Below are 55,776 nucleotides of genomic sequence, written 5' to 3'. Positions count from 1 at the left end.
TGCGGACGCACTCAATATAAGGCCGCCAAACAAGGCGGCGAAGCGCAAGGAACGGAGCATGACTAAATCCCTTAGAAGAAGGTGCCGAATGAATTTCGCAGGCTATGACCACCGGATCTGCGCCAAAGTGCCAAGCCTCGGCACCAAACAGGCTTAATTTCGAAGTAATAGTAGTTGGACGATACACTTTGCAGCGATTGAATGACCAGTTATCAGTTGTTATAGCTTGCGAAACGCTTTCGGGCGATTAAGCTGGCCGCCGTTTTTCGCCAATTGGAGTGTTTCATGTCCCGCCGTCTGCCCGTGATCCTGCTGCTTGTTTTGCTGCCTGTCTGGCTGGCCGCCAGTTATGGCGCGCGTTATGGCTTCATGGAGGATGCGCAGTGGGTCGGCATTTGCGTGGATGAAGCGAATCGCTGGGAATGCCAGGTGCGTTCGAACCTGGGGCTGATGATTCACTTCGCAGTCCTGGGATGGGCTGCGTTGGCGGCTGCGATCGTCGGCTTCATTGTGCCGGGGCGGGCAGGGTGGTGGCTGGCGGTGCTGGCGCTGGTGTTCGGCTTTCCGGCACTGGCGTTGTACAACACCACGCTCGCGGTGTTTGCGGTGGTGATTGCGGGGTTGCGGTTGGTCAGGGCTTCTCGGGGCGCCTGATAGTCCGTCATCGCGAGCAAGTCGGATCGCCGCACCGTCGCTCCCACAGTAGATCTTCAGTGAACACAAAATTTGTGTGCGACAAAGATCAATTGTGGGAGCGAGCTTGCTCGCGATGAGGTCAGTCAGGTCGCTAAAGAGTTAAACCTTGCGAACCCGCAAACAGCGCCACAACGCAGCTACCATCAACACACTCACCAGCGCCCAGCCCCAGGCCTGCTGGTTCTGCAAACCTTCGCGGAACAACTGCGGTGCAATACCAGCACCGATGATGAAGGTCAGCAACGCAATCTCGCGGCGCGGCACGTTCACCGGGCGACACAGATACACCAGCGCCGGCACGACGAACGCGACACTCGGGAAACTGCGATAACGCGGATCGAGCACCAGTTCCAGCATCATCACGGCTGCCGCGAAACCTGCCGTTGCAACCAGCCAGCCAGCACGGCGCTCAAGCAGGTTGAAAGCCCGCACGCGCCAGCCGCCACGAGGGCTCAACGCCAGCGCAGCATGGGCCAGCACCAGCAGATTCAGAGCGGTCAGCAATCCGACCCATAGCCATTCACTGGTAAAACGCGTGGTTACCCGTGCCAAGTCGCCCCAGGCGCCAATCGAGCACGCCGCCAAAGCACCGAGCAGGGGCAGCACCAGCGCCGAACGCGTCGTGCGAACCCGTCCACCGAACAGCAACGTACCGATGAAGATCAAGCCGCCCACCGCCAGCCACTGCGACCAGTACGGTACGTTTGTCACTGGCCCGGCCAGCACGCCCTTGTCCTGGCGATCGGCATCGAACAAGCCCCAGTAACCACCGACCGCACCTTCACTGGCGCGTTTCCAGGGTTGGTCGAAGGCTTCGATCAGGTTGTAATGCCAGCCCTGTTGCTCGGCCATGGCGACAAAGCCGCGAATGAATCTGGCTTCGTTGACCCGGCTCGGCAGGGCCGTTTCGCGCTGGCGACCTTCGCTTGGCCAGCCGGTTTCGCCGATCAGCACATCCTTGGGCGCGAACTTGTTGCCGAACACCTGGCGTACGTCGGCCACGTGTTGCAGGGCGGCGTCGATGTTCGACGGATCATCTTCCCAGTACGGCAGCAAGTGAATGGTCAGGAAGTCCACGGCAGGGGCGATTTCCGGATGCTTGAGCCAGAACTCCCAGACGTCGGCGTAGGTGACAGGCTGTTTGACCTGGCTCTTGACCTTGTTGATCAGCTTCGCCAGCTGCGCGCCAGTGACTTCCTTGCGCAGCAGGGTTTCGTTGCCGACGATCACCGCGCTCACCACATCCGGGTTGGCGTTGGCCGAGGCGATCAACAGGTTGACTTCTTTTTCGGTGTCCACCGGGTTGCTGTTGACCCAGGCGCCGATCATCAGCTTCAAGCCATGCTTGCGCGCAAGGTCCGGCAGGGCTTCGAGGCCGGACATGGAATAGGTGCGGATGCATTCGAAACTTTTGGACAGCAGCGCGAGGTCGGCATCCATACGCTCGGGGCGCAAGTTGAATGGCACGTCAAACGGCGATTGATCCTTGTCGAACGGGGTGTAAGAGGCGCATTGCAGCTTGTGCGTCGCGCTGGCCACGTCCGGCAGGATCACCGGTTTGCCGAGGCCGTACCAGAATCCGCCAAGGGCAAACAGCCCGAGCAGGCAAGCGAATAGATAAGCAGCAAAAGGGAAGCGGGAGGTCGCGGACATGGTCAGGCCGTGTGGGAACAAAGCGGCGCATGTTACCTGCATTTACCGCGTGCTTGGTGGCCTGCATGATTTTGACATGCAAAGTTCGGGCGGTTTGGTGGGGGGGGTGTAGCGCTGAGGATTAATGGCTTTCTGATGTCGTTTCTCGATGCCTTGAGGTCGCTGGTAGAGCAGGTCGCCATGAGCGTCAGGTTGATTATCGCAAGTGTCAGTACTCCGCTGATGTTCGAACGAGTTTGCGGTGGGCGTGATGGGGGCGCTGTGCACCATAACAATACGTTTAAGCGACTCGGCATCCGTCGAGCGCAGCACTTTCGGGGAAGTAACGATGAAGATGCGACGACTCTTGGGCGCAGGTGCGGCTTTGGTGCTGGCGATCAGTTCGGCCGTGGCGAGCGCCGCCGGCAAGGACGTGACGATCGGTTATGTCGACGGCTGGTCGGACAGTGTCGCCACGACCAACGTGGCGGCTGAAGTGATCAGGCAGAAACTCGGTTATGACGTGAAGCTGCAAGCCGTCGCTACCGGGATCATGTGGCAGGGCGTGGCCACCGGCAAACTCGACGCCATGCTGTCGGCCTGGCTGCCGGTGACCCACGGTGAGTACTGGACGAAGAACAAGGATCAGGTCGTCGACTACGGCCCGAACTTCAAGGACGCGAAAATCGGCCTGATCGTGCCGGAGTACGTCAAGGCCAAGTCCATCGAGGACCTCAAGACCGACGACACCTTCAAGAACCGCATTGTCGGCATCGACGCCGGTTCAGGCGTGATGCTCAAGACCGATCAGGCAATCAAGGACTACGACCTGACCGGCTACCAACTCAAGGCCAGTTCCGGCGCCGGCATGATTGCCGAGCTGACCCGTGCCGAGAAGAAGAACGAATCCATCGCCGTCACCGGCTGGGTACCGCACTGGATGTTCGCCAAGTGGAAACTGCGCTTCCTCGAAGATCCGAAGGGCGTGTACGGCGCGGCTGAAACCGTGAACAGCATCGGCAGCAAGGGCCTGGAAGCCAAGGCGCCGGAAGTGGCCAAGTTCCTGAAGAACTTCCAGTGGGCCTCCAAGGATGAAATCGGTCAGGTCATGCTGGCGATTCAGGACGGTGCCAAACCTGAAGCCGCTGCGAAGGATTGGGTCGCCAAGCACCCTGAGCGTGTGGCTGACTGGATCAAGTAAGAGTCGCCTCGCTTTAACCTGTGGGAGCGGGCTTGCTCGCGAATGCTGTCTGTCAGTTGACTGGCATGACGCCTTCGCGAGCAAGCCCGCTCCCACATTTATTTTGTACGTGCTGGAAATTGGCGAATCTGTCATGTGGTTCTAAGACTAAGGTCGTCTGGAACCTGCCCCGCAGCCGCATAGAGTGGATACCGTTCCAACTAAATCTGTGCTGCGAGGATAAAAACAATGAACGACAGCATTTACCTCTCGATTCAAAACAGCCCGCGCTTCAAGGAGCTGGTTAGCAAGAGGGAACGATTCGCCTGGATTCTTTCGGCGATCATGCTAGGGCTTTACTCCGGATTCATCCTTCTGATTGCCTATGGACCGCAGGTGCTGGGGGCGAAAATCAGCCCTGAGTCCTCGATTACCTGGGGCATACCGATCGGTGTCGGGCTGATTGTCTCGGCCTTCATCCTGACCGGTATCTACGTACGACGCGCCAACGGCGAGTTCGACGACCTGAACAACGCGATTCTCAAGGAGGCTCAGCAATGATCCGCCGTCTAATGGCTCTTTTGAGCATCGCAGCTTTCGCGCCTGGCGCCTGGGCGGCTGACGCCCTGACCGGTGCCGTGCAGAAGCAACCGCTTAATGTGTCGGCGATCTTGATGTTTGTCGCCTTCGTCGGTGCCACCCTGTGCATCACCTACTGGGCTTCCAAGCGTAATAATTCTGCAGCCGACTACTACGCCGCTGGCGGCAAGATCACCGGTTTGCAGAACGGTCTGGCGATTGCCGGTGACTACATGTCGGCTGCATCCTTCCTGGGTATTTCCGCGCTGGTATTCACCTCCGGCTACGACGGCCTGATCTACTCGATCGGCTTCCTGGTGGGCTGGCCGATCATTCTGTTCCTGATCGCCGAGCGCCTGCGTAACCTGGGCAAATACACCTTTGCCGACGTGGCGTCCTATCGCCTTGGGCAAACCCAGATCCGCTCGCTGTCCGCTTGCGGTTCGCTGGTGGTGGTGGCGTTCTACCTGATCGCGCAAATGGTCGGTGCCGGCAAGCTGATCCAGCTGCTGTTCGGTCTCGATTACCACGTTGCGGTGATCATGGTCGGTATTTTGATGTGCCTGTACGTGTTGTTCGGCGGCATGCTGGCGACCACCTGGGTGCAGATCATCAAGGCTGTGCTGTTGCTGTCCGGTGCTTCCTTCATGGCGCTGATGGTGATGAAGCACGTCAACTTCGACTTCAACATGCTGTTCTCCGAGGCGATCAAGGTTCATCCGAAAGCTGAAGCGATCATGAGCCCGGGCGGCCTGGTGAAAGATCCGATCTCGGCGTTCTCTCTAGGTCTGGCGCTGATGTTCGGCACCGCTGGCCTGCCGCACATCCTGATGCGCTTCTTCACCGTGAGTGACGCAAAAGAAGCTCGCAAGAGCGTGCTTTACGCAACCGGCTTCATTGGCTACTTCTACATCCTGACCTTCATCATCGGCTTCGGCGCGATCCTGCTGGTCAGCACCAACCCGGCCTTCAAAGACGCTGCTGGCGCCTTGCTGGGCGGTAACAACATGGCGGCGGTGCACCTGGCCAACGCGGTGGGTGGCAGTATCTTCCTGGGCTTCATCTCGGCGGTGGCGTTCGCGACCATTCTGGCAGTGGTTGCCGGTCTGACCCTGGCCGGTGCTTCGGCGGTGTCCCACGACCTGTATGCCAGCGTGATCAAGAAGGGCAAGGCCAACGAGAAGGACGAGATTCGCGTCTCGAAAATCACCACCATCGCCTTGGCGGTACTGGCCATTGGTCTGGGTATCCTGTTCGAGAGCCAGAACATTGCGTTCATGGTGGGCCTGGCGTTCTCCATCGCGGCGAGCTGTAACTTCCCGGTGCTGCTGCTTTCCATGTACTGGAAAAAGCTGACCACCCGCGGTGCGATGATCGGTGGGTGGATGGGGCTGATCAGTGCCGTGGGCCTGATGGTGCTGGGTCCGACCATCTGGGTGCAGATCCTGCATCACGAGAAGGCCATCTTCCCGTATGAGTACCCGGCGTTGTTCTCGATGATGATTGCCTTTGTCGGGATCTGGTTCTTCTCGGTTACCGACAAGTCCACTGCGGCTGACAATGAGCGGGCGCTGTTCTTCCCGCAGTTTGTTCGTTCGCAGACTGGCCTGGGTGCAAGTGGTGCTGTTTCGCACTAAGCGTTTGGGTTTGACTGTTTAAGTTGTGTTGATTGGAAATGCCCTGGTCGAGAGATCGGGGCATTTTTTTATTGGGCGGTAATCGACCTGAATTTCGTGGATGTGCCGATTTACTGTAGGGACTGGCGTGCTCGCGAAGACTTTGGGTCGGGCGGAGTGTTTTTTTATGGTGTACATATCCATTCCTGCGGTAACGGCCACCTATGGTTTCGCCCTTACGGCGAGTCACTTTTTTTACAAGCGCCTAAAAAAAGTAACCAAAAAAACGCTCGCCCCGAACGTACGGCCCCTCGCTAAGGCTCGGGGTTCCTTCGCTGCGGTATTCATCCGGGGGCATTGCCCTCCGGTCGGCTTCGCTTCGACCTACATGCAATGAGTTCGACTGCGTCGAACGGCGCTGCGCGCCAATCCCCGGATGAACACCTCCGCTCAGCCTGCCGAGGGGGCGGGTGGATCAAGATCAAGAGCTGCAGGCGAGCTAACGCTCGGCCTGATGAGTGGTGAGAAGCGGCGCGGTGGGGGCTGCTCTGCCTTTGCTCTTCTGTGGGGGCGGGCTTGCTCACGAAGGCGGCCTGCCAGCCGACCAGGTACCTCACGGCCGAACGACCCCAGCAAACAGGCCGGCCGGTAGGCCGCCTCGGACGCTGTTGCGGTGTACGCCCCCTCGTGAGGCAGGACCGGAGCGAGGGCATGCCGAGCCTAGGCGAGGCACCGAATGTCAGGGGCAAGAGCGTTTGGTTACTTTGTGCTTTTTCAAAGTGACCCGCTGTAAGAGCGGAGCCCTAAGTGGCCGTTACCGAAGAAACGGATATGCGCTCGATCAAAAAAACGCGACAACGCGCACAAACAAAAACGGCCTCCTGCTCTTTATATAAAAAGCAGAGGCCGTTCCCGGTACAACTCAACACCCTACAGCGAGACAGCTCTTACTTGCGGTCTTCCAGCTTGGTGATGTCACGCGACTCGTAGCCGGTGTACAACTGGCGCGGACGGCCGATCTTGTACGGGCTGGAGAGCATTTCCTTCCAGTGGGAGATCCAGCCGACGGTCCGCGCCAGGGCGAAGATCACGGTGAACATGCTGGTTGGAATGCCGATCGCCTTGAGGATGATCCCCGAGTAGAAGTCGACGTTCGGGTACAGCGAGCGCTCGATGAAGTACGGGTCGGTCAGGGCGATCTCTTCCAGGCGCATGGCCAGTTCGAGTTGCGGATCGTTCTGGATGCCCAGTTCCTTCAACACTTCGTCGCAGGTCTGCTTCATTACTGTGGCGCGCGGGTCGCGGTTTTTGTAAACGCGGTGACCGAAGCCCATCAGTTTGAACGGATCGTTCTTGTCCTTGGCCTTGGCGATGAACTTGTCGATGTTCGAAACATCGCCGATTTCATCGAGCATGGTCAGTACGGCTTCGTTGGCACCGCCGTGGGCAGGGCCCCACAGTGCAGCGATACCGGCGGCGATACAGGCGAACGGGTTGGCACCCGAAGAGCCGGCCAGGCGTACGGTGGAGGTCGAAGCGTTCTGCTCGTGGTCGGCGTGGAGGATGAAGATCCGGTCCATGGCCTTGGCGAGCACCGGGCTGATCGGTTTGATCTCGCACGGGGTGTTGAACATCATGTGCAGGAAGTTTTCCGCGTACGACAGGTCGTTGCGCGGGTACATCATGGGTTGGCCCATGGAGTACTTGTAAACCATCGCGGCCAGGGTCGGCATCTTGGCAACCAGGCGGATCGCGGAGATTTCGCGATGCTGCGGGTTATTGATGTCCAGGGAGTCGTGGTAGAACGCCGAGAGGGCGCCGACTACGCCGCACATGACGGCCATCGGGTGGGCGTCGCGACGGAAGCCGTTGAAGAAGGTCTTCAGCTGCTCGTGAACCATGGTGTGGTTCTTCACGGTGCTGACGAACTGGGCCTTCTGTTCTGCGGTCGGCAGTTCGCCGTTGAGCAGCAGATAGCAGGTTTCCAGGTAGTCCGACTTTTCAGCCAGCTGTTCGATCGGGTAGCCGCGGTGCAGCAGGATGCCGTTGTCGCCGTCGATATAGGTGATCTTCGACTCGCACGAGGCGGTCGACATGAAGCCTGGGTCAAAGGTGAAACGGCCCGTGGCCGTCAGGCCCCGAACATCTATAACATCGGGACCAACGGTGCCGGTTAAAATGGGCAGCTCGACGGGGGCTGCGCCCTCGATGATCAACTGCGCTTTTTTGTCAGCCATGTGGCCTCCTATTTATGCTTGAAATCATCAGACAGACCCCCCACGCAGGGCCCGCACCACTATAGTGAGATAAATTCGAATGTCAATTTGCCTAAAGTCTTGCTCCAGAAGGCTTTAACCGGACTTTTTTCTCGAAATTGGCTGCCATTTACGCCTTTTATGTCAGTTGCGCAATCAGCTGTTTGGGTTAGGTGTTTGCGTTGTCATTAGTAGCCTAACTGTCTATACTCGGCCACCGACCGCCAAGGGCTTTTGGGCTTGCTTTCATTGGGGGTCGCATCCCTGGGTGGTGGTTACCTGACCAGTGCACTCCCCAACAACTTTGCCCTGATTGTTAGGGGCTCTTCAGTGTGAAAAAAAAGCCGTGAAAAGCCAACGACCTGTAAACCTAGACCTAAGGACCATCAAACTCCCAGTCACTGCTTACACGTCCATCCTTCACCGAATTTCCGGTGTCATCCTCTTCGTGTGCCTTGCCATCATGCTTTACGCATTGGACAAGTCGCTGAGTTCCGAGGAAGGCTTCGGTCAGGTGAAAGCGTGTCTGACCAGTCCGCTAGCCAAGCTAGTGACATGGGGCATCCTGTCCGCTCTGCTTTATCACCTGGTAGCCGGTGTGCGCCATTTGATCATGGACATGGGCATCGGTGAGACGCTGGAAGGCGGCAAGCTGGGCTCGAAAATCGTTATCGCCGTTTCCGTGGTGGTAATCGTTCTGGCAGGAGTTTGGATATGGTAACTAACGTCACGAACCTGTCGCGTTCGGGCCTCTATGACTGGATGGCGCAACGTGTGTCTGCGGTCGTTCTCGCGGCTTACTTCATCTTCCTGATCGGATACATCGTGGCCCATCCCGGCCTCGAGTACGCCCAGTGGCATGAACTGTTCGCCCACAACGGAATGCGTATCTTCAGCCTCCTGGCCCTCGTTGCCCTCGGCGCTCACGCCTGGGTCGGCATGTGGACCATCGCGACCGACTACCTGACGCCAATGGCGTTCGGCAAGTCCGCGACGGCTATACGTTTCCTTTTCCAGGCAGTATGCGGCGTTGCGATGTTCGCTTACTTCGTCTGGGGCGTGCAGATTCTCTGGGGTATCTGAGTCATGGCTAACATTCCAACGATTTCTTTCGACGCCATCATTATTGGTGGTGGCGGTGCAGGCATGCGCGCAGCGCTGCAACTGGCGCAGGGCGGTCACAAGACTGCCGTGATCACCAAGGTTTTCCCGACCCGTTCGCACACTGTATCCGCCCAGGGCGGCATCACCTGCGCAATCGCGTCCGCTGACCCGAACGATGACTGGCGCTGGCACATGTACGATACCGTCAAGGGTTCCGACTACATCGGTGACCAGGACGCAATCGAATACATGTGTCAGGAAGGCCCGGCTGCCGTTTACGAGCTGGACCACATGGGTATGCCATTCTCGCGTACCGAGCAAGGTCGTATCTACCAGCGTCCGTTCGGCGGTCAGTCCAAGGACTACGGTAAAGGCGGCCAGGCTGCGCGTACTTGCGCTGCGTCCGACCGTACCGGTCACGCTCTGCTGCACACCCTTTATCAGGGCAACCTGAAAGCCGGTACCGTGTTCCTGAACGAGTACTACGCTGTCGATCTCGTGAAGAACGGCGAAGGCGAGTTCGTCGGCGTGATCGCCATCTGCATCGAAACCGGCGAAACCACCTACATCCGTGCCAAGGCCACCGTACTGGCTACCGGCGGTGCAGGTCGTATCTACGCTTCGACCACCAACGCCCTGATCAACACCGGTGACGGCGTTGGCATGGCGCTGCGTGCCGGCGTACCGGTGCAAGACATCGAAATGTGGCAGTTCCACCCGACCGGTATCGCCGGCGCTGGTGTACTGGTTACAGAAGGTTGCCGTGGTGAAGGTGGATACCTGATCAACAAGCACGGCGAGCGTTTCATGGAGCGTTATGCTCCGAACGCCAAAGACCTTGCCGGTCGTGACGTTGTTGCCCGTTCGATGGTTAAAGAGATCATCGCCGGCAACGGTTGCGGTCCGAACGGCGACCACGTAATGCTCAAACTCGACCACTTGGGCGAGGAAGTGCTGCACAGCCGTCTGCCAGGCATCTGCGAACTGTCGAAGACTTTCGCACACGTTGACCCGGTTGTTGCTCCGGTTCCGGTTGTTCCGACCTGCCACTACATGATGGGCGGTGTTCCGACCAACATTCACGGTCAGGCGATCACCCAGAACGGCGAAGGCGTCGACGAAATCATCCCTGGCCTGTTCGCAGTGGGTGAAGTGGCTTGCGTGTCGGTTCATGGTGCCAACCGTCTGGGCGGCAACTCGCTGCTCGACCTGGTGGTATTCGGCCGTGCTGCCGGCCTGCACCTTGAAAAGGCACTGACCGACGGCATCGAATACGACGACGCTACCGAAGCCGATATCGAAGCTGCCCTGTCGCGCCTGAACGCTCTGAACAACCGTACCGAAGGCGAAGACGTGGCTACCCTGCGTCGCGAGCTGCAAAACTGCATGCAGAACTACTTCGGTGTATTCCGTACCGGTGAATACATGCAGAAGGGTATTGCCCAGTTGGCTGACCTGCGCAAGCGCATCGCCAACGTGAAGATCAGCGATAAGTCGCAGGCGTTCAACACTGCACGTATCGAAGCTCTGGAGCTGCAGAACCTGCTGGAAGTGGCCGAAGCCACCGCCATCGCTGCAGAAGTACGTAAAGAGTCCCGCGGTGCCCACGCCCGTGAAGACTTCGAAGATCGTGACGATGAAAACTGGCTGTGCCACACCCTGTACTTCCCGGGTGACAAGCGCGTGACCAAGCGTGCCGTGAACTTCTCGCCGAAGACTGTTCCGACTTTTGAACCTAAGATTCGGACTTATTAAGGGTGGCCGCCATGTTGCAAGTCAGCGTTTATCGTTACAACCCTGATCAGGACGCCGCGCCGTTCATGCAGGAATTCCAGGTTGATACCGGTGGTAAAGACCTGATGGTGCTGGATGTGCTGGCCCTGATCAAAGAGCAGGACGAGGGTTTCTCCTATCGTCGCTCTTGCCGTGAAGGTGTTTGCGGTTCCGACGGCATGAACATCAACGGCAAAAACGGCCTGGCGTGCGTCACGCCGCTGTCCGCTGTCGTAAAAGGTAACAAGTTGATCGTTCGTCCTCTGCCAGGTTTGCCGGTTATCCGTGACCTGGTCGTCGATATGAGCATCTTCTACAAGCAATACGAAAAGGTTAAGCCATACCTGCAGAACGACACGCCGGCTCCGGCCATCGAGCGTCTGCAGTCCCCTGAAGAGCGTGAAAAGCTGGACGGTCTGTACGAGTGCATCCTGTGCGCTTGCTGCTCGACTTCCTGCCCATCCTTCTGGTGGAACCCGGACAAGTTCCTGGGTCCAGCTGCCCTGCTGCAAGCGTACCGCTTCCTGGCAGACAGCCGTGACACCAAGACGTCCGAGCGTCTGGCTTCGCTGGATGACCCGTTCAGCGTATTCCGCTGCCGCGGGATCATGAACTGCGTCAACGTATGTCCGAAAGGCCTGAACCCGACTAAGGCCATCGGTCACATCCGTAACATGTTGCTCTCAAGCGGCGTGTGATTCGGCTGCTGTACCCGTTGTACCCGTAGATGCTGCGGCGCAGGCTTCAACCGGCGCCGTAGTTTTAACCTGAGCAGCAGCTTAAAAGGCTGCGGCTCTTATTTTGAAGAAATGAGACAAGCAGGGGCATCCGGGCTGGTACCCGGACTATCAGTGTGATCCTAGTGGCTTGTTTTGGTCGCTGCATTCGGACTTCTGCAAGTTTGCTCGGTGTCGACACCGGTGGTGTTCCCCTAACCGAGGGTGACCAAGCATGCAAGAAAGCGTGATGCAGCGCATGTGGAACAGTGCCTACCTATCCGGTAGTAACGCTGCCTATGTGGAAGAGCTTTACGAGCTCTACCTGCACGACCCTAACGCTGTGCCAGAAGAGTGGCGCACCTACTTCCAGAAGTTGCCTGCTGACGGCAACTCTGCCACCGATGTTTCGCACTCCACAATTCGCGATCATTTCGTCTTGCTGGCAAAGAACCAGCGCCGCGCCCAACCGGTTTCCGCCGGCAGCGTGAGCAGTGAGCACGAGAAGAAGCAAGTTGAAGTGCTGCGATTGATCCAGGCCTACCGTATGCGTGGCCACCAGGCAGCCCAGCTTGACCCGCTGGGACTGTGGCAGCGTCCTGCACCTGCAGACCTGTCGATCAATCATTACGGCTTGACCAATGCCGATCTTGATACGACCTTCCGTGCCGGCGACCTGTTCATCGGCAAAGAGGAAGCGAGCCTACGCGAAATTCACGAAGCGTTGCAGCAGACATATTGCCGCACCATCGGCGCTGAGTTCACGCACATCACCGATTCCGAGCAGCGCCAGTGGTTCCAGCAGCGTCTGGAAAGCGTGCGCGGTCGTCCGACGTACTCCGCCGACATCAAGAGCCACCTGCTCGAGCGCGTGACCGCCGGCGAAGGCCTGGAAAAATACCTGGGCACCAAATACCCGGGTACCAAGCGTTTCGGTCTGGAAGGCGGCGAAAGCCTGATTCCGATGCTCGACGAGCTGATCCAGCGTTCCGGTTCCTACGGCACCAAGGAAATCGTCATCGGCATGGCCCACCGTGGCCGTCTGAACGTGCTGGTCAACACCTTCGGCAAGAACCCGCGCGAGCTGTTCGACGAGTTCGAAGGCAAGAAGAAGGTCGAGCTGGGTTCTGGTGACGTGAAATACCACCAGGGCTTCTCGTCCAACGTGATGACTTCCGGCGGTGAAGTTCACCTGGCCATGGCGTTCAACCCGTCCCACCTGGAAATCGTTTCCCCGGTGGTCGAGGGTTCGGTTCGCGCCCGTCAGGACCGTCGTAACGATCCGACCGGCGAGAAGGTTCTGCCGATCTCCATCCACGGTGACGCTGCATTCGCAGGTCAGGGCGTGGTCATGGAAACCTTCCAGATGTCGCAGACCCGCGGTTTCAAGACCGGCGGTACCGTGCACATCGTGATCAACAACCAAGTCGGTTTCACCATCAGCAACCCGCTGGACTCGCGTTCCACCGAGTACGCGACCGACGTTGCGAAAATGATCCAGGCGCCGATCCTCCATGTGAATGGTGATGATCCGGAAGCCGTATTGTTCGTGACCCAGCTGGCCATCGACTACCGCATGCAGTTCAAGCGAGACGTGGTGATCGACCTGGTCTGCTACCGTCGTCGCGGCCACAACGAGGCCGACGAGCCTAGCGGCACCCAGCCTCTGATGTATCAGAAGATCACCAAGCAGCGCACCACCCGTGAGCTGTATGCCGATCGTCTGACCCAGGGCGGTGTGCTGGACGCAGAGCGTGTTCAGGCGAAAGTCGACGAATACCGCAATGCGCTGGACAACGGTCTGCACGTAGTGAAAAGCCTGGTCAAAGAGCCGAACAAAGAGTTGTTCGTGGACTGGCGTCCGTATCTGGGCCACGCCTGGACCGCGCGTCACGACACTCGCTTCGACCTCAAGACCTTGCAGGAACTGTCCGCCAAGCTGCTGGAAATCCCGGAAGGCTTCGTGGTTCAGCGTCAGGTTGCCAAGATCTACGAAGACCGCCAGAAGATGCAAGCCGGCGGCCTGCCGATCAACTGGGGTTACGCCGAAACCATGGCGTACGCGACCCTGGCGTTCGAAGGTCACCCGATTCGCATGACTGGCCAGGACATCGGCCGCGGTACGTTCTCGCACCGCCATGCTGTCCTGCACAACCAGAAGGACGCGGGCACCTACATCCCGCTGCAGAACCTGTACGACGGTCAGCCGCGTTTCGACCTGTACGACTCGTTCCTGTCCGAAGAGGCGGTACTGGCGTTCGAATACGGTTACTCGACCACCACGCCTGATGCGCTGGTGATCTGGGAAGCCCAGTTCGGCGACTTCGCCAACGGTGCCCAGGTAGTTATCGACCAGTTCATCACCAGTGGCGAGCACAAGTGGGGCCGTCTGTGCGGTCTGACCATGTTGCTGCCGCACGGTTACGAAGGTCAGGGGCCGGAGCACTCCTCGGCGCGTCTGGAACGTTACCTGCAGCTGTGCGCCGAGCACAACATTCAGGTAGCCGTGCCGACTACGCCGGCACAGATCTATCATTTGCTGCGTCGTCAGGTGATTCGCCCGCTGCGCAAGCCTTTGATCGTTCTGACACCGAAGTCGCTGTTGCGCCACAAGCTGGCCATCTCGACGCTGGAAGATCTGGCCGAAGGTTCGTTCCAGACCGTCATCCCGGAAATCGATGCCCAAGACCCGAAAAAGGTCGAGCGCGTTGTTCTGTGTAGCGGCAAGGTCTACTACGACCTGCTGGAAAAACGCCGTGCCGAAGGTCGTGACGACATCGCTGTCGTGCGTATCGAGCAGTTGTACCCATTCCCTGAGGACGACTTGAAAGAAGTCCTGGCGCCTTACACCAACGTCAAAGCTGCCGTTTGGTGTCAGGAAGAGCCGATGAACCAGGGTGCGTGGTACTGCAGCCAACACCACATGCGTCGCAGCATCAGCAACCTCAACAAGTCTCTCGTACTCGAGTACGCGGGCCGTGAGGCTTCTGCTGCACCAGCATGCGGTTACGCATCGATGCACGCCGAACAGCAGGAAAAACTGCTGCAAGACGCCTTTACTGTTTAACGCCTTCGCGCACCTGAAACCGAATTTAAGGAACCACAGACAATGGCTATCGAGATCAAAGCCCCCACTTTCCCGGAATCGGTTGCCGATGGCACCGTTGCCACCTGGCACAAACAACCGGGCGATGCGGTCAAGCGCGACGAACTGATCGTCGACATCGAAACCGACAAAGTCGTGCTGGAAGTGTTGGCTACTGCTGACGGCGTGCTGGGCGCTATCGTCAAGAACGAAGGCGAAACCGTTCTGTCCGACGAAGTCCTGGGCTCCATCGTTGAAGGCGGCGCTGCTGCTCCGGCTGCCGCTGCTGCTCCGGCCGCTGCTGCCGCTGCTCCAGCTGCCGGTGCTGACGAAGACGCTATCGCAGCTCCAGCTGCTCGCAAGCTGGCCGAAGAAAACGGCATCAACCTGGCTTCCGTCAAAGGCACCGGCAAAGATGGTCGTGTAACCAAGGAAGACGTGGTTGCCGCTGTCGAAGCCAAGAAAGCTGCTCCTGCTGCCGCACCTGCCAAGGCTGCTGCTCCGGCTGCCGCTGCTCCTGTGTTTGCTGCCGGCGATCGCATCGAGAAGCGCGTACCGATGACCCGCGTTCGTGCCACCGTGGCCAAGCGTCTGGTTGAAGCTCAATCGAACATGGCGATGCTGACCACTTTCAACGAAGTCGACATGACCGAAGTCATGGCCCTGCGTTCGAAGTACAAGGACCTGTTCGAGAAGTCCCACAACGGCGTGCGCCTGGGCTTCATGTCGTTCTTCGTGAAAGCGGCCACCGAAGCGCTGAAACGCTTCCCGGCTGTCAACGCTTCGATCGACGGCGGCGACATCGTTTACCACGGCTACGCTGACGTCGGCGTTGCAGTTTCCAGTGATCGCGGCCTGGTTGTACCGGTTCTGCGTAACGCCGAACTGATGAGCCTGGCTGAAATCGAAGGCGGCATCGCCACCTTCGGCAAGAAAGCTCGCGACGGCAAACTGTCGATGGACGAAATGACCGGTGGTACTTTCACCATCACCAACGGTGGTACTTTCGGTTCGATGATGTCGACCCCGATCGTCAACCCGCCACAAGCAGCCATCCTGGGCATGCACAACATCATCCAGCGTCCGATGGCCATCAACGGTCAGGTCGTTATCCGTCCGATGATGTACCTGGCACTGTCCTACGATCACCGTCTGATCGATGGCAAAGAAGCTGTGACCTTCCTGGTGACCATCAAGAACCTGCTGGAAGATCCGGCTCGTCTTCTTCTGGATATCTAAAAAGCAGCGGCAAGCTGCAAGCTGCAAGCCCCAAGCTCAAAGCGAGCGAGCGGGCTTCATGCTTGCAGCTTGCGGCTTGTAGCTTGTTGCTAAAAGGAACCTTTTATGACTCAGAAATTTGACGTAGTAGTGATCGGCGCCGGCCCTGGCGGCTATGTGGCTGCCATCAAGGCCGCTCAGCTTGGTCTTTCGACGGCCTGCATCGAGAAGTACACCGACAAGGAAGGCAAACTGGCTCTGGGCGGTACTTGCCTGAACGTCGGCTGCATTCCATCCAAGGCGCTGCTGGACAGCTCCTGGAAGTACAAGGAAGCCAAAGAAGGCTTCGCGATCCACGGTATCAATCACGCTGGCGTGACCATGGACGTGCCAGCGATGGTCGGCCGTAAAGCCAACATCGTCAAAGGCCTGACCTCCGGCGTTGCGACCCTGTTCAAAGCCAACGGTGTGACCTCGATCCAGGGTCACGGCAAGCTGCTGGCCGGCAAGAAAGTCGAAGTCACCAAGCCAGACGGCTCGGTAGAAATCATCGAAGCCGAAAACGTCATCCTGGCTCCAGGTTCGCGTCCGATCGACATTCCGCCAGCTCCGGTTGACCAGAATGTGATCGTCGATTCGACTGGCGCCCTGGAATTCCAATCCGTACCCAAGCGTCTGGGCGTGATCGGCGCTGGCGTGATCGGTCTGGAGCTGGGTTCGGTCTGGTCGCGTCTGGGTGCAGAAGTGACTGTCCTGGAAGCCCTGGACACCTTCCTGATGGCAGCGGACACCGCTGTTTCCAAGGAAGCGCTGAAAACCCTGACCAAACAGGGTCTGGACATCAAGCTGGGCGCTCGCGTAACCGGTTCCAAAGTGAACGGCGACGAAGTCGTGGTGAACTACACCGATGCCAAGGGCGAACAGAACATCACTTTCGACAAGCTGATCGTAGCCGTTGGTCGCCGTCCGGTGACCACTGATCTGCTGGCTGCCGACTGCGGCGTGACCCTGGACGAGCGCGGTTTCGTGCACGTTGACGATCACTGCGCCACCACCGTACCGGGCGTCTACGCCATCGGCGACGTGGTTCGCGGCATGATGCTGGCGCACAAGGCCTCGGAAGAGGGCATCATGGTTGTCGAGCGCATCAAGGGCCACAAGGCCCAGATGAACTATGACCTGATCCCTTCGGTTATTTATACTCACCCGGAAATCGCATGGGTTGGTAAAACCGAGCAGGCCTTGAAAGCTGAAGGCGTTGAAGTTAACGTCGGCACCTTCCCGTTCGCAGCCTCTGGCCGTGCCATGGCTGCCAACGACACCGGTGGTTTCGTCAAGGTCATCGCAGATGCCAAGACAGACCGCGTACTGGGCGTCCACGTGATTGGCCCAAGCGCTGCGGAACTGGTTCAGCAGGGCGCGATCGGTATGGAATTCGGCACCAGCGCTGAAGACCTGGGCATGATGGTTTTCTCCCATCCGACCCTGTCTGAAGCCTTGCACGAAGCTGCTCTGGCAGTGAATGGCGGCGCCATTCATATCGCCAACCGCAAGAAGCGTTAAGACATAATAAGAAACCACGGCGGTTTGGCCCGTCGTGAGCCTTGCATGCAAGACTCACCGCGGAATATCCGCTGGACGCAGTCTTGCATAGCTGCACCGGGTATCCGGAAAGGCTATGCAAGCAGCAGTCACAGGTGGTGCGGCACTTGAATGAGTGCAGCACCGAATGCGCAGTACCTAACGAAGACGGTAAAAAGCATGAATCTTCACGAGTATCAGGGTAAGCAGCTGTTCGCTGAGTACGGCCTGCCAGTTTCCACCGGTTACGCGGTAGACACCCCGGAAGCAGCAGCAGAAGCTTGCGACAAAATCGGCGGCAGCGAGTGGGTTGTCAAAGCCCAGGTCCACGCCGGTGGTCGCGGTAAAGCGGGCGGCGTAAAGCTGGTTCGCAGCAAAGAAGACGCCAAAGCCTTCGCACAGCAGTGGCTGGGCAAGCGTCTGGTGACTTACCAGACTGACGCCAATGGCCAGCCAGTCACCAAGATCCTGGTTGAATCGTGCACTGATATCGCTAAAGAGCTGTACCTGGGCGCTGTCGTTGACCGTTCGAGCCGTCGCATCGTGTTCATGGCTTCCACCGAAGGTGGCGTGGACATCGAGAAAATCGCTCACGACACTCCAGAAAAAATTCTGAAGGCCACTATCGATCCACTGGTTGGCGCTCAGCCATTCCAGGGTCGCGAGCTGGCATTCCAGTTGGGCCTGGAAGGCAAGCAAGTTGCCCAGTTCGCCAAGATCTTCGTAGGTCTGGCCAAACTGTTCAAGGATCACGACCTGGCCCTGCTGGAAGTGAACCCACTGGTGATCAAGGCTGACGGCGATCTGCACTGCCTCGATGCCAAGATCAACATCGACGCCAACGCCATGTACCGTCAGCCTAAGCTGAAGACTTTCCACGATCCGTCGCAGGACGATCCGCGCGAAGCGCACGCTGCCAAGTTCGAACTGAACTACGTAGCGCTGGAAGGCAACATCGGTTGCATGGTCAACGGTGCTGGCCTGGCCATGGGTACCATGGACATCGTCAACCTGCATGGCGGCAAGCCAGCCAACTTCCTCGACGTAGGTGGTGGCGCTACCAAAGAACGCGTAACTGAAGCGTTCAAGATCATCCTGTCCGACACTAACGTCGCTGCAGTACTGGTCAACATCTTCGGCGGCATCGTTCGTTGCGACATGATTGCCGAAGGCATCATCGGCGCTGTGAAAGAAGTCGGCGTGAAAATCCCGGTTGTTGTTCGCCTTGAAGGCAACAACGCTGAGCTGGGCGCTAAAGTACTGGCAGAAAGCGGTTTGAACATTATCGCTGCTACCAGCCTGACCGACGCTGCTCAACAAGTTGTCAAAGCTGCGGAGGGCAAATAATGAGCGTCCTGATCAATAAAGACACCAAAGTTATCTGCCAGGGTATTACCGGTTCGCAAGGTAGTTTCCACACCCAGCAAGCCATCGAGTACGGCACCAAGATGGTTGGTGGTGTAACTCCAGGCAAAGGCGGCACCGAGCACCTGGGCCTGCCAGTGTTCAACACCGTGAAAGACGCTGTAGCTGCCACTGGCGCCACCGCCAGCGTGATCTACGTTCCGGCTCCTTTCTGCAAAGACTCGATCCTGGAAGCTGCCTTCGGCGGCATCAAGCTGATCGTGTGCATCACCGAAGGCATTCCTACCCTGGACATGCTGGACGCTAAAGTTAAGTGCGACGAGCTGGGCGTAGTCCTGATCGGCCCTAACTGCCCAGGCGTGATCACCCCAGGCGAATGCAAGATCGGCATCATGCCAGGTCACATTCACTTGCCAGGCAAGGTCGGTATCGTTTCCCGTTCCGGCACCCTGACCTACGAAGCTGTGAAGCAGACTACTGACGCCGGTTTCGGTCAGTCGACTTGCGTCGGCATCGGTGGTGACCCGATCCCGGGTTCGAACTTCATCGACATCCTGAAGCTGTTCCAGGAAGACCCGAAGACCGAAGCGATCGTGATGATCGGTGAGATCGGCGGTTCGGCTGAAGAAGAAGCGGCTGCCTACATCAAGGCACACGTGACCAAGCCGGTTGTTTCCTACATCGCTGGTGTGACTGCTCCTCCGGGCAAGCGCATGGGCCATGCTGGCGCAATCATCTCTGGCGGCAAAGGCACTGCAGACGAGAAATTCGCTGCTCTGCAAGACGCAGGCGTTAAAACCGTGCGTTCGCTGGCAGACATCGGCAAGGCCCTGGCCGAGCTGACTGGTTGGGCTGTCAAGTAAGCCTCGTGCTTGGCTGACGCTTCACCAAACAAAGGCCACCTTCGGGTGGCCTTTGTCGTTTCCGGGGTTTCAGTTGTCCGCAGGGCTTTTGTGGCGAGGGGGCTCGTCGGACCGCCGCATCGCCCCGTTGGGTTGCGAAACGACCCCAAAAACCTGCAATCGCGTGATGTCAGGCGAACCGCGTTTGCCTGATTGACGACTGCTGCGCAGTCGAACGGGGGCAAGCCCCCTCGCCACAGAGGTCCGCGTAAATAAATTAGATATGTAAACGCGACACAAAAATGTCGTGCATCGGAATGTTCGCCCTCTAACAGTGCGTTTCTGATCCAAATTCGTTAGGCTACTCGCCATTTTTGCGTCTGCGGCCCACAAGGCGGCAACGCGCTAAAAGGGTCGGTCTTATACGGACTGACAGCATTTCCCTCACCCATAGGGAAATCCCTCTCTAAATTCCGATTCAGTAGTGTGGTATTTCCTTAATGAAAGTGTTGAAAGGCCAGGACATCCTGGCACTTGGTTTTATGACGTTTGCCCTGTTCGTCGGGGCTGGCAACATCATCTTCCCGCCTATCGTCGGTTTGCAGTCCGGGCCTAATGTCTGGATGGCGGCGATGGGTTTCCTGGTCACGGCAGTTGGTCTGCCGGTGATCACCGTTGTGGCGCTGGCCAAGGTCGGCGGTGCAATGGATGCCTTGAGCAGCCCGATCGGTAAAGTCGCCGGTGGCCTGCTGGCAGCGGCTTGCTACCTCGCTGTTGGCCCGCTATTCGCGACGCCACGTACCGCGACGGTATCTTTCGAAGTGGGCCTGGCGCCGCTGACCGGGGAGAGCCCGTTGGCGCTGTTCCTCTACAGTTCGGTGTACTTCCTGCTGGTGTTCTTCATCTCGCTGTATCCAGGCCGTTTGCTGGATACCGTAGGGCGCTTCCTCGCGCCGCTGAAGATCATTGCCCTGGCCGTGCTGGGCATTGCAGCATTCGCCTTGCCGGCCGGTGACATTGGCCAAGCCACGCCTGAATACGTGGCGGCGCCGTTTTCCCAAGGCTTCATCAATGGTTACCTGACCATGGATACCCTGGGCGCCCTGGTGTTCGGCATCGTAATCGTCAACGCCATCCGTTCCCGCGGCGTTGAGTCGCCAGCATTGATCACCCGTTATGCGATCATCGCCGGCCTGATCGCCGGTGTCGGCCTGGCGCTGGTGTATGTCAGCCTGTTCCGTCTCGGTTCGGGCAGCCATGAAGTGGCCGCTGGCGCTACCAATGGCGCGGCGGTATTGCACGCTTACGTGCAGCACACCTTCGGTTCGCTGGGTAGCGGCTTCCTTGCCGTGCTGATCTCCTTGGCGTGCCTGGTGACCGCGGTCGGCCTGACCTGTGCCTGCGCCGAGTACTTCAGTCGTGTGGTGCCGCTGTCCTACAAGACACTGGTGATCATCCTCGCTGCGTTCTCGCTGCTGGTGTCCAACCTGGGCCTCACCAAGCTGATTGCGTTCTCGATCCCGGTGCTCACCGCGATCTACCCACCGTGCATCGTCCTGGTGGCGTTGAGCTTCTGCAAGGACTTCTGGCATGAGCAGGGTCGTATCCTCGGCCCGGTCATGCTGGTGTCGTTCATCTTCGGTCTGATCGACGCCCTCAAGGGTGCAGGCCTGGCGGACTGGATGCCGACGCAAATGGCCCACCTGCCGCTGAGCGAGCAGGGCCTGGCCTGGCTGGTGCCATCGGTGATGACACTGGTGGTCGCGGTGGTTTGCGATCGCCTGCTGGGCAAACGCGCCGAAGCCTTGGCTTAAGTCGCTTCGAGGCTCGCCACAAGCGGGTCTTGAGCAGAAACAGAAATGCCCCGTATCAATCGATACGGGGCATTTTTTTGTGAGGGATGCGGTGTCTTTTCCGTTGAGCTAACGTCGAAGCACTGCAACACCCTTTGTGGGAGCGAGCTCCCACAGGGTCTGTGTAATCCGCATTTACATCACAAGGACCTGCATGTCGTTCATCCAAGCCAACCTGATCCACATTCTTGCCGCCGTCTGGTTCGTTATCTGCTGGGGCGGGTACACCCGCTATGCCACATGGAAAGGCCGTGACACCGCGTGCCTGGCCAGTGTGCTGCACCTGTATCGTGAAGACTGGATGCGCCGCATGCTGCTGCGCGACAACCGCATCGCCGATGCCAGCGTGATCGGCAATCTGGAGCGCAATGCTTCGTTCTTCGCCTCCAGTACGCTGATTATCCTGGCCGGCATTCTCACGGTGCTCGGGGCTTCGGAGCGGGCGGTATCGTTGCTGGCGGATATCCCGATGGTGCAACAGGCGTCCCAGGGCATGTCGGAAATCAAGTTGCTGTGCCTGGCGCTGGTGTTTGTCTATGCGTTCTTCACGTTCAGCTGGTGCATGCGCCAGTACAACTTTGCGGCGGTACTGGTGGGTTCGGCGCCGATGGTCGGCGAGCGCCATGTGTCGGAGCAGGAACGCAAGGCGTTCGCTTTACGCGCCGCCCGCGTCATCTCCATGGCTGCCAACCAGTTCAACTTCGGGCTGCGTTCCTACTACTTCGGTATGACCATGCTGGCCTGGTTCGTCAGCCCATGGCTGTTCATGTTGATGAGTGCCGGCGTCGTGTTCGTGTTGTACCACCGCGAGTTTCATTCCGACGTACTCGACGTGATGGTCTATACCCCTACAGAGGCGCCGTTGCCGGAGGTAATCAAAGAGGCTGCTTGATGAGTATTCCATTCTGGTGCGTGTTTATCAGTGCGGTGTTGATTTATCTGGCACGAATGCCCGTGACCAGGGCCATGAAAGAGCAGGGTGGTTACGATAACCACCTGCCGCGCCAACAGCAGATGCAACTCACAGGCCTGGGTGCCCGCGCGCTGGCGGCGCATCAGAATAGTTTCGAAGCCTTCATATTGTTCGCTGTGGGTGTGTTGATGGCGCATACCACGCAGACGGCGGGCTGGCTGATCGACGGCCTGGCGATCATCTTCGTGATCACGCGGGTTATTTACCTGGTGTGTTACTGGAAGGACTTGGCCTGGCAGCGCAGTCTGGTTTGGCTGGTGGGATTAATTTGTTCGCTGTTGTTGATGATTAGTCCGACTTTTCGAACGATTTTGCTCTAACCGATTTTTTCAAGGTAAAAGAAAACCCGCACTTGGCGGGTTTTCTTTTGCCACTCTAAAAACCGTATTAGTTCTTAGGTGCTTCCGGAGCGGCCGGAGCAGCCGGAGCGGCTGGAGCGGCCGGAGCAGCCTGATCTTTGGCGGCTTCGGCGTTTTCTTTCGCCGCGTCGTTCACTTTATCCTGAGCTTCGTTCATTTTTTGCTGGGCTTGCTCAGCATGTTGGTTAGCATCTTGAGCTTTGTCCTCGGATTTTTTATCGCAGGCAGCGAGACCGAGGGAAGCGGTCAACATCAAGGCAATAGCTAAAGTCTTACGCATGGGGTGTTTCTCCTGATGAAAAGCATCTACTGGCATTAAGAGCCCAGGCATCAGGGTTAAGTTCCTTAAGTCTTTCAGATATATAAGTTTGTTCTAATGCGGAACTTTTACCCGGACCGCCACCGCACAGTACGGACATAAACAAGAGTTTTTATCAAATGGCCGAAAACCCCGTTTTTGAGCGCGCGAAGCGCTTTTTGTCGGCGCTGCGACATTGCCAGGTACTTGGACTAAGTGTTCATAGCGCCAGCAACGAAGGGCTGACGATTGTGCTGCCGTACAGCCCGCAGATCGTCGGTAATCCGCAAACCGGTGTGATTCATGGTGGAGCGCTGACCTCACTGATGGACACCGCCTGTGGCATGGCGACCCTCTGCGTGCTCCCGGAATTCGAAGTCTGCCCGACCCTCGACCTGCGCATCGACTACATGCACGCCGCCGAGCCGCATAAGGATGTCTACGGCTTTGCCCAGTGCTATCGGGTCACCACCGATGTGATTTTTGCCCGTGGCTTCGCCTATCAGGATGACCCCGGGCAACCCATTGCCCATGTAATGGGCACTTTCATGCGCATGGGCAAGAACATCAAGGGCACCAAGGGCTTTGGTGGCGCCGTCGCCGGAGGTGCGCAATGAGCGAGTCGTTGAAGGAGCAATTGCAAAAGGCCCATGAGCAGGGCGATTACGCCTCGCTGCTGGATTTGATTCCCTATGCCCGGTTGATCGGCGTCGAATGTTCACGGGTGGGGGATGAGTTGCTGTTCAAGCTGCCAGCGAACAAGGACAACATTGGGAACCCGTTGTTGCCGGCGATTCATGGCGGTGTGATCGCCGGTTTCATGGAATTGGCCGCGGCGCTGCACCTGTTGGTGTTCACCGGATCGCCCGGGGTGCCGAAGATCATCGACTTCTCCCTGGATTACCTGCGAGCCGGGCAGTTTCGCGATACCTGGGCCCGATGCCAGGTCTGGCGCCAGGGTCGGCGGGTCGCCAATGTGGCGATTACCGCCTGGCAAAGCACCGAAGCCGAACCCATTGCCACGGCCCGTGCACATTTCAAACTCGAAGAGCCCTTGAAATCCTGAACTCAGCCCCAAACTCTGAGGACAACCCGCCGTCGACCCTCAAGGTCGCGGCTTATGCCATCTGATTGGAGTTTGATGACCATGAGTGTGGAAACTCAAAAGGAAACCCTGGGCTTCCAGACCGAGGTGAAGCAGCTGCTGCATCTCATGATCCATTCGCTGTATTCCAACAAGGAAATTTTCCTTCGCGAATTGATCTCGAACGCCTCTGACGCTGTCGACAAATTACGTTTCGAAGCCCTGGCCAAGCCCGAGCTGCTGGAAGGTGGCGCCGAACTGAAAATCCGCGTTAGCTTCGACAAGGACGCTAAAACCGTCACCCTCGAAGACAACGGTATCGGCATGAGCCGCGAAGACACGATCACCCACCTGGGGACCATCGCCAAGTCCGGCACCGCCGATTTCATGAAGCATCTGAGCGGCGACCAGAAGAAAGACTCGCACCTGATCGGCCAGTTCGGTGTCGGTTTCTACTCCGCATTCATCGTCGCTGACAAAGTCGATGTGTACAGCCGTCGTGCCGGCAGCGCTGCCAGCGAAGGCGTGCACTGGTCGTCCAAGGGCGAAGGCGATTTCGAAGTTGCGACCATCGACAAGGCCGAACGCGGCACTCGCATCGTCCTGCACCTGAAATCCGGTGAAGACGAGTTCGCCGACGGCTGGCGCCTGCGCAACATCATCAAGAAGTACTCCGACCATATCGCCTTGCCGATCGAGCTGCCGAAAGAAGTGGCCGCTGCCGAAGGCGAAGAGCAGCCGGCCGTTGAGTGGGAAACCGTCAACCGCGCCAGCGCCCTGTGGACCCGTCCGCGTACCGAGATCAAGGACGAGGAATACCAGGAGTTCTACAAGCACATCGCTCACGATTTCGAAAACCCGCTGAGCTGGAGCCACAACAAGGTCGAAGGCAAGCTCGAATACAGCTCGCTGCTGTACGTGCCGACCCGTGCGCCGTTCGACCTGTACCAGCGTGAAGCGCCGAAAGGCCTGAAGCTGTACGTGCAGCGCGTGTTCGTCATGGATCAGGCCGAGTCCTTCCTGCCGCTGTACCTGCGCTTCATCAAAGGCGTGGTCGATTCCAACGACCTGTCGCTGAACGTGTCGCGGGAAATCCTGCAGAAAGACCCGATCATCGACTCGATGAAGTCGGCGCTGACCAAGCGCGTCCTGGACATGCTGGAAAAACTGGCGAAGAACGAGCCTGAGCAATACAAGGGCTTCTGGAAAAACTTCGGTCAGGTCATGAAAGAAGGCCCGGCAGAAGATTTCGCCAACAAGGAAAAAATCGCCGGCCTGCTGCGTTTTGCTTCGACCAATGGCGACGATGGCGAGCAGGTTGTTGGCCTGACCGAGTACCTGGCGCGCGCCAAGGAAGGTCAGGACAAGATCTACTACCTGACCGGCGAAACCTACGCTCAGGTCAAGAACAGCCCGCACCTGGAAGTCTTCCGTAAGAAAGGCATCGAAGTGCTGCTGTTGACCGACCGTATCGACGAGTGGCTGATGAGCTACCTCAGCGACTTCGACGGCAAGAGCTTCGTCGACGTGGCGCGCGGTGACCTGGACCTGGGCAACCTGGACTCGGAAGAGGACAAGAAAGCCGCGGAAGAAGTCGCCAAGGCCAAAGAAGGTCTGGTCGAGCGTCTGAAGACCGCCTTGGGTGAATCCGTTGCGGAAGTGCGGGTGTCCCATCGCCTGACCGATTCGCCGGCGATCCTGGCCATCGGCGAGCAGGACCTGGGCTTGCAGATGCGCCAGATCCTGGAAGCGAGCGGCCAGAAGGTTCCGGATTCGAAGCCGATTTTCGAATTCAACCCGGCTCACCCGCTGATCGAGAAGCTCGACAACGAGCAGAGTGACGAGCGCTTCGGCGACCTGTCGCACATCCTCTTCGATCAGGCGGCCCTGGCGGCCGGCGACAGCTTGAAAGACCCGGCGGCCTATGTGCGCCGTCTGAACAAGCTGTTGGTCGAGCTATCGGCCTGACTGTGTTGTAGAAAAACCCGCTTCGGCGGGTTTTTTCATTTCGGTGCTAAAACATCAGGAGTCAGAAATGAGCCAAATCACTGTACGTTCCGTTGCCTATCAGATTGACGGCCAGGCTTACGTAAGCCGTCTGGCCTTCGATGCCGACCATAAAGGCCCGCGCCCGGGTTTGTTGATGGCGCCGAACTGGATGGGCGTCAGTGCCGGTGCCGAGGAGATCGCCAAGTCGGTGGCGTCCAAGGGTTATGTGGTACTGATCGCAGACCTTTACGGTCAATCGGTTCGTCCGACGAACAATGATGAGGCCGGCGCGGCCATGATGCCGTTGAAGAATGACCGCCCATTGCTGCGCAAGCGCATGCAGGTGGCGTTCGAACAGCTGCAAAGCCAGGGTGAAGTGGCTGTCGATACTTCAAAACTGGCCACTTTCGGTTTCTGCTTCGGCGGTTGCTGCGCCCTGGAGTTTGCTCGTACCGGCGCGCCGGTGAAAGCCGCGGTGTCGTTCCACGGCACGCTGGACACACCGAATCCGGCTGATGCGAAAAACATCAAGGGTAAGGTGTTGGTATTGCACGGTGCTTCCGATCCATTGGTGCCGAAGGAGCAGTTGCCGGCGTTCGAAGATGAAATGAACACGGCGGGTGTGGACTGGCAGTTGCTGAGCTACGGCGGTGCGTTCCACTCGTTCACCGACCCGCACGCCAATGTGCCGGGGATGATGATGTACGACGCGAAGGTGGCTGTCCGGGCCTTCACGTCGATGCATAACTTGCTGGATGAAGTGTTCAAGGGCTGATAGCTGGTTTCAGTTCTGGTTAGTCGGTGACTCTACCGGCCCCATCGCGAGCAGGCTCGCTCCTGCAGTTGACCGTGTTCCAATGTGGGAGCGAACCTGCTCGCGAAGACTGACTGATCGGCAATGCATCGCTCAGGGCAATTCGATCCTCTCAACTTCCCCCGGCACCTTCGGCCAGTCCCCGGCCGCCCAACGTCGGCGTGCCTCATCGATATCAGCCGGATCGCTCGCGACAAAATTCCAGTTGATCCGCCGTGGCCCGTCAAGCGGTGCTCCGCCAAACAACACGGCGTGACTGTCGCTCTCGGCAAACAGGGTCATCTCTTCCCCCGCAGGCAGTACCACCAGCGAGTACGGCTCTATCGGCTCGCCATCCAGCTGCACCTCACCGCTCAACACATACAACGCACGTTCTTCATGCTCGGTGGGGATCAGCAATGTCGTCGCTGTTTGCAGGTGCAGCTCCGCGTACAGCGTAGGAGAAAGCACCGGCACTGGCGATTCCAGGCAAAAGCCTGACCCCGCAATCATGCGAATCTTCACCCCCAGGTTTTCGCTGACTGGCAATGTGGAAGCCGGATGGTGGCTGTAATGCCCCGGACCTTGTTCTTTATCCTTGGGCGAAGCCAGCCAGATCTGCAAGCCGTGCATGGTGAAGCCGCTTTCTTTCAGGGCTTCAGGCGTGCGTTCGACGTGGGCAATGGCACTTCCGGCCGTCATCCAACTGACGTCGCCGGTCCCGACCACTTGATCGGAACCGAGACTGTCCTTGTGCTGGATCTGCCCCTGGAACAAGTAGGTGAGGGTGGACAGGCCAATGTGCGGATGCTGGCGGATGTTCATGCCTTTGCCCGGTGGATAACGGGTTTCCAGCATGTGGTCGAAAAACACGAATGGCCCGACGCTGCGGCACTTGGCCGATGGCAGCGGGCGGAGAATAGGCTGGCCCTCGACATCTTCGGTGCGGGGGCGGATCACGAGCGGAGTGTTCATGGTGCGTTCCAGGCTGAGCGGGTAATGCGTTCGAGCATAACCCGCTTGCGCAGCCCTTGCCGCTATTGGCTGAACGCGCCTTCGGACAAATGCGTTTCGATGCTGACTTCAGAGGTGGTCATCAGCTTGTGGATCGGGCAGCGATCGGCCACGCGGTGCAGTTCATCGCGCTGGGCGTCGGTGAGTACGCCCTTGAGGGTCAGTTTGACGTGCAACGCGTACTGGCCTTTCTGTTCCAGGCTGTTGTCGCGCTTGACCTCGACGCCGACACCGGTCAGCGGGATGTCCTTCTTCCTGGCATAAAGCTTCAGGGTCAAGGCTTTGCAGGCACCCAGCGCGGCATCGAAATAATCGTGCGGCTCCGGCGCCGAGCCCTCTCCGCCAGCCGTGACGGGCGCGTCGGCGAAGAGTTCATGGTCATCGATCTGGACGCTGTGGCGCAAACCTTCGGCAGAAACAGTGTTGACAGTAACGGTCATGGGAAACCTCGCAAGCAGCAGGATATTTATTCGATCAAAAAAGACCTTGAAGGTATAGAGCATGGTGCCGGATGTGCGTTCCGGTTTTCTTGTATCGGTGAGTCTTTTGGCTGAATCGTTACCGTAGCAGTGATGGTGTTTTGATATCACGTTTTCGTCTTACGCAAATTTTCAACAGTCCGATACCGTCTAAAGGATCTGCTGCCTGACGCAGCGCTTTTGGAAGGAACCAGGGGAATGAGTATCAGAAGTCTCAATATTGCGCCACGCGCGAGTCTCGGTTTTGGCCTGTTGGCGTTGATGGTTTTTGGCCTGGGGGCGTTCGCCCTGCTGCAAATGTCGAATATGCGGGCGCAGTCCGATCTGATCGATGACAACTGGCTGCCCAGTGTGATGGCGGTCGGTGATATGAGTCAGGACATGTTGCGGTTGCGGGCATTGACCATGCGTTTGCTGATCAATCGCGATCCACAGGCACAGACGCAGAACGTCGGCAAAATCAACGATCTCAAAAGTGTTCTCGACCAGGCCCAACAACGTTATGACAAGTTGATCGCGCTGCCTGAAGAGCGGGTGTTGTTCGATCGCTTCAAGGCTGCCAAGAGCAAATACCTGCAGTTTCAGAGTCAGGTGATGGCCCAGGCTACCCAGGGACGGGTGGAAGAGGCGGCGGCCATTCTCAATGGCGAGATGAATCCGTTGGCCGATGAGATCACGGTCACCCTCAGGGAGTTGGTCGAACTCAACAGGCACAACGCCAATCTGGCGACTGAGGCAGGACGCCTGGTGTTCAACCAGTCGCGGGTCTGGGTCGGGGTGATGATCGGTGTGACTGCGATGATTACCATCGGCCTGGCACTGTTGCTGACGCGCAGCATCGTGTTGCCGCTGTCACAGTCGTTGAAAGTGGCCGAGGTGGTCGCTGGTGGCGACCTCACCGCAAGCATCAGCATTACCGGCAAGGACGAACCCGCGCGGCTGCTGCACGCGCTCAAGAGCATGCAACAGAGTTTGCGTGAAACCATTCAACGTATATCCGATTCATCCCGTCAATTGGCCTCGGCTTCGGAGGAGCTCAGTTGCGTCACGGAAGACGCCACCCGTGGCCTGCATCAACAGAGTCTGGAAATCGAGCAGGCCGCCACGGCGGTCAACCAGATGACCGCCGCCGTGGAAGAAGTGGCGAGCAATGCCGCCGCAACGTCGCAAGCTTCCCGCGAGTCCGACCGCATTGCCCAGCACGGTCGCGAACAGGTGCATCAGACGGTGCTGTCGATCGAGTCGCTGGCAGAAGATGTCACCACCAATGTGTCTCAGGTCGAAGACCTGGCGCAGAAGGTGTATGGCATCACTACCGTGCTGGACGTGATTCGCGCGATTGCCGAGCAGACCAATCTACTGGCCTTGAACGCGGCCATCGAAGCCGCGCGGGCCGGGGACGCCGGGCGCGGGTTTGCGGTAGTGGCCGATGAGGTGCGGGCTCTGGCGCATCGCACCCAGCAATCGACCCGGGAAATCGAACAGATGATTACCGGTATCCAGCAGGGCACCGATCTGGCTGTCAGCTCGATGCAGCAAAGCAACACCCGGGCGCGCTCGACACTTGAGGCGGCGAAAGCGGCGGGCGTTGCCCTGGAGGATATCGCCTCGGCATTCACCATGATCAATGAGCGCAACATCGTGATTGCCAGTGCCTCGGAGGAGCAGGCAGCGGTGGCGCGGGAGGTGGATCGCAACTTGATGAATATCCGTGACCTGGCGCAACAGAGCTCGGCCGGGGCAAACCAGACCAGTGCGGCGAGTCAGGAGTTGTCGCGCCTGGCGGTGGACCTGAATACCTTGGTGGCGCGGTTTTCGGTCTGAATGACAGACGAAAAAAAGCCCCGCGACTGCGGGGCTTTTCATATCGATCCGGATCAGCTGCCTTTGACTGACTTGCCGTTGACCGTGCCGTCCAGGAGCATGATGTTGTATTCCTTGCCATCGGTTTCGACTTGTTGCAGGCGGACCAGCAGGTAGTCCCAATCCTTGGCGAACCACATCACGGTGATGCGTTTGTTCTGTGTCGGGTCGCGTACACGTTCAACCTTGATCGCATCGATCTTGCCGGCCTTGGTGTCGACCTTTTCAGCGCCCAGCACGCGGAAGTCATAGGTATCGACTTCACTGCCGTCGACCACCTGATAACTCATGCTTTTTTTGCCGGCGGCGACGTCGTGTTGCAGGGCCAGTTGGTAGCTGGATTTGTCGAGCATACCGCGGTTCAGCGGAACCTTGACCGCGTCGCCGCGATCGGTACCGGTGACCATCTTGGTATTCCAGTCGAAATCCAGATCCGATTTCTTGGCCTTGCCCAAGCCGCCACGTTCAAAGTGGTACGACTCTGGAAGAAGCGTGTCCTTGTCCAGGGTCAGGGTGCTTTCCTCGGACAGGCTGGCGATCATCATCGACGCCTTGAAACTCAGTTTCCATTTGCCGTCGCTGGTTTTTTCGAGGCTGCGCTCGGCAGTGCCGCTCATGGGCAGCTGTTTCCAGTCGGCGGTGTAGCTGGCGGAGAAGGGTTGAAGGTCTGCCGCCTGGGCGAAGGGCAAGGCGAGCAGAGCGCAAGCGAAGAGCAGGGCGCGACGCATAAAATCTCCTAGTTTCGAATCAAGTGGCCGCTGGCCGCGAGTAACTGTCCATCCAGTAAAGCACCTTGCTCGCCGAGGGCCAGACGACCTTCGGCAAACCAGCGTACGGCCATCGGGTAGATCAGGTGTTCCTGAACATGAACCCGCTGCGCCAGACTCTGCGGCGAATCCTGTAACTCTACCGGTATTACAGCCTGTACGACCAGTGGTCCGCCATCGAGTTCCTCGGTGACGAAGTGCACTGAGCAGCCGTGCTCGGTGTCGCCGGCCTCCAGCGCGCGCTCATGAGTGTGTAACCCTTTGTATTTGGGTAGCAGCGAGGGATGGATATTGAGCAGGCGACCCTGATAGTGGCGTACGAAACCGGCGCTGAGAATGCGCATGAATCCGGCCAGTACCACGAGTTTGGGATTGAAGGCGTCGATCAGTTCGATCAATGCGGCATCGAAGGCCTCGCGACCTTCGAAAGCCTTGTGATCAAGGGCGCGGGTGTCGATACCCGCGTCCCTGGCGCGTTGCAGGCCGTAGGCGTCGGCGCGGTTGGAAATCACCGCAGCGATGCGGACCGGGCTGTCGCCGGTCCGCGTGCTGTCGATCAGGGCCTGCAAGTTACTGCCGGTGCCGGACAACAGCACCACCACATCACAGGTCTGAGACATCCGCTCTTGCATTAGTGTGCCTTGAGGTTGTTCAGTACAACCGAAGCCGCGCCTTCGGCAGCGGTGGAGATCTGGCCGATGACCCAAGGCTGCTCGCCAGCTTCGCGCAGAACGTTCAGGGCGGCTTCGACGTGCTCCTGAGCCACGCAGATGACCATGCCCACGCCGCAGTTCAGCACGCGGTGCATTTCGTTTTCGTCAACGTTGCCTTTCTCTTGCAGCCAGTCGAACACTGCCGGGCGGGTCCAGCTTGCCACGTCAACCACGGCTTGAGCGCCTTTTGGCAGCACGCGCGGGATGTTGTCCAGCAGGCCGCCACCGGTGATGTGGGCCATGGCTTTGACCGCGCCGGTTTCCTTGATCAGCTTGAGCAGCGGCTTCACGTAGATACGGGTCGGGGCCATCAGCAGGTCGGTCAGCGGCTTGCCGTCGAGCTGGATGTTCTCGATGTCGGCGCCGGACACTTCGATGATCTTGCGGATCAGCGAGTAGCCGTTGGAGTGCGGGCCGGAGGACGGCAGGGCGAGCAGGGCGTCGCCGGCAGCCACTTTGGAACCGTCGATGATTTCGGACTTTTCTACCACGCCGACGCAGAAACCGGCCAGGTCGTAGTCTTCACCTTCGTACATACCAGGCATTTCAGCGGTTTCGCCGCCGACCAGGGAGCAGCCGGACAGCTCGCAGCCAGCGCCGATGCCGGTCACCACCTGGGCGGCGGTGTCGACGTTCAGTTTGCCGGTGGCATAGTAGTCGAGGAAGAACAGCGGCTCGGCGCCGCAGACGACCAGGTCGTTGACGCACATGGCAACCAGGTCGATGCCGATGCTGTCGTGCTTGTTCAGGTTCAGTGCCAGGCGCAGCTTGGTGCCGACGCCGTCAGTACCGGAAACCAGCACAGGCTGCTTGTAGCCGGCCGGGATTTCGCAGAGGGCGCCGAAACCGCCCAGGCCGCCCATGACTTCCGGGCGCGCAGTGCGCTTGGCGACGCTCTTGATGCGTTCGACCAATGCTTCACCGGCGTCGATGTCTACACCGGCGTCCTTGTAGCTCAGGGAGGGTTGCTTGCTCATGATCCAGGCCTTTAGGGGGGGGATTTCTGGGTAACGACCGAGTCCGTCGGGAGCGCCGAAACTGCGTAGGAGAGAACCATGCGCGCTATTCGGACACTACCCGGCTGTTGCCGGTCTGCGAAGGCGCGCGATTTTATCAGGCTTGAGCCGCAGCGGCCATCCTCAGGCCGACAGCAGGGTCATATACGGTCAAAAAAAACCGTTAATGCGCAGTGTTGGTGGCATCCTGCATGGCTGTATAAGGTATCGCGATTAACCGTCTATCGTTATGACAGTGCGAAAACTTACCCGGAGCGTGTGAATGTTTTGCGTCGGGCAACGGTCACAGTCTTGCTCGATCGTCTTCATGCGGTCTGTTCCAGCCGCTCTTGTCGTCAGGAATCTTCCATGCGTTTTTGTAAATTCTTGCTTGTGAGTTGTTTGTCAGTGGTCAGCCTGGTCAGTCAAGCCGAAACCGTCAAAGGCCTTTACCTGGTGCGCGAGCCGGTGAATGGCCAGTCGCCCGAGGAGCGCGATCAGGCGACTCAGCGTGCGTTGGATACACTGGTTTTGCGCCTGACCGGCGACCCCAAGGCCGCTCAAAGTCCGGGGCTGGCGGCGATTCGCAAAGATCCGCAACAGATCATCAGCCAGTACGGCTTTGAGGCCGGGCCGCCGGAAGTCCTGAAGGTCGATTTCGATCCGGGTACCACCGAGCAGGCCTTGCGCCGCGCCGGCCTGGCCATGTGGGGGGCCAATCGGCCGTCGATCCTCGGCTGGTGGTTGAATGATTCCACCGAAGGTTCAAGCCTGGTGGGCGACGGTCAGGCCAGCGCGGCACCGTTGCGTCGGGCTGCCCAGCACCGTGGCTTGCCATTGCGTTTGCCGTTGGCGGATTTGAATGAGCAGATCGTCGCGACCGCGCCGAATCTGGAGGGCGTAGATCCCGCGCCTTTGCAAGCAGCATCGGAACGCTACAACGCCGACGCCCTGCTCGCGGTACACGCCAAGGAAGAGGGCGGGCAGTGGCAAGCCAAGTGGCAATTGTGGCTGGGGGATAAAAAAGAGGCGGGCAGTGTGCAGGGCGCCGATCAGGCCGCCCTGGCCGATGCGGTGATGCTGGCGGTCAATGAACGCCTGGCGCCGCGGTTTGTCGCCAAACCTGGTGCGTCGAGTGAGCAATTGCTGGAAGTGCAAGGTATGAATCTTGAGCACTACGCGTCACTCGGGCGTTTGCTGGAGCCGTTTGGCGGGCGTGTGCAAAGTGTCGAGGGCGACCGGATTCTCTATCGGGTCAATGGCAGCGTCGATCAACTGCGTGCGCAATTGTCTCTGGCGAGGCTGCAGGAAGCGCCGGCGGGTCAGGCCCCGGCCCCGGTAGCGCCCGTTCAGCCAGCCACTGGCGGCGCGGTACCAGTCGCAGCGCCGGCCCCGACACCGCAACTGCGTTATCGCTGGTAGTTTTTTTTCTTTATATAGAAGCAATGGAGTGGTTCATGGCCGATACGCGGCGTTGGTTCTGGCTCGGTGGGGTGGTCCTGCTGTGTGTGTTTGTCTGGTTGTTGCATCCGATCCTGACGCCGTTCCTGGTGGCGCTGCTGTTGGCCTACCTGTTCGACCCGCTGGTGGATCGGCTGGAGAAGGCAGGCTTGTCCCGAACCTGGGGTGTCGTGGCGGTGTTTACCCTGTTTACATTGATCTTCACCGCGCTGCTGTTGGTGTTGGTGCCGTTGCTCGCCAGGCAGTTGTTTCGTTTGTATGAACTGGCCCCGCAGATGCTCGACTGGCTGCAACACACGGCGTTGCCTTGGGCGCAATCGAAGTTCGGCCTGTCGGACGGTTTCTGGAAGTTCGACAAGCTGAAGGCCGCCATCAGCGAGCATATGAGTCAGACCTCTGATGTTGTCGGCGTGGTGCTGAGCCATGCCACGGCCTCGGGGCTGGCGTTGATCGGCTGGCTGGCGAACCTGGTGCTGATTCCGGTGGTGAGCTTCTACCTGTTGCGGGACTGGGACCTGATGATGGCCAAGGTCCGCAGCCTGCTGCCCCGTGACCGTGAAGCGCGCGCGGTGTCGCTGGCGGGTGAATGCCATGAAGTGCTCGGCGCGTTCGTGCGCGGACAGTTGCTGGTGATGGTGGCCTTGGGTGTGATCTACGCAGCAGGCCTGATGCTGGTCGGGTTGGAACTGGGTCTGCTGATTGGCCTGATTGCCGGCCTGGCGGCGATCGTGCCGTACATGGGGTTTATCATCGGCATTGGCGCGGCGCTCATTGCGGGGCTGTTCCAGTTCGGTGGTGATCTTTACCCGATGCTCGGCATTGTCGCGGTGTTCATGGTCGGCCAGGCGCTGGAGGGTATGGTGCTGACCCCCTTGCTGGTCGGTGACCGGATTGGCCTGCACCCGGTGGCGGTGATTTTCTCGATCCTGGCCGGTGGTGAACTGTTTGGCTTTACCGGTGTGCTGCTGGCATTGCCGGTCGCCGCGGTGATCATGGTGCTGGTGCGGCATGTGCATGATTTGTATAAGGATTCGGAAATATACGGAGGAGCCGACGAGCCGCAGGTGTAAGGGGCGTCAATGGGCGATGGCAGGCTGCCCCGGTTCGTACCAGGTCAGCCTGCTGGCGTCGCCCGACTGTCACATGCACCGCCAAAGAATCTGCCACAAAACCGGTGCATTAACGCAAACCTTTGATTTTGCTTGTGGTCTGTCGCATTGTGCGGTCCGCTTCACGGGTATAAACTTCGCAAACTTTACACAGAGGCCACTAACGGTTCCTTTGGAACTGTTCAGTCAGCATGAAACCGATTCAGCTGCCCCTAGGTGTGCGTCTGCGTGACGACGCCACCTTTATCAACTACTACCCAGGCGCCAATGCCGCTGCACTCGGCTATGTCGAGCGGCTGTGCGAAGCCGACGCCGGCTGGACCGAAAGCCTGATCTACCTCTGGGGTAAGGACGGGGTAGGGCGTACGCACCTGTTGCAGGCCGCCTGCCTGCGCTTCGAGCAAATGGGGGAGCCTGCGGTGTACCTGCCGTTGGCCGAGCTGCTCGATCGCGGCATTGAAATCCTCGACAACCTCGAACAGTACGAACTGGTCTGCCTGGATGATTTGCAAGTGGTTGCCGGGCGAGCGGACTGGGAAGAGGCGCTGTTCCATCTGTTCAATCGCTTGCGTGACAGCGGTCGACGTTTGCTGATTGCCGCATCGACATCCCCGCGTGAGCTGCCAGTGAAGCTGGCGGATCTCAAATCCCGCCTGACCCTGGCCTTGATCTTCCAGATGCGCCCGCTGTCCGATGAGGACAAATTGCGTGCCCTGCAATTGCGCGCATCTCGTCGCGGCCTGCATCTGACCGATGAAGTCGGGCATTTCATTCTGACTCGCGGTACCCGCAGCATGAGCGCACTTTTCGAGCTGCTCGAGCGTCTCGACCAGGCCTCCCTCCAGGCTCAGCGCAAGCTGACAATCCCGTTTTTGAAAGAAACCCTCGGCTGGTAAACCCGCTGAAACCGGGACTTTTAGCCGGTTCGGCATCTTTCAGGCGCCAGAAATCCCGCTTTCCTGCCAGGTTGCAGGCCGCGTGTATGTTTTAAATGGGCTTAAGCGCTTAGATGTAAACGAGAAACGGATAAGTCACAAAAAGATCGATTGAATTTGCAAATGAGGTTGATAGCGGGCATAGTCTCGGCTTCTTTACAACTTCAGCCACGGTCGTGCCCATGCTAAATCGCTTCGCACCCCTCGTGCCTCTCGCACTCGTTACCCTGTTGTTCGGTTGCGCTGCCCACACTCCAGTGGCCCAGCAAACTCCGCAACAGCAGGTTCAAAACTCGGCCACTGCCCAGTCTTCCGCTCTCTTTCAAGAAGAGCTGGCTACCGAAAAAGAACTCGCAGACTTCGCTGGCGGCAAGTCCTACCAGCTTCCAGTCCTGGCCGACAGCATCCTCGAACGTGGCATGTCCCTGATCGGTACCCGTTACCGTTTCGGCGGTACTTCTGAAGCCGGCTTCGATTGCAGTGGTTTCATTGGTTACCTGTTCCGCGAAGAAGCGGGCATGAACCTGCCACGCTCCACCCGCGAAATGATCAACGTGGACGCTCCGCTGGTCTCGCGCAGCAAGCTTGAGCCGGGCGACCTGCTGTTCTTCGCAACCAACGGTCGTCGTGGTCGCGTCAGTCACGCCGGGATCTACCTGGGCGACAATCAGTTCATCCACTCCAGCAGCCGCCGCAGCGGTGGTGTGCGCATCGATAGTCTGGGCGACAGCTACTGGAGCAAGACCTTCATCGAGGCCAAGCGCGCCCTGGCAATGGCGCCTAACGCGTCGCCAATCGTCACTGCACGAAAATAAGCTGACAATTTGTAGGGCGAACTTAAAGTCTTACTTGAAGTTTGTCGTGTAGCCGCTAGAATCTTGATCTACAAATGATGGCAAACCGCCTGCGTCCAACGCAGGCGGTTTTCTTTTCTGCGCTCCCCGCAGAAAAAGCCGCAGCCAGATCAGGATGTTCTGCTTATGACGACGTCGGCCCGCCTCGCAATCATGTTCTTCGCAGCGCTGCTCAGTGCCTGCGCCAGCCGCACACCGCCGCCTGCGCCGGTGGTTCGCGCTCCTATCGTATTTGGTTCCCCTCAAGCTTTTTCGCCTGAAGCGGAAGACGTGCTGTTTCGCGCGCTCGGATTGGTGGGCACGCCTTATCGCTGGGGTGGCAATACGCCGGATTCCGGATTTGATTGCAGTGGCCTGATCGCTTATGTGTACCGTGATGTCGCCGGTATTGCCTTGCCGCGCACCACTCGCGAGATGATCTCCATGCAAGCGGCGAATGTGGGCAAGGAAGGCCTGCAGACCGGCGACCTGCTTTTCTTCGCCACCAATGGCGGCTCCCAGGTCAGTCATGCCGGCATCTACGTGGGAGAAGGGCGCTTCGTCCACGCGCCGGCCACGGGCGGCACCGTGAAGCTCGACAGCCTGTCCAAGGCGTATTGGCAAAAGGCTTACCTGAGCGCCAAGCGTGTTCTGCAGCCTGAACATTTGGCGCGCAATCCGTAACGTTCGGAGCTGATGGTCATGACGGCTCGCACGCTCAATCTCGACGACGACCTGTACCAATACCTGCTCGATGTTTCCCTGCGCGAAACGCCTCTGCTCAAGCGCTTGCGCGATGAGACCCAGGCGTTGCCGATGGCACGCTGGCAGGTGGCGCCTGAGCAGGGGCAGTTTCTTGCTTTACTGGTGAAACTGACGGGGGCCAGGCGCTTGCTCGAAGTCGGCACCTTTACCGGCTACAGCGCACTGTGCATGGCGGCGGCATTGCCTGCTGAGGGTTCGCTGATTTGCTGTGATATCCCCGGCGACTACAACGCCATCGCGCGGCGCTACTGGCAAGAAGCGGGGCTCGCCGGGCGGATTGACCTGCGACTGGCCCCGGCACTGGAAACCCTCGCCGAGCTTGAGCGACAAGGGCAGGGCGGGCAGTACGACCTGGTTTTCATTGATGCCGACAAGGCCAACTACCCGGCTTATCTGGAACACGCCCTGCAATTGCTGCGGGTCGGTGGGCTGGCGGTGTTCGATAACACCCTGTGGAGCGGGCGCGTGCTTGAGGCCAATCCCGAGAGCGCGGACACCCGGGCGATCCAGGCGCTCAACCAGGCCTTGAAAGTGGATGCGCGGGTGGATCTGTCGTTGTTGCCGTTGGGTGACGGGCTCACACTCTGTCGCAAACGCTGAGCCCCGCTCCCACAGGTCAAGTGACTTACTTGACTGCCGACACCCGCCACACCTTGTTCCCCACATCATCGGCCACCAACAGGTCACCCTGCCGGTCGATCACCACGCCCACCGGGCGGCCCATGGCTTGGTCCTTGTCGTTGAGAAAACCTGTGAGCACTTCAACGGGCTTTCCGACAGGTTTGCCTGCGCTGAACGGTACGAAAATCACTTTGTAGCCACTGCGGGGGTTGCGGTTCCATGAACCGTGCTGCCCGATGAATGCCCCTTGGGTGAACGGCGGCGGCAACTTGCTGTTTTCGGCGAAGGTCAGGCCCAGTGACGCCGTGTGCGGGCCGACGGCGTAGTCCGGAGCGATAGCCTTGGCCACCAGGTCCGGGTTTTGCGGTTCAACGCGAATATCGACATGTTGGCCGTAGTAACTGAACGGCCAGCCATAGAACGCGCCGTCCTTCACCGAGGTGATGTAGTCAGGTACCAGATCGCCGCCGATTTCATCCCGTTCGTTGACCGCGGTCCACAGCGCGCCACTGTGCGGTTCCCAGGCCATGCCGTTGGGGTTGCGCAGACCGGAGGCGAAGATCCGGTGCCGGCCCGTGGCACGGTCCACTTCCCAGATCGCTGCGCGACCTTCTTCCTTGTCCATGCCGTTTTCGGCGACGTTGCTGTTGGAACCCACGGAGACGTACAGCTTGCTGCCGTCCTTGCTGGCAATGACGTTTTTGGTCCAGTGGTGGTTCAGAGGGCCGCCCGGCAGGTCAATCACCTTGATGGCTGGTGACTTGATCTGCGTATCGCCGTTTTCATAATGGAATCGCAGCAGGCTGTCAGTGTCGGCCACGTACAGGTCGTTGCCGACCAGCGTCATGCCGAAGGGGGAATTGAGGTTTTGCAGAAACACTGTGCGGGTTTCCGCGAAGCCATCGTGATCCTTGTCCCGCAGTAACGTGATGCGGTTCGGGCTGGGCACGGTAGAGCCGGCACGCCCCATGACTTTCTTCATGACCCAGCCGCGAATGCCATTGCCGTCTTCGGGTTTGGGTGGCGCGGCGGTTTCCGCCACCAGCACGTCGCCATTGGGCAGCACATAAAGCCAGCGGGGGTGATCCAGGTCTTCGGCAAAAGCAGTCACTTGAGTGCCCGTGGCGGCGACGGGTTTCGCACCTTGTGGCCAGCCGATGGCCGGGGCGATGTTCACGGTCGGAACCAGTGTCTTGTTGGGTTCTGGTAGTTGGGGTGACGGGCCGGTACCGTCGGAGACTTGCAGGCGGGAGGTCTCGCCACAAGCGGCGAGCCCTCCGCAGAGCGCGATAACGAGAGCGAGCGGGGGCGTGCGCATGCTGGTCTTCCCTATGAATGCCTTGTTCTAATCATAGAGAAGCATTGTCGTCCGATGGTTCAACCCTCAGCCGCGAGCTTCCTTGAACAGCACTGCAATGCCGGGGTGATAGTTGCCGGCTTCGTTGCGCAACTTGCGGTAGGCATAAGGGAAATACCAGGCGACAGCGCAGGTGTGTTCCTTTTGCAGGTCGTCGACCATGTCCTGGAGTTCTTCCGGTGTGGCGCCCTGCTGGGCTTTTTGCGGGGCGACGAACAGGCAGCCGAGTTTCAGGTCGCTGGCGTGGCTCAGGCGCTTCGCATCGCTGGCGATGTCGAGCAGGGCCTGGGACAGGTTGAGGCTGTTGACCCGTGGCCAGCGCTGGCTGGTCTGGATGTAGGCGCGGGTTTCGGGGGAGGCCAGGAGCAGGTCGGCGCGGCCGTTGCGTTCGCCTTCTTCGGTCTGCTTGCGGGTGGGCGTCTGTTGCAGCGTGACCATCTCGGCCATCCAGGCGGCGGCAGACAGCAGTCCGAGATTGGCCTTTTCGTCGTGCCAGTACGGCGTGTCGCCATCACCGCGGACGGCGTTGTAACGGTCGATGCATTCGAACCAGTGCTCGAGCACCGGGCGCAGGAATTCCAGCTTTGGATTGCTGATGATCATGCCTTGCATGGGCTCACCCTTGTTGTTGTGTTGTGAGATTGTGGCTCTTTGATATCACTGCTGAGAGCGTGGCACAAGATTGACGTCAGTTTATTGATTGATGGCAGCTATTCGGTCGATGGCCTCCCGGCTTTAATTGACGCTCCACCCCCAACCCTCTAACCTTCGCGGCTTGTTTCAGGTGCTCTGTGGCTTGGGTCGACAGAGTGAAACAGGGAAGCCGGTGAGTGAGTCCTTCAGTTGGTCGAAGGCCCACAATTCCGGCGCTGCCCCCGCAACGGTAAATGAGTGAAAACTGTGTCTGATGCCACTGTGTCGAATCGATGCGGGAAGGTGCACAGTCTGGCCCTGCGCCACTCATGAGCCCGGAGACCGGCCTGATTCATCCAGCGGCATCACGGTGGGCGATGCCAGGCTTTTTGCCTTCTATTCTTGTGCCTGCCCGCCGTTATTCCTGCCTCAACGGAGAGCTCCCCCATGACTGATACCCCCGATCGTGACGAACGCCACCTGGCGCGCATGCAGCGCAAAAAAGCCGTGATCGACGAGCGCATCGCCAATTCCCCGAACGAGTGTGGCCTGCTGCTGGTGCTGACCGGCAACGGCAAGGGCAAGAGCAGTTCGGCTTTCGGCATGCTCGCCCGCGCCATGGGGCACGGCATGCAATGCGGCGTGGTGCAGTTCATCAAGGGCTGCAATAGCACGGGCGAAGAGTTGTTCTTCCGGCGCTTTCCCGAGCAGGTGCGATTTCACGTGATGGGTGAAGGCTTTACCTGGGAAACCCAGGACCGCCAGCGCGACATCGCCGCCGCTGAAGCCGCCTGGGTGGTGTCGCAGCAATTGCTGCGCGATCCGTCCATCGGCCTGGTGGTGCTCGATGAGCTGAACATCGCCCTCAAGCACGGCTACCTCGATCTCGATCAGGTGCTCAGCGACTTGCAGGCCCGACCGCCGATGCAACACGTGGTGGTCACCGGTCGTGCCGCCAAGCCGGAAATGATCGAGATGGCCGACACCGTCACCGAAATGGGCGTGATCAAACACGCCTTTCAAGCCGGGATCAAAGCGCAGAAAGGCGTCGAATTGTGAGTCAGCCTCGACACTGTCCGGCGGTACTGATTGCCGCGCCGGCTTCCGGTCAGGGCAAGACCACCGTCACCGCGGCGCTGGCCCGATTGCATCGCAATCAGGGGCGCAAGGTCCGTGTGTTCAAGTGCGGCCCCGACTTTCTCGATCCGATGATCCTCGAACGCGCCAGCGGTGCGCCGGTGTATCAACTGGACATGTGGATGGTCGGCGAACAGGAGAGTCGCCGGTTGCTGTGGGAAGCCGCTGCTGAAGCGGATCTGATCTTGATCGAAGGCGTCATGGGACTGTTCGACGGTACGCCGTCGAGCGCCGATCTGGCGCGGCATTTCGGTGTGCCGGTGCTGGGTGTGATCGATGGCACCGCCATGGCCCAGACCTTCGGCGCGCTGGCCCTGGGGCTGGCGCGTTATCAGCCGGATTTGCCGTTCGCCGGCGTGCTGGCCAATCGTGTCGGCACGCTGCGTCACGCGCAACTGCTCGAAGGCAGCCTGACTGAAGGCTTGCGCTGGTACGGCGCGCTGTCCCGGGAAACCGGGATCGAATTGCCGAGCCGGCACCTGGGGCTGGTGCAGGCCAGTGAGTTGAACGATCTCGACCTGCGCCTCGATGCGGCCGCCGATGCCCTGGCCAGCAGTTGCGAGGTCGCACTGCCGCCGGCAGTCGAGTTCGCTGCCCCTGATGTCATCGCAGTCGAACCGCTGCTGGCCGGTGTGCGAATTGCCGTCGCCCGCGATGAAGCCTTTGCGTTCACCTACGGCGCGAGCCTGGATCTGCTGCGGGCGATGGGCGCCGAGTTGTCGTTCTTCTCACCGATCCGCGACCCAGCGTTGCCGGAGGCGGACAGCCTGTATCTGCCGGGTGGTTACCCGGAGCTGCACCATGTTGCGCTGGCGCAAAACACCGCGATGCTCGAAGCGATCCGCGCCCACCACCGGGCAGGCAAGCCCTTGCTCGCCGAGTGTGGCGGCATGTTGTACCTGCTCGATTCCCTGACCGATGTCGAGGGCACTCGCGCCGAACTGGTTGGCTTGCTGGCTGGTGATGCGGTGATGCAAAAGCGTCTGGCAGCGCTGGCGTTGCAAACGGTGGAATTGCCGGAAGGTTCGCTGCGCGGGCACACCTATCACCATTCGCTGACCAGCACTGAACTGGCGCCGATTGCCCGGGGCTTGAGCCCTAACGGCGGGCGCGGAGCGGAGGCGGTCTACCGTGAGGGGCGGATGACCGCCTCTTATGTGCACTTTTATTTTCCGTCGAACCCCTCGGCGATTGCCGCGCTGTTTGCGCCGGACCTTGAAGCCGCCTTCGCGAGCAAGCCCGCTCCCACAGGGGATTGCGTTCCTTCAGGCAGCTCACCTTCAAATGTGGGAGCGGGCTTGCTCGCGAAAAGGCCATGACGGACAACGCATTTTCCGAAGCCGAACGCGCAGCGGTCTATCGCGCCATTGCCGAGCGCCGCGACATGCGCCACTTCAGCGGCGGCACTGTCGAACCCGAATTGCTCCGGCGCCTGCTCGAGGCCGCACACCAGGCACCCAGTGTCGGACTGATGCAGCCCTGGCGCTTCATCCGCATCACTGATCGCGCCTTGCGCGGGCAAATCCAGGCCCTGGTGGAAGAGGAACGCATCCGCACCGCCGAAGCCCTCGGCGAGCGCAGCGATGAGTTCATGAAGCTCAAGGTCGAAGGCATCAACGATTGCGCCGAGGTACTGGTCGCCGCACTGATGGACGACCGCGAGCAGCATATCTTCGGCCGCCGCACACTGCCGGAAATGGACATGGCTTCGTTGTCCTGCGCGATCCAGAACCTGTGGCTGGCGTCCCGCGCCGAAGGGCTGGGCATGGGCTGGGTGTCGCTGTTCGAGCCTCAGGCACTGGCGGACCTGTTGAGGTTGCCGCCGGGAGCCAAGCCGCTCGCCGTGCTGTGCCTCGGACCCGTCAAAGAGTTCTACCCGGCGCCGATGCTGGTGCTCGAAGGCTGGGCACAGGCGCGTCCGCTACATGAATTGCTGTACGAAAATTATTGGGGAGTGAGTCAATGAGTGTGGCGTTGTTGAGTGTCGCCGCGGTTGCGCTGGATGCGCTGCTGGGTGAACCCAAACGCTGGCATCCGCTGGTGGCGTTCGGCCGTTTTGCCGAGCGCATCGAGCAACGTTTCAACGGCGGCGGTCGCGGCTGGCGCAGCCATGGCGTCACCGCGTGGGTGATCGCCGTGTTGCCGCTGACGCTGTTGGCCACGGCATTCTCCTGGGCGCCTTATGTCGGCTGGATCGTCGAGATTCTTGCGCTTTATTGCGCCCTCGGCATGCGCAGCCTCGGTGAGCACGTCACGCCTGTGGCCAAGGCCCTGCGCAGTAATGACCTGGAAGCTGCGCGCACGAGGGTGAGCTATCTGGTCAGTCGCCAGACCAGCGAACTGGATGAAACCGAGGTCGCCCGTGCCGCTACCGAGTCGGTGCTGGAAAACGGCAGCGATGCAGTATTCGCGGCGTTGTTCTGGTTTGCCGTGGCGGGTGCGCCGGGCGTGGTGCTCTACCGCCTTAGCAATACGCTGGATGCGATGTGGGGTTATCGCAATGAACGCTTCGAACGCTTCGGCTGGGCGGCGGCGAAGGTCGACGACGTGCTCAATTACATTCCTGCACGCCTGGTGGCACTGACTTACGCGCTGCTGGGTAAAACCCGGCTGGCGTTGAAATGCTGGCGCACCCAGGGCTCGACCTGGGACAGCCCGAACGCCGGCCCGGTGATGGCGGCAGGGGCGGGGGCGCTTGGCGTCGAGTTGGGTGGGGCGGCGATTTATCACGGCGAACTGCATCAGCGTCCGCAGTTGGGCGAAGGTGTGCCGGCGGATGCCGACTCCATTGACCGAGGCTGGCAATTGGTCCAGCGCGGGGTATGGTTATGGCTGCTGATTCTCTGCCTGGGGGCCGAATTTTATGCTTGAGCACGGTGGGCGACTGCGCAAGGCGGCGCTCGAATACGGCATAGATGAAGCCGACTGGCTGGACCTGTCCACGGGGCTTGCACCCTGGCCGTTCTCGGTGCCGGATATTCCGCTGCGAGCCTGGGCCCGTTTGCCGGAGGCGGACGACGGCCTTGAGCTGGCCGCCTGTGATTACTACGGCACCCTGCAGGCATTGCCGGTGGCCGGCTCGCAAATGGCGATTCAACTGCTACCGCGATTGCGTCGGGCGGGCAAGGTCGGCGTGCTGTCACCCTGTTACGCCGAACACGCCGAAGCGTGGCGTCGCAACGGCTACATCGTGCGTGAAGTGCTGGAGCAGGAAGTCGACTTCTTTATCGACAGTTTCGACGTGCTGGTGGTGGTCAATCCGAATAACCCCACGGGCCTGAGCCTCACCCCCAGTCGCCTGCTCGACTGGCACACGCGACTGGCCCAGCGCGGTGGCTGGCTGGTGGTGGACGAAGCGTTCATGGATAACACGCCGCAACTGAGCCTGGCGCCGTTTGCCCATCAAGTCGGATTGATCGTCTTGCGCTCGTTCGGCAAGTTTTTCGGTCTGGCCGGTGTGCGCCTGGGGTTTGTGCTGGCCGAGCGCAAGTTGCTCAAGTTGCTGGCTGAACAAGTGGGTCCCTGGGCCGTGAGCGGGGCAACCCGGGTAGTGGGCCAGGCCTGCCTGCGCGATACCGAGGCGCAAACGGCGCAACGGGTGCGCACCGAGGAGGCCAGCGAGCGCCTTGAGTCGTTGCTGGCGCAACACGGCTTCGAGCCCCAGGGCGGTTGTGCGCTGTTCCAGTGGCTGATCACCGAGCGCGCCGAAGAACTGCATGAGTTCATGGCCCGGCGCGGCATTCTCCTGCGGTTGTTCACGCACAACAGCAGCCTGCGATTCGGCTTGCCCGGTGACGAAATCGCCTGGGTGCGACTGGCGCAGGCATTCGAAGAATTCCCGAAGGAAAACCAATGACCACGCTGATGGTGCAGGGCACCACATCGGATGCCGGCAAAAGCACGCTGGTGACTGCGCTGTGCCGTTGGGTCACGCGTCAGGGTGTAAGGGTGGTGCCGTTCAAACCGCAGAACATGGCCCTCAACAGTGCGGTGACCGCCGACGGTGGCGAGATTGGCCGCGCCCAGGCGGTCCAGGCCCAGGCCGCGAACCTTGAACCGCACACTGACATGAACCCGGTGTTGCTCAAGCCCAACAGTGACACCGGTGCCCAGGTGATCATCCATGGCCGCGCCGTCACGACCATGAACGCCGTCGCCTATCACGACTACAAAACCATCGCCATGCAAGCGGTGCTGGCCTCCCACGAGCGCTTGAGCGCGGCCTATCCGCTGGTGATGGTCGAGGGCGCAGGCTCGCCGGCGGAAATCAATCTGCGGGCCGGGGACATCGCCAACATGGGCTTCGCCGAAGCGGTGGATTGCCCGGTGCTGCTGATTGCCGATATCAATCGCGGCGGGGTTTTCGCCCATCTGGTCGGTACCCTCGAACTACTGTCGCCGAGCGAACAGGCGCGGGTCAAAGGGTTCGTCATCAATCGTTTTCGTGGCGACATCGCGTTGCTGCAACCCGGTCTCGACTGGCTCGAAGAGCGCACCGGCAAACCGGTGATCGGTGTGCTGCCGTACGTGATGGACCTGCACCTGGAGGCCGAGGACGGCATCGATCAACGCCAGACCGACAAAGCCGAACAGGTGCTGAAGGTGGTGGTGCCGGTGCTGCCGCGCATCAGCAATCACACCGATTTCGATCCGCTGCGCCTGCATCCGCAAGTGGACCTGCAATTCATCGGCCCCGGCCAGGCGATTCCGCCCACCGACCTGATCATTCTTCCCGGCTCGAAAAGTGTGCGCAGCGACCTCGCGTACCTGCGGGCCAACGGCTGGGACACCGCCATCGCCCGGCACCTGCGTTACGGCGGGAAACTGCTGGGGATCTGTGGCGGCCTGCAGATGCTCGGTGAGCAGGTGCATGATCCGCTGGGTCTTGAAGGTGCGCCGGGTTCCAGTGCCGGTTTGGGGCTGCTGGCGTTCCAGACCCGGCTCGAACAAGAGAAGCAGTTGCGCAATGTGCGTGGTCGCCTGGCGCTGGAAGATGCGCCGGTGGCGGGTTATGAAATTCATGCCGGCGTGACCACCGGGCCGGCGCTGGAAAACGCCGCCGTGCAACTGGATGACGGCCGCTGTGATGGTGCGCAAAGTGCTGACGGGCAGATTTTCGGCACCTACCTGCACGGGCTGTTCGAATCGCCGGCGGCGTGCAGTGCGCTGCTGCGCTGGGCGGGTTTGCAGGAGGTGCAGGACGTGGATTATCACGGGCTGCGCGAGCGCGATATCGAGCGGCTGGCGGATCTGGTGGAGAAGCATCTGGATACCGGGCTTTTGCGGCATCTCTGCGGGATTTGAGGTGTCTGCAATGGCCTCATCGCGGGCAAGTCGGATCGCCGCATCGCCGCTCCCACAGAGATTTGGGTTGACCATGAAATTTGAGTACACCTCGTAACACTGTGGGAGCGGGCTTGCCCGCGAAGAGGGCAGTCGCCTCACCGAAAATTCTAGGGAAACAACCATGCTCCAACTGATCCTCGGCGGCGCCCGCTCCGGCAAGAGTCGCCTGGCTGAAAAGCTCGCCATCGACAGCGCCCTGGCCGTGACCTACATCGCCACCAGCCAGCCACTGGACGGAGAAATGAGCGAGCGGGTGGCCCATCACCGCGCCCGTCGTCCTGCCGAATGGGCGTTGATCGAAGAACCGCTGGAACTGGCCCGGGTGCTGTGCGAATCCGCCCGTGCCGACCGCTGCCTGCTGGTGGATTGCCTGACCCTGTGGCTCACCAATCTGCTGATGCTCGACGATGCCGAGCGCTTGCAAGCCGAGCGTGATGCCTTGCTGGACTGCCTGGCGTCGCTGCCGGGTGAAATCATTTTTGTCAGCAACGAGACCGGAATGGGTGTCGTGCCGCTGGGCGAATTGACTCGCCGCTATGTCGATGAAGCCGGTTGGCTGCATCAAGCTCTGGCTGAGCGTTGTCAGCGTGTCGTCCTGACCGTCGCCGGCCTGCCCCTGACTCTGAAAGGAACTGCGTTATGACTCAATCCTGGTGGCTGAACCCGTGTAAGCCGGTCGATACCCAAGTGGTGGAACAGGCTCAGGCGCGGCAACAGCAACTGACCAAACCGGCTGGCTCCCTTGGCCAGCTGGAAGCGGTGGCGGTGCAACTGGCGGGCTTGCAGGGGCGGGTCAAGCCAAGCTTGGAACAGGTGTGGATCGCGATTTTTGCCGGTGACCACGGCGTCGTCGCCGAGGGTGTGTCGGCGTTTCCCCAGGAAGTGACCGGGCAGATGCTGCTCAACTTCGTCAGCGGTGGTGCGGCGATCAGCGTATTGGCGCGGCAACTGGGCGCTTCCCTTGAGGTGGTTGACCTTGGCACGGTAACGCCGTCGCTGAACCTGCCGGGTGTACTTCACCTGAATGTCGGCCCGGGCACGGCAAATTTTGTACAGGGACCGGCCATGACCGAAGCCCAGGGGCAACTCGCCCTGCAGGCCGGCCGTGACAGCGTTCAGCGGGCAATTGCCACTGGTGCGCAGTTGTTTATCGGTGGCGAAATGGGCATCGGTAACACCACCGCCGCCAGCGCCCTGGCGTGCGCGCTGCTCGATTGCCCAGTGGTGCATTTGACCGGGCCTGGCACCGGGCTCAATGCCGAAGGTGTCAGCCACAAGGCCCAAGTGATCGAGCGCGCCCTGGCATTGCATGGCGCGCAACGTGGCGATGCCTTGCAGACCCTGTTCAACCTCGGCGGTTTTGAGATCGCCGCGTTGGTCGGTGCCTATCTCGCCTGTGCCCAAGAAGGTGTCGCGGTGCTGGTGGACGGCTTCATTTGCAGTGTCGCGGCGCTGGTCGCAGTACGCTTGAATCCTGAGTGCCGTCAGTGGTTGTTGTTCGGTCATCGTGGCGCCGAGCCGGGGCATCGTTATGTGCTGGAAACCCTGAATGCGCAGCCGTTGCTCGATCTTGGTCTGCGGCTTGGCGAAGGCAGTGGCGCGGCATTGGCAGTGCCGCTGCTGCGCCTGGCGTGCGACCTGCACGGGCAGATGGCGACCTTCGCCGAAGCCGCCGTGGCAGATCGTCCGGCATGACCTTGCGCGTGGATCTGTTGCGTCACGGTGAAACCGAACTCGGTGGCGGCTTGCGTGGCAGCATCGATGATGCGTTGACCGACACGGGCTGGGCGCAGATGCGCGCCGCCGTGGTCGGGCAAGGGCCGTGGGATCGGCTGGTCAGTTCACCCTTGCAGCGTTGTGCACGGTTTGCCGAGGAGCTCGGTGCGCAATTGGGCGTGCCGGTGCAACTGGATAAAGACCTGCAAGAGCTGCATTTCGGCGCCTGGGAAGGGCAGAGCGCGGCAGCGTTGATGGAAACCGACGCGCAGGCCCTGGGTTTGTTCTGGGCCGATCCATATTCGTTCACGCCACCTCAAGGTGAGCCGGTTGCAGACTTTTCGACACGGGTGCTGGCAGCGCTGAAGCGTTTGCACGCGACCTGTGCCGGTGAGCGCATTCTGCTGATCAGCCATGGCGGTGTGATGCGCCTGTTGCTGGCACAAGCGCGCGGGCTGCCACGGGAGCAACTGCTCAACGTTGAGGTCGGGCATGGCGCGCTGTTTTCGCTGACGGTGGAGCCTGCGGGCGTGTTGAAGGAAGTGCTCTGACCATGTTGCCATTCTGGATCGCCCTGCAATTTCTCAGCAGCCTGCCGATTCGCCTGCCTGGTATGCCTGAGCCCAGGGAACTGGGGCGGTCGCTGCTGTTTTATCCGCTGGTGGGATTACTCTTTGGCGCGATTCTGTGGGTGGTCAACTGGCTGTTGCTAGGCACGCCGACCTTGTTGCACGCGGCACTGTTGCTGAGCCTTTGGGTGCTGCTCAGCGGCGGCTTGCATCTCGATGGCCTGGCGGACAGCGCTGATGCCTGGCTTGGTGGTTTTGGCGACCGCGAGCGTACGCTGACGATCATGAAAGACCCGCGCAGCGGGCCGATCGCTGTGGTGACGCTGGTGCTGGTGTTGTTGCTCAAGTTCACCGCGCTGCTGGCGCTGATCGAACAGCCGCATTCACTGGCATTGATCATCGTGCCGTTGATCGGTCGTAGCGCATTGCTCGGCTTGTTCCTGACTACGCCGTATGTGCGTGCCGGTGGCCTGGGCCAGGCATTGGCCGATCATCTCCCGCGTTCGGCGGGCAAGCAGGTGTTGGCGGTCAGTGCGCTGGCTTGTGTGTTGATTGCAGGCGTCAGCGGTGCGCTGGCGGTGGTGTTGGCGGCGCTGGGGTTTGTCTGGCTGCGCCAGGTGATGTTGCGGCGCCTGGGCGGCACGACAGGGGACACGGCGGGCGCGATGCTGGAGTTGCTGGAAGTTGCAGTGCTGGTAGGCTTGGCGCTGGCCTGATCGGGTTGTGTTGAGCGTTCCGGCCTGCTCGCGATAGCGATCTTCGGGGCACAGCCCAATCACTGAACAAGCCCCATGCCACTTGATTTAACCGACTCGCGGGTATATACACGCACCATGCTCGATTCCCAATGTTTATGCATCAACCTGCGTCGCGCCGCCCGTGGCGTCAGCAGGCACTACGACGGCGCTCTCGATGGCTTCGGGATCAACGTTGCGCAGTATTCTTTGCTGTGCAACCTGCAACGTCTGGACCAGCCGAGCATCTCGACCCTGGCCGAGGCCATGGGCCTGGATCGCAGCACCCTGGGGCGCAATTTGCGGGTGCTGGAGGGTGATGGCCTGGTGACGCTGGTCGAAGGCGAGGACATGCGCAACCGCATCGTTCTGCTGACCGAGGCCGGGGCTGAGCGCCTCAAGGCTGCCTTGCCGGCCTGGGAAGCCGCACAGCAACGCTTGATCGATCGCCTTGGCGCCGAGAAGCGCGAAACCTTATTGAAGCTGCTGGACGAACTGGCGTGATGCCGGTTTTTCCGAATATAAGCGGGTATATACCCGCTACCGGAGAACAACAATGACATCGATGTGGCGTACATGCGGCTGGGTTCTGTTGGGGAGTGCGCTGATCCTTGCGTTGTCGCTGGGCGTTCGACATGGCTTCGGGCTGTTTCTGGCGCCGATGAGCGCCGAGTTCGGTTGGGGGCGTGAAGTCTTTGCCTTCGCTATCGCCCTGCAGAACCTGATCTGGGGGCTCGCACAGCCGTTCACCGGTGCCCTGGCCGACCGCTTCGGCGCGGCAAAAGTGGTGCTGATCGGTGGCGTCCTGTACGCGGCCGGGCTGATTTGCATGGGGCTCTCCGACTCGGCAATGACCCTGTCCCTGAGCGCGGGCCTGCTGATCGGCATCGGACTGTCCGGTACGTCGTTCTCGGTGATCCTGGGGGTGGTCGGCCGCGCGGTGCCGCCGGAAAAACGCAGCATGGGCATGGGGATCGCCAGTGCGGCCGGTTCGTTCGGCCAGTTTGCGATGTTGCCCGGCACACTCGGTTTGATCGGATGGCTTGGCTGGTCCGCGGCGTTGCTGGCGCTGGGCTTGCTGGTGGCATTGATCGTGCCGCTGGTGAGCATGCTCAAGGACAAGCCGCTGCCCGTCCTGGGCCACGAACAGACCCTTGGCGAAGCTCTGCGCGAAGCCTGCTCCCATTCCGGATTCTGGCTGCTGGCGTTCGGTTTTTTTGTGTGCGGATTCCAGGTGGTGTTCATCGGTGTGCATCTGCCGGCCTATCTGGTGGATCAACACCTTCCGGCTACAGTCGGCACCACGGTGCTGGCGCTGATCGGCCTGTTCAACATTTTCGGCACCTATACGGCTGGATGGCTCGGCGGGCGCATGTCCAAGCCGCGTTTGCTCACCGGTCTGTACTTGCTGCGGGCGGTGGTCATTGCGTTGTTCCTGTGGGCGCCGGTGACGACCACTACGGCTTACCTGTTCGGCATGGCCATGGGCTTCCTGTGGCTGTCGACGGTGCCGTTGACCAACGGCACGGTGGCGACCTTGTTTGGCGTGCGAAACCTGTCCATGCTCGGTGGGATTGTTTTCCTGTTTCACCAACTCGGCTCGTTCCTGGGCGGCTGGCTGGGTGGCGTGGTGTATGACCGAACCGGGAGTTATGACTTGATCTGGCAGGTGGCAATTCTCTTGAGTCTGTTGGCCGCTGCCCTCAACTGGCCGGTACGTGAGCGGCCGGTAGAGCGTCTGCAATCACAAATGAGTGCGATATGAACAGTCTTTGGCCGCGGATCACGATGCTTGCCGTCAGCGCGATGCTGCTCGCCCTGGTGTGGTGGGGCTGGCATCAGGGCGGGCTGGCGCTTATGCAGTTGGGAATGGGGACTTGCTAGCGCGATAGTGGGGCGTTAACGTCGAACCCTGACGATTTCTCAAGGATGTTCCCCACATGCTGATGCGCTGGCTTGCAGTTCCCGCGTTACTGGTCGCGTTTACCGGGTTGGCTCACGCGGCGGACTGTCCGGAGCTTCTGCAAGGCTCGTTGCCCAGGCTGCATGCCAAGGAATCCATCGATTTGTGCCAGCGCTTCGCCGGTAAACCCTTGGTGGTGATCAATACCGCAAGCTTCTGTGGCTTTGCTCCGCAGTTCAAGGGTCTTGAGGCGCTGAACCAGCGCTTCAAGGGCCAAGGGCTGGAGATGATTGGTGTTCCGTCCAATGACTTCAAGCAGGAGTCAAAGGATGGCGCCGAGACTGCCAAGGTCTGCTACGTCAACTACGGCGTGACCTTTACCATGACCGAGCCGCAAAAGGTTCGTGGCGACGATGCGACGCACTTGTTCAAGGTCCTCGCCAGCCAAAGCAGCGCGCCGAAGTGGAATTTCTACAAGTATGTGGTGGACCGCCAGGGCAAGGTGGTCGCCAATTTCTCCAGCCTGACCAAGCCAGATGATCCCGAGTTCATTGCGGCGGTGGAAAAGGCCCTGGCTTCGCCATAACTCGTTTCGACCCCCTGACTTGTAGGAGCGAGCTTGCTCGCAAAAATCTCAAGGCGCCTCGTTCATCCAGTAAGCACACGTCATCGTTCGCGTCCATCGCCAGCAGGCTCGCTCCTACAAATGAAAAGCCCCGCCTCCGTGAGGAGAGCGGGGCTTTTTTGATTCCGGTGGCGAGCGGTTCAGGCTCGCCGGGAATCCTCAGAAGCGGTAGGTCGCACCGACACCGAAACCGTTGGCGCTGTTTTCGTACTTGGCGCTGTAACTGTCTACTAGGTTGGAGTGATCCACCTTGACAGCTTCTTCCTTCAGGTAGGAGTAGGCGACGTCGATGGTCAGATCATCGGTGACGTTGTAGCCGGCGCCAAGGCTGAAGATTGTGCGGTCACCTGTAGGAATACGTGGGGATCGGTCGGTATTGTTGGTAGGCGACTGGTCAAAGCTCAGGCCGGTGCGCAATACCCACTGCTTATTCAGCTGGTAGGAGGTACCGATGGCGTAGGCCCAGGTATCGTGCCAGTTCTGCTCTTCCGTAATGGTGCCGAACAGGGCTGGGGACAATGCACCGCCTTGTGCCGCCGTTACGCCGTCGTTGTTGACGGTGATGTCTTTCAAACGGCTCCAGCGAGTCCAGGTGGAACCTGCATAAAGGGTCCACGCATCCGTCAGCTGTTGTGTCACGGAGAAGTCGACAGATTCAGGTGTTTCGATTTTCAGCGAAGCATCGTATCGATTGCTTTTCAGGAAGGCGGAAGGTGAATTTGCGCCTGCGCTGATATCGGTATGACCTTCAATCTTGTATTTCACTTTCGAGTGATAGGTCAGGCCGACACGAGTGGTGTCTGTTGCTTGTACCAGGACCCCGAAGTTGTAGCCAAGAGCGACATCATCCCCTTTGATTTTGACGTGGGTATCGCCAAAAAGAGGTACATCCGACTCCAGAGTGCCGCCAATGCGGTTGATGGTCGGGCCGAAACCAATCGATACTTTGTCGTTAAATGCGTAGCTGACGGTAGGCTGAAAGGTGACAACCTTGACTTCGCTCTTGCTGCCGAAACCGGCACCCTGGAAGCCATTTTCATAGTCGGTAATCAGACCAAAAGGTGCGTAGACACCGAGGCCGAATGCCCAGTGATCATCAATCGGCTTGACGTAATAGCCCATCGGAACGGCTGTGAATGGCACCATGTCGCCTTTGTTGGTACCCGGGTGGGCGCCTTGGGCGTCTTTGATATCAGACGAGGCATCGATAGCTGCGATCCCGCCAGTGACTTCCTGGCGCTTGATTCGCGACATGCCGGCAGGGTTGCCAAAAACAGTGCTTGCATCATCGGCAGATGAAGAGCGTCCCGCAAAACCAGTCCCCATCCCGCTGATGCTTTGTTCGTTGAGGGCAAAGCCACTTGCGAAAATCTGGGTGGATGCCATGGCAACGGCGAGACTAAGGGTGGTTTTGAGCATTACTTTTTTCATTATTAGAACTCCTGGTGATCACCGGGGCGAAAATTACCAACATTTTCGTCCCGGCGCCATAGGCTGTATGCCTTGATTTAGAGCGGTTTTGTAGGACAATCCGACCAGATTCGCGGCGTGTTGCGCGATCTTTGGATCCAGAGGTGTCAGCAGGCTACCTGATTCAGCGGTGAAACACAGGTCTGCCAGGCGCAAGTGAAATCACGCAGACGTCCCTGGGGCTGAAATGTCTGGCGCCAGATCCTGGCCATACCCAGCAAATCATCAGGGGCGGGGAGGGGGGTATTCTGTTCTTCCACCAGCAGCCAGGCGATGGCGGTGGCGTAACGCAGGTTGACGGTCAATTCGAGGTGCGGGCCACTGAGAAACGCATGTTGGCTGGCCAAGCCGCGGACCAGGCTTGCACGGTCCGGATCAAGGGCCAGGTAATGGTCCCAAAGGGCCTGGTGGCGGGGCTCGGCAATGCGGTACAGGCCGTGCCCACGGCGGTCATGCAGGGCGGAACCAAGGGCGGACTGGCTGGCGGCAATGCCCAGCAGCAGGGATTCGGCAGTAGCGCTATGGCGTCCGAGGTAGATCAAGGTCGGACGAATCACATAACGGCACAGTTCGCTGGCAGCGATACCCATAAAACCCTCGAAACCTGAAATGGACGGCGATACCTGAAAGGGGGCTTGGCAGCAGTGAATCGACTCAGGCTCGCCGCAAGCGGGTCAAGCCGCTTGAGTTGAAGTGTAGTGTCATATTCGCGCTGTAAAGGCCTGTTTTTAAAATATTTCCAGCGACCAGTTATAACCGTTATATCGGATCGTGCTTAGTCGTGATTCGAGGGGAAGGAAATATCGGGCAATAAAAAGCCCCGCTTTTCGGGCAGGGCTTTTGGGTTTTTCAGCCTTTCTGGCGTTTCAGGCAACCAGTGCCTGACGGGTACGCTCGATCACGGCCTGCAGCGGCTCGGCGCTGGAGTATTGATCGGGGTACAGGCGTTCGCTGTGACGAGCGATACCGTGTTCGTTGACCAGGGTGAAGCTGAAGCAGCCTTTGCGAGCGGCCATGATCAGGCAGTTCATTGGTGCAAAAGCGTTGGTTAGGGTGCGAATGGCATCCTGAGTGTGGATTTGAGTAGACATTATTGGGTGTTCCTACAAATGACACGGATAAGAACCGTGCAACGTTAAAACGTTCCAGTAACGTCGATCACCATTGATCGAACGAAGAACCCGACTGGAACAAAGCAGCCAGTTTGAAGCGCTGATAAGTTGGCGCGCTTGGGCTGGCAGGTAGGTACTTAGGAGGGCAGGCAACACATCAAGGGCAAAGGTTCTGGGCCCGGGGTGAAGATCCTGATCAATTTGCAGGTTGGTTCGAGCAGAGTAGACAGGCGGAGCAACACCCTTTGCTTTCGATTCAAAGGTTGTGTTGGCGCAAGATTTACCTGGAAACCATCGAGGTGGTCGATCCCGCTTGTTCGGTGGAGGCTTCCGTTGGGAAGGCTGACCGGGGGGATTTGTTCGACCAGAATTGACTTTCAGCTTGGTACTAACGCCGCGGATACTAACGGATTGAACTGGCCAATGGAAGTGTGTTAGCGAAAAGAATTTCCCGGTAGGTGCCTGATCGGGCTGTTTTGCCTTCGTAGAGGTGCGTACAAAGCTACGCGGCCCGGGATTGATACGCCCTGTTTCGGGACACAAACCGACCACTGGTCATCGAAGTTTGTAGCAACGCAGCCGTCCAGGCACCGGGTTTGCCAAGGCTTATCCCCAGGCACGACAAAAA

54 protein-coding genes and 1 riboswitch (1 of these 55 cut by a window edge) are annotated in these 55,776 nt (G+C 59.5%); of the genes, 40 read left to right on the top strand and 14 right to left on the bottom strand.

Features of this window, described 5'->3' with window-relative positions; translation table 11 throughout:
• Positions 1-60, bottom strand: the 5' portion of a protein-coding gene (locus tag KGB07_RS27135; RefSeq protein ID WP_046037658.1) for a serine/threonine protein kinase. 1,239 nt of this gene lie to the left of the window's left edge; the window shows 60 of its 1,299 coding nt (coding positions 1-60); its start codon is at positions 58-60; its stop codon lies beyond the left edge, outside the window.
• 225 nt (positions 61-285) lie between these two features.
• On the opposite strand from KGB07_RS27135, the gene KGB07_RS27130 reads away from it, so the two are divergent.
• Entirely contained in the window at positions 286-654 is a 369-nt protein-coding gene (locus tag KGB07_RS27130) for a hypothetical protein (protein WP_046037657.1), read from the top strand.
• 141 nt (positions 655-795) lie between these two features.
• Here KGB07_RS27130 and KGB07_RS27125 read toward each other — a convergent pair whose 3' ends face one another.
• Complete coding sequence (locus KGB07_RS27125) at positions 796-2,391, bottom strand: beta-1,6-glucan synthase (RefSeq protein WP_046037656.1); 1,596 nt, start codon at positions 2,389-2,391, stop codon at positions 796-798.
• Positions 2,392-2,677: 286 nt separating this feature from the next.
• On the opposite strand from KGB07_RS27125, the gene KGB07_RS27120 reads away from it, so the two are divergent.
• The 3 genes from KGB07_RS27120 to KGB07_RS27110 all read left to right on the top strand — a co-directional run bounded on the left by KGB07_RS27120 (position 2,678) and on the right by KGB07_RS27110 (position 5,724).
• The gene (locus KGB07_RS27120) at positions 2,678-3,529 is read left to right on the top strand and encodes a glycine betaine ABC transporter substrate-binding protein (protein WP_046037655.1); all 852 of its coding nucleotides are present in this window, start codon (positions 2,678-2,680) and stop codon (positions 3,527-3,529) included.
• A 228-nt stretch (positions 3,530-3,757) separates the two neighbouring features.
• Positions 3,758-4,069 (top strand): DUF485 domain-containing protein, encoded by a 312-nt coding sequence (locus tag KGB07_RS27115; protein ID WP_008052644.1) that lies wholly within the window; start codon positions 3,758-3,760, stop codon positions 4,067-4,069.
• Positions 4,066-5,724, top strand: coding sequence for a cation acetate symporter (locus tag KGB07_RS27110; protein ID WP_046037654.1), 1,659 nt, complete (start codon positions 4,066-4,068; stop codon positions 5,722-5,724). Before KGB07_RS27115 ends, KGB07_RS27110 begins: the two co-directional genes overlap by 4 nt.
• Before the next feature lie 926 nt (positions 5,725-6,650).
• Here the strand turns inward: KGB07_RS27110 and gltA are convergent.
• On the bottom strand, positions 6,651-7,940 hold the full coding sequence (gene gltA / locus KGB07_RS27105; protein WP_007977501.1) for a citrate synthase: 1,290 nt from the start codon (positions 7,938-7,940) through the stop codon (positions 6,651-6,653).
• A gap of 364 nt (positions 7,941-8,304) precedes the next feature.
• Between gltA and sdhC the strand changes: the two genes are divergently transcribed.
• The 12 genes from sdhC to KGB07_RS27045 all read left to right on the top strand — a co-directional run bounded on the left by sdhC (position 8,305) and on the right by KGB07_RS27045 (position 22,788).
• On the top strand, positions 8,305-8,679 hold the full coding sequence (gene sdhC, locus KGB07_RS27100; protein ID WP_032829628.1) for a succinate dehydrogenase, cytochrome b556 subunit: 375 nt from the start codon (positions 8,305-8,307) through the stop codon (positions 8,677-8,679).
• Positions 8,673-9,041, top strand: a complete 369-nt coding sequence (gene sdhD, locus KGB07_RS27095) for a succinate dehydrogenase, hydrophobic membrane anchor protein (RefSeq protein WP_046037653.1) — start codon at positions 8,673-8,675, stop codon at positions 9,039-9,041. The genes sdhC and sdhD overlap by 7 nt, the downstream gene beginning before the upstream one ends.
• 3 nt (positions 9,042-9,044) lie before the next feature.
• On the top strand, positions 9,045-10,817 hold the full coding sequence (sdhA, locus tag KGB07_RS27090; RefSeq protein WP_046037652.1) for a succinate dehydrogenase flavoprotein subunit: 1,773 nt from the start codon (positions 9,045-9,047) through the stop codon (positions 10,815-10,817).
• 11 nt (positions 10,818-10,828) lie between these two features.
• The gene (locus tag KGB07_RS27085; RefSeq protein WP_008063297.1) at positions 10,829-11,533 is read left to right on the top strand and encodes a succinate dehydrogenase iron-sulfur subunit; all 705 of its coding nucleotides are present in this window, start codon (positions 10,829-10,831) and stop codon (positions 11,531-11,533) included.
• A 253-nt stretch (positions 11,534-11,786) separates the two neighbouring features.
• Complete coding sequence (locus KGB07_RS27080; protein ID WP_046037651.1) at positions 11,787-14,618, top strand: 2-oxoglutarate dehydrogenase E1 component; 2,832 nt, start codon at positions 11,787-11,789, stop codon at positions 14,616-14,618.
• Between the two features lie 42 nt (positions 14,619-14,660).
• The gene (gene odhB, locus KGB07_RS27075; RefSeq protein WP_223467175.1) at positions 14,661-15,875 is read left to right on the top strand and encodes a 2-oxoglutarate dehydrogenase complex dihydrolipoyllysine-residue succinyltransferase; all 1,215 of its coding nucleotides are present in this window, start codon (positions 14,661-14,663) and stop codon (positions 15,873-15,875) included.
• A gap of 105 nt (positions 15,876-15,980) precedes the next feature.
• On the top strand, positions 15,981-17,417 hold the full coding sequence (lpdA, locus tag KGB07_RS27070; RefSeq protein ID WP_046037649.1) for a dihydrolipoyl dehydrogenase: 1,437 nt from the start codon (positions 15,981-15,983) through the stop codon (positions 17,415-17,417).
• 198 nt (positions 17,418-17,615) lie between these two features.
• Positions 17,616-18,782, top strand: a complete 1,167-nt coding sequence (sucC, locus tag KGB07_RS27065) for an ADP-forming succinate--CoA ligase subunit beta (RefSeq protein WP_007919879.1) — start codon at positions 17,616-17,618, stop codon at positions 18,780-18,782.
• Positions 18,782-19,663 carry a succinate--CoA ligase subunit alpha gene (sucD, locus tag KGB07_RS27060; protein WP_007919877.1) on the top strand — a complete coding sequence of 294 codons (882 nt, stop codon included), beginning with the start codon at positions 18,782-18,784 and terminating at the stop codon, positions 19,661-19,663. Before sucC ends, sucD begins: the two co-directional genes overlap by 1 nt.
• A 479-nt stretch (positions 19,664-20,142) precedes the next feature.
• Positions 20,143-21,456: a branched-chain amino acid transport system II carrier protein gene (gene brnQ, locus KGB07_RS27055; RefSeq protein WP_046037648.1), complete on the top strand. Its 1,314-nt coding sequence runs from the start codon at positions 20,143-20,145 to the stop codon at positions 21,454-21,456.
• A 193-nt stretch (positions 21,457-21,649) separates the two neighbouring features.
• Positions 21,650-22,387, top strand: a complete 738-nt coding sequence (locus KGB07_RS27050; protein WP_046037647.1) for a DUF599 domain-containing protein — start codon at positions 21,650-21,652, stop codon at positions 22,385-22,387.
• Positions 22,387-22,788 carry an MAPEG family protein gene (locus KGB07_RS27045; protein WP_046037646.1) on the top strand — a complete coding sequence of 134 codons (402 nt, stop codon included), beginning with the start codon at positions 22,387-22,389 and terminating at the stop codon, positions 22,786-22,788. Before KGB07_RS27050 ends, KGB07_RS27045 begins: the two co-directional genes overlap by 1 nt.
• Before the next feature lie 67 nt (positions 22,789-22,855).
• Here KGB07_RS27045 and KGB07_RS27040 read toward each other — a convergent pair whose 3' ends face one another.
• Complete coding sequence (locus KGB07_RS27040; RefSeq protein ID WP_223467173.1) at positions 22,856-23,107, bottom strand: hypothetical protein; 252 nt, start codon at positions 23,105-23,107, stop codon at positions 22,856-22,858.
• Between the two features lie 158 nt (positions 23,108-23,265).
• Here KGB07_RS27040 and KGB07_RS27035 point away from each other — a divergent pair, with 158 nt between their 5' ends.
• The 4 genes from KGB07_RS27035 to KGB07_RS27020 all read left to right on the top strand — a co-directional run bounded on the left by KGB07_RS27035 (position 23,266) and on the right by KGB07_RS27020 (position 26,973).
• Positions 23,266-23,742 carry a PaaI family thioesterase gene (locus KGB07_RS27035; RefSeq protein ID WP_046037645.1) on the top strand — a complete coding sequence of 159 codons (477 nt, stop codon included), beginning with the start codon at positions 23,266-23,268 and terminating at the stop codon, positions 23,740-23,742.
• Positions 23,739-24,191, top strand: a complete 453-nt coding sequence (locus KGB07_RS27030; protein ID WP_046037644.1) for a PaaI family thioesterase — start codon at positions 23,739-23,741, stop codon at positions 24,189-24,191. Before KGB07_RS27035 ends, KGB07_RS27030 begins: the two co-directional genes overlap by 4 nt.
• Before the next feature lie 81 nt (positions 24,192-24,272).
• Positions 24,273-26,177, top strand: coding sequence for a molecular chaperone HtpG (gene htpG / locus KGB07_RS27025; RefSeq protein WP_223467171.1), 1,905 nt, complete (start codon positions 24,273-24,275; stop codon positions 26,175-26,177).
• Positions 26,178-26,244: 67 nt separating this feature from the next.
• A complete protein-coding gene (locus KGB07_RS27020) occupies positions 26,245-26,973 on the top strand; it encodes a dienelactone hydrolase family protein (protein ID WP_046037643.1) in 729 nt (242 codons plus the stop codon).
• A 132-nt stretch (positions 26,974-27,105) separates the two neighbouring features.
• On the opposite strand, the gene KGB07_RS27015 is transcribed toward KGB07_RS27020, so the two are convergent.
• Both KGB07_RS27015 and KGB07_RS27010 read right to left on the bottom strand, forming a co-directional pair.
• A complete protein-coding gene (locus KGB07_RS27015; protein ID WP_223467159.1) occupies positions 27,106-27,966 on the bottom strand; it encodes a pirin family protein in 861 nt (286 codons plus the stop codon).
• Between the two features lie 62 nt (positions 27,967-28,028).
• Positions 28,029-28,445 carry an OsmC family protein gene (locus KGB07_RS27010; RefSeq protein ID WP_046037641.1) on the bottom strand — a complete coding sequence of 139 codons (417 nt, stop codon included), beginning with the start codon at positions 28,443-28,445 and terminating at the stop codon, positions 28,029-28,031.
• 237 nt (positions 28,446-28,682) lie between these two features.
• On the opposite strand from KGB07_RS27010, the gene KGB07_RS27005 reads away from it, so the two are divergent.
• Positions 28,683-30,308: a methyl-accepting chemotaxis protein gene (locus tag KGB07_RS27005; protein ID WP_223467157.1), complete on the top strand. Its 1,626-nt coding sequence runs from the start codon at positions 28,683-28,685 to the stop codon at positions 30,306-30,308.
• A gap of 53 nt (positions 30,309-30,361) precedes the next feature.
• Here KGB07_RS27005 and KGB07_RS27000 read toward each other — a convergent pair whose 3' ends face one another.
• Genes KGB07_RS27000 through purM form a run of 3 tightly spaced genes read right to left on the bottom strand, consistent with a single transcriptional unit; the run spans position 30,362 to position 32,804 of the window.
• A complete protein-coding gene (locus tag KGB07_RS27000; RefSeq protein ID WP_046037639.1) occupies positions 30,362-31,075 on the bottom strand; it encodes a DUF3108 domain-containing protein in 714 nt (237 codons plus the stop codon).
• Positions 31,076-31,083: 8 nt separating this feature from the next.
• Positions 31,084-31,734, bottom strand: a complete 651-nt coding sequence (gene purN, locus KGB07_RS26995; protein WP_223467155.1) for a phosphoribosylglycinamide formyltransferase — start codon at positions 31,732-31,734, stop codon at positions 31,084-31,086.
• 11 nt (positions 31,735-31,745) lie between these two features.
• Positions 31,746-32,804 (bottom strand): phosphoribosylformylglycinamidine cyclo-ligase, encoded by a 1,059-nt coding sequence (gene purM / locus KGB07_RS26990; protein ID WP_046037638.1) that lies wholly within the window; start codon positions 32,802-32,804, stop codon positions 31,746-31,748.
• Between the two features lie 387 nt (positions 32,805-33,191).
• Between purM and KGB07_RS26985 the strand changes: the two genes are divergently transcribed.
• The 6 genes from KGB07_RS26985 to KGB07_RS26960 all read left to right on the top strand — a co-directional run bounded on the left by KGB07_RS26985 (position 33,192) and on the right by KGB07_RS26960 (position 38,525).
• Positions 33,192-34,244 carry a DUF2066 domain-containing protein gene (locus tag KGB07_RS26985; RefSeq protein WP_046037637.1) on the top strand — a complete coding sequence of 351 codons (1,053 nt, stop codon included), beginning with the start codon at positions 33,192-33,194 and terminating at the stop codon, positions 34,242-34,244.
• Between the two features lie 35 nt (positions 34,245-34,279).
• Positions 34,280-35,353 carry an AI-2E family transporter gene (locus KGB07_RS26980; RefSeq protein WP_223467153.1) on the top strand — a complete coding sequence of 358 codons (1,074 nt, stop codon included), beginning with the start codon at positions 34,280-34,282 and terminating at the stop codon, positions 35,351-35,353.
• Positions 35,354-35,583: 230 nt separating this feature from the next.
• Positions 35,584-36,288, top strand: a complete 705-nt coding sequence (gene hda, locus KGB07_RS26975) for a DnaA regulatory inactivator Hda (RefSeq protein WP_046037635.1) — start codon at positions 35,584-35,586, stop codon at positions 36,286-36,288.
• A 221-nt stretch (positions 36,289-36,509) separates the two neighbouring features.
• A complete protein-coding gene (locus KGB07_RS26970; protein WP_046037634.1) occupies positions 36,510-37,142 on the top strand; it encodes a C40 family peptidase in 633 nt (210 codons plus the stop codon).
• A 165-nt stretch (positions 37,143-37,307) separates the two neighbouring features.
• Positions 37,308-37,844: a C40 family peptidase gene (locus KGB07_RS26965; protein ID WP_104449855.1), complete on the top strand. Its 537-nt coding sequence runs from the start codon at positions 37,308-37,310 to the stop codon at positions 37,842-37,844.
• A gap of 18 nt (positions 37,845-37,862) precedes the next feature.
• A complete protein-coding gene (locus KGB07_RS26960) occupies positions 37,863-38,525 on the top strand; it encodes an O-methyltransferase (protein WP_223467151.1) in 663 nt (220 codons plus the stop codon).
• A 25-nt stretch (positions 38,526-38,550) separates the two neighbouring features.
• Here KGB07_RS26960 and KGB07_RS26955 read toward each other — a convergent pair whose 3' ends face one another.
• Positions 38,551-39,864, bottom strand: a complete 1,314-nt coding sequence (locus KGB07_RS26955; protein ID WP_223467149.1) for a PQQ-dependent sugar dehydrogenase — start codon at positions 39,862-39,864, stop codon at positions 38,551-38,553.
• A 66-nt stretch (positions 39,865-39,930) separates the two neighbouring features.
• The gene (locus KGB07_RS26950) at positions 39,931-40,515 is read right to left on the bottom strand and encodes a hypothetical protein (protein WP_223467147.1); all 585 of its coding nucleotides are present in this window, start codon (positions 40,513-40,515) and stop codon (positions 39,931-39,933) included.
• 153 nt (positions 40,516-40,668) lie between these two features.
• Positions 40,669-40,902: riboswitch (cobalamin riboswitch) on the top strand.
• Between the two features lie 81 nt (positions 40,903-40,983).
• Here KGB07_RS26950 and cobO point away from each other — a divergent pair.
• The 13 genes from cobO to KGB07_RS26885 all read left to right on the top strand — a co-directional run bounded on the left by cobO (position 40,984) and on the right by KGB07_RS26885 (position 52,527).
• Positions 40,984-41,595 carry a cob(I)yrinic acid a,c-diamide adenosyltransferase gene (gene cobO / locus KGB07_RS26945; protein WP_223467145.1) on the top strand — a complete coding sequence of 204 codons (612 nt, stop codon included), beginning with the start codon at positions 40,984-40,986 and terminating at the stop codon, positions 41,593-41,595.
• Positions 41,592-42,992 carry a cobyrinate a,c-diamide synthase gene (locus KGB07_RS26940; protein ID WP_223467143.1) on the top strand — a complete coding sequence of 467 codons (1,401 nt, stop codon included), beginning with the start codon at positions 41,592-41,594 and terminating at the stop codon, positions 42,990-42,992. The genes cobO and KGB07_RS26940 overlap by 4 nt, the downstream gene beginning before the upstream one ends.
• On the top strand, positions 42,989-43,639 hold the full coding sequence (gene bluB / locus KGB07_RS26935) for a 5,6-dimethylbenzimidazole synthase (protein ID WP_223467141.1): 651 nt from the start codon (positions 42,989-42,991) through the stop codon (positions 43,637-43,639). Before KGB07_RS26940 ends, bluB begins: the two co-directional genes overlap by 4 nt.
• Positions 43,636-44,544, top strand: a complete 909-nt coding sequence (gene cbiB / locus KGB07_RS26930; protein WP_223467139.1) for an adenosylcobinamide-phosphate synthase CbiB — start codon at positions 43,636-43,638, stop codon at positions 44,542-44,544. The genes bluB and cbiB overlap by 4 nt, the downstream gene beginning before the upstream one ends.
• Positions 44,537-45,529 carry a threonine-phosphate decarboxylase CobD gene (gene cobD / locus KGB07_RS26925; protein ID WP_046037625.1) on the top strand — a complete coding sequence of 331 codons (993 nt, stop codon included), beginning with the start codon at positions 44,537-44,539 and terminating at the stop codon, positions 45,527-45,529. Before cbiB ends, cobD begins: the two co-directional genes overlap by 8 nt.
• Positions 45,526-46,977 (top strand): cobyric acid synthase, encoded by a 1,452-nt coding sequence (locus tag KGB07_RS26920; RefSeq protein ID WP_046037624.1) that lies wholly within the window; start codon positions 45,526-45,528, stop codon positions 46,975-46,977. The genes cobD and KGB07_RS26920 overlap by 4 nt, the downstream gene beginning before the upstream one ends.
• A 163-nt stretch (positions 46,978-47,140) precedes the next feature.
• A complete protein-coding gene (gene cobU / locus KGB07_RS26915) occupies positions 47,141-47,662 on the top strand; it encodes a bifunctional adenosylcobinamide kinase/adenosylcobinamide-phosphate guanylyltransferase (protein WP_223467137.1) in 522 nt (173 codons plus the stop codon).
• Positions 47,659-48,714: a nicotinate-nucleotide--dimethylbenzimidazole phosphoribosyltransferase gene (gene cobT / locus KGB07_RS26910; RefSeq protein ID WP_223467135.1), complete on the top strand. Its 1,056-nt coding sequence runs from the start codon at positions 47,659-47,661 to the stop codon at positions 48,712-48,714. Before cobU ends, cobT begins: the two co-directional genes overlap by 4 nt.
• On the top strand, positions 48,711-49,286 hold the full coding sequence (cobC, locus tag KGB07_RS26905; protein WP_223467133.1) for an alpha-ribazole phosphatase family protein: 576 nt from the start codon (positions 48,711-48,713) through the stop codon (positions 49,284-49,286). The genes cobT and cobC overlap by 4 nt, the downstream gene beginning before the upstream one ends.
• A 2-nt stretch (positions 49,287-49,288) precedes the next feature.
• Complete coding sequence (locus KGB07_RS26900; RefSeq protein ID WP_223467125.1) at positions 49,289-50,020, top strand: adenosylcobinamide-GDP ribazoletransferase; 732 nt, start codon at positions 49,289-49,291, stop codon at positions 50,018-50,020.
• A 117-nt stretch (positions 50,021-50,137) separates the two neighbouring features.
• Positions 50,138-50,542 (top strand): MarR family winged helix-turn-helix transcriptional regulator, encoded by a 405-nt coding sequence (locus KGB07_RS26895; RefSeq protein ID WP_046037619.1) that lies wholly within the window; start codon positions 50,138-50,140, stop codon positions 50,540-50,542.
• 52 nt (positions 50,543-50,594) lie between these two features.
• Positions 50,595-51,803, top strand: coding sequence for an MFS transporter (locus KGB07_RS26890; RefSeq protein ID WP_046037618.1), 1,209 nt, complete (start codon positions 50,595-50,597; stop codon positions 51,801-51,803).
• Positions 51,804-51,978: 175 nt separating this feature from the next.
• Positions 51,979-52,527, top strand: coding sequence for a glutathione peroxidase (locus KGB07_RS26885; RefSeq protein ID WP_223467124.1), 549 nt, complete (start codon positions 51,979-51,981; stop codon positions 52,525-52,527).
• A 198-nt stretch (positions 52,528-52,725) separates the two neighbouring features.
• Here KGB07_RS26885 and KGB07_RS26880 read toward each other — a convergent pair whose 3' ends face one another.
• The 3 genes from KGB07_RS26880 to KGB07_RS26870 form a co-directional block, all read right to left on the bottom strand.
• Positions 52,726-53,997, bottom strand: a complete 1,272-nt coding sequence (locus KGB07_RS26880) for an OmpP1/FadL family transporter (protein WP_223467122.1) — start codon at positions 53,995-53,997, stop codon at positions 52,726-52,728.
• Between the two features lie 146 nt (positions 53,998-54,143).
• Positions 54,144-54,626, bottom strand: a complete 483-nt coding sequence (locus tag KGB07_RS26875; RefSeq protein WP_046037615.1) for a hypothetical protein — start codon at positions 54,624-54,626, stop codon at positions 54,144-54,146.
• A 276-nt stretch (positions 54,627-54,902) separates the two neighbouring features.
• Positions 54,903-55,127, bottom strand: a complete 225-nt coding sequence (locus KGB07_RS26870; RefSeq protein ID WP_007898912.1) for a hypothetical protein — start codon at positions 55,125-55,127, stop codon at positions 54,903-54,905.
• Positions 55,128-55,776 lie beyond the last annotated feature (649 nt).

It is taken from the genome of Pseudomonas sp. GL-RE-26, assembly GCF_019956275.1.
Taxonomy (GTDB): Bacteria; Pseudomonadota; Gammaproteobacteria; order Pseudomonadales; family Pseudomonadaceae; genus Aquipseudomonas; species Aquipseudomonas grandcourensis.
Note: the sequence above shows the minus strand (reverse complement) of the source record. Positions and strands in the feature narration are given on the sequence as shown.

Coding starts and splice junctions, on each gene's coding strand:
- KGB07_RS27130 (WP_046037657.1), top strand. CDS start 286: ATGTCCCGCCGTCTGCCCGTGATCCTGCTGCTTGTTTTGCTGCCTGTC.
- KGB07_RS27125 (WP_046037656.1), bottom strand. CDS start 2,391: ATGCAGGTAACATGCGCCGCTTTGTTCCCACACGGCCTGACCATGTCC.
- KGB07_RS27120 (WP_046037655.1), top strand. CDS start 2,678: ATGAAGATGCGACGACTCTTGGGCGCAGGTGCGGCTTTGGTGCTGGCG.
- KGB07_RS27115 (WP_008052644.1), top strand. CDS start 3,758: ATGAACGACAGCATTTACCTCTCGATTCAAAACAGCCCGCGCTTCAAG.
- KGB07_RS27110 (WP_046037654.1), top strand. CDS start 4,066: ATGATCCGCCGTCTAATGGCTCTTTTGAGCATCGCAGCTTTCGCGCCT.
- gltA (WP_007977501.1), bottom strand. CDS start 7,940: ATGGCTGACAAAAAAGCGCAGTTGATCATCGAGGGCGCAGCCCCCGTC.
- sdhD (WP_046037653.1), top strand. CDS start 8,673: ATGGTAACTAACGTCACGAACCTGTCGCGTTCGGGCCTCTATGACTGG.
- sdhA (WP_046037652.1), top strand. CDS start 9,045: ATGGCTAACATTCCAACGATTTCTTTCGACGCCATCATTATTGGTGGT.
- KGB07_RS27085 (WP_008063297.1), top strand. CDS start 10,829: ATGTTGCAAGTCAGCGTTTATCGTTACAACCCTGATCAGGACGCCGCG.
- KGB07_RS27080 (WP_046037651.1), top strand. CDS start 11,787: ATGCAAGAAAGCGTGATGCAGCGCATGTGGAACAGTGCCTACCTATCC.
- odhB (WP_223467175.1), top strand. CDS start 14,661: ATGGCTATCGAGATCAAAGCCCCCACTTTCCCGGAATCGGTTGCCGAT.
- lpdA (WP_046037649.1), top strand. CDS start 15,981: ATGACTCAGAAATTTGACGTAGTAGTGATCGGCGCCGGCCCTGGCGGC.
- sucC (WP_007919879.1), top strand. CDS start 17,616: ATGAATCTTCACGAGTATCAGGGTAAGCAGCTGTTCGCTGAGTACGGC.
- sucD (WP_007919877.1), top strand. CDS start 18,782: ATGAGCGTCCTGATCAATAAAGACACCAAAGTTATCTGCCAGGGTATT.
- brnQ (WP_046037648.1), top strand. CDS start 20,143: ATGAAAGTGTTGAAAGGCCAGGACATCCTGGCACTTGGTTTTATGACG.
- KGB07_RS27050 (WP_046037647.1), top strand. CDS start 21,650: ATGTCGTTCATCCAAGCCAACCTGATCCACATTCTTGCCGCCGTCTGG.
- KGB07_RS27045 (WP_046037646.1), top strand. CDS start 22,387: ATGAGTATTCCATTCTGGTGCGTGTTTATCAGTGCGGTGTTGATTTAT.
- KGB07_RS27040 (WP_223467173.1), bottom strand. CDS start 23,107: ATGCGTAAGACTTTAGCTATTGCCTTGATGTTGACCGCTTCCCTCGGT.
- KGB07_RS27035 (WP_046037645.1), top strand. CDS start 23,266: ATGGCCGAAAACCCCGTTTTTGAGCGCGCGAAGCGCTTTTTGTCGGCG.
- KGB07_RS27030 (WP_046037644.1), top strand. CDS start 23,739: ATGAGCGAGTCGTTGAAGGAGCAATTGCAAAAGGCCCATGAGCAGGGC.
- htpG (WP_223467171.1), top strand. CDS start 24,273: ATGAGTGTGGAAACTCAAAAGGAAACCCTGGGCTTCCAGACCGAGGTG.
- KGB07_RS27020 (WP_046037643.1), top strand. CDS start 26,245: ATGAGCCAAATCACTGTACGTTCCGTTGCCTATCAGATTGACGGCCAG.
- KGB07_RS27015 (WP_223467159.1), bottom strand. CDS start 27,966: ATGAACACTCCGCTCGTGATCCGCCCCCGCACCGAAGATGTCGAGGGC.
- KGB07_RS27010 (WP_046037641.1), bottom strand. CDS start 28,445: ATGACCGTTACTGTCAACACTGTTTCTGCCGAAGGTTTGCGCCACAGC.
- KGB07_RS27005 (WP_223467157.1), top strand. CDS start 28,683: ATGAGTATCAGAAGTCTCAATATTGCGCCACGCGCGAGTCTCGGTTTT.
- KGB07_RS27000 (WP_046037639.1), bottom strand. CDS start 31,075: ATGCGTCGCGCCCTGCTCTTCGCTTGCGCTCTGCTCGCCTTGCCCTTC.
- purN (WP_223467155.1), bottom strand. CDS start 31,734: ATGTCTCAGACCTGTGATGTGGTGGTGCTGTTGTCCGGCACCGGCAGT.
- purM (WP_046037638.1), bottom strand. CDS start 32,804: ATGAGCAAGCAACCCTCCCTGAGCTACAAGGACGCCGGTGTAGACATC.
- KGB07_RS26985 (WP_046037637.1), top strand. CDS start 33,192: ATGCGTTTTTGTAAATTCTTGCTTGTGAGTTGTTTGTCAGTGGTCAGC.
- KGB07_RS26980 (WP_223467153.1), top strand. CDS start 34,280: ATGGCCGATACGCGGCGTTGGTTCTGGCTCGGTGGGGTGGTCCTGCTG.
- hda (WP_046037635.1), top strand. CDS start 35,584: ATGAAACCGATTCAGCTGCCCCTAGGTGTGCGTCTGCGTGACGACGCC.
- KGB07_RS26970 (WP_046037634.1), top strand. CDS start 36,510: ATGCTAAATCGCTTCGCACCCCTCGTGCCTCTCGCACTCGTTACCCTG.
- KGB07_RS26965 (WP_104449855.1), top strand. CDS start 37,308: ATGACGACGTCGGCCCGCCTCGCAATCATGTTCTTCGCAGCGCTGCTC.
- KGB07_RS26960 (WP_223467151.1), top strand. CDS start 37,863: ATGACGGCTCGCACGCTCAATCTCGACGACGACCTGTACCAATACCTG.
- KGB07_RS26955 (WP_223467149.1), bottom strand. CDS start 39,864: ATGCGCACGCCCCCGCTCGCTCTCGTTATCGCGCTCTGCGGAGGGCTC.
- KGB07_RS26950 (WP_223467147.1), bottom strand. CDS start 40,515: ATGCAAGGCATGATCATCAGCAATCCAAAGCTGGAATTCCTGCGCCCG.
- cobO (WP_223467145.1), top strand. CDS start 40,984: ATGACTGATACCCCCGATCGTGACGAACGCCACCTGGCGCGCATGCAG.
- bluB (WP_223467141.1), top strand. CDS start 42,989: ATGACGGACAACGCATTTTCCGAAGCCGAACGCGCAGCGGTCTATCGC.
- cbiB (WP_223467139.1), top strand. CDS start 43,636: ATGAGTGTGGCGTTGTTGAGTGTCGCCGCGGTTGCGCTGGATGCGCTG.
- cobD (WP_046037625.1), top strand. CDS start 44,537: ATGCTTGAGCACGGTGGGCGACTGCGCAAGGCGGCGCTCGAATACGGC.
- KGB07_RS26920 (WP_046037624.1), top strand. CDS start 45,526: ATGACCACGCTGATGGTGCAGGGCACCACATCGGATGCCGGCAAAAGC.
- cobU (WP_223467137.1), top strand. CDS start 47,141: ATGCTCCAACTGATCCTCGGCGGCGCCCGCTCCGGCAAGAGTCGCCTG.
- cobT (WP_223467135.1), top strand. CDS start 47,659: ATGACTCAATCCTGGTGGCTGAACCCGTGTAAGCCGGTCGATACCCAA.
- cobC (WP_223467133.1), top strand. CDS start 48,711: ATGACCTTGCGCGTGGATCTGTTGCGTCACGGTGAAACCGAACTCGGT.
- KGB07_RS26900 (WP_223467125.1), top strand. CDS start 49,289: ATGTTGCCATTCTGGATCGCCCTGCAATTTCTCAGCAGCCTGCCGATT.
- KGB07_RS26895 (WP_046037619.1), top strand. CDS start 50,138: ATGCTCGATTCCCAATGTTTATGCATCAACCTGCGTCGCGCCGCCCGT.
- KGB07_RS26890 (WP_046037618.1), top strand. CDS start 50,595: ATGACATCGATGTGGCGTACATGCGGCTGGGTTCTGTTGGGGAGTGCG.
- KGB07_RS26885 (WP_223467124.1), top strand. CDS start 51,979: ATGCTGATGCGCTGGCTTGCAGTTCCCGCGTTACTGGTCGCGTTTACC.
- KGB07_RS26880 (WP_223467122.1), bottom strand. CDS start 53,997: ATGAAAAAAGTAATGCTCAAAACCACCCTTAGTCTCGCCGTTGCCATG.
- KGB07_RS26875 (WP_046037615.1), bottom strand. CDS start 54,626: ATGGGTATCGCTGCCAGCGAACTGTGCCGTTATGTGATTCGTCCGACC.
- KGB07_RS26870 (WP_007898912.1), bottom strand. CDS start 55,127: ATGTCTACTCAAATCCACACTCAGGATGCCATTCGCACCCTAACCAAC.